Annotated in this window: 53 protein-coding genes (1 of these 53 running past the window's edge); 30 read left to right on the forward strand and 23 right to left on the reverse strand. The window is 32.5% G+C overall.

Going from position 1 to position 57671, the window contains the following annotated elements; all coding sequences use genetic code 11:
- Window positions 1–1033 precede the first annotated feature (1033 nt).
- A complete protein-coding gene (locus ACRBBL_RS09510; protein WP_431368806.1) occupies window positions 1034–1288 on the reverse strand; it encodes a hypothetical protein in 255 nt (84 codons plus the stop codon).
- A gap of 86 nt (window positions 1289–1374) precedes the next feature.
- Window positions 1375–3156, reverse strand: a complete 1782-nt coding sequence (locus tag ACRBBL_RS09515; RefSeq protein WP_431368807.1) for a helix-turn-helix domain-containing protein — start codon at window positions 3154–3156, stop codon at window positions 1375–1377.
- 292 nt (window positions 3157–3448) lie between these two features.
- Between ACRBBL_RS09515 and ACRBBL_RS09520 the strand changes: the two genes are divergently transcribed.
- The gene (locus ACRBBL_RS09520) at window positions 3449–3697 is read left to right on the forward strand and encodes a class I lanthipeptide (protein ID WP_431368808.1); all 249 of its coding nucleotides are present in this window, start codon (window positions 3449–3451) and stop codon (window positions 3695–3697) included.
- A gap of 94 nt (window positions 3698–3791) precedes the next feature.
- On the opposite strand, the gene ACRBBL_RS09525 is transcribed toward ACRBBL_RS09520, so the two are convergent.
- Window positions 3792–4061, reverse strand: coding sequence for a hypothetical protein (locus ACRBBL_RS09525; protein ID WP_431368809.1), 270 nt, complete (start codon window positions 4059–4061; stop codon window positions 3792–3794).
- Between the two features lie 105 nt (window positions 4062–4166).
- Window positions 4167–5783 carry a tetratricopeptide repeat protein gene (locus tag ACRBBL_RS09530; protein ID WP_431368810.1) on the reverse strand — a complete coding sequence of 539 codons (1617 nt, stop codon included), beginning with the start codon at window positions 5781–5783 and terminating at the stop codon, window positions 4167–4169.
- 364 nt (window positions 5784–6147) lie between these two features.
- Here ACRBBL_RS09530 and ACRBBL_RS09535 point away from each other — a divergent pair, with 364 nt between their 5' ends.
- Entirely contained in the window at window positions 6148–6399 is a 252-nt protein-coding gene (locus tag ACRBBL_RS09535; protein ID WP_431368811.1) for a hypothetical protein, read from the forward strand.
- A gap of 81 nt (window positions 6400–6480) precedes the next feature.
- Here ACRBBL_RS09535 and ACRBBL_RS09540 read toward each other — a convergent pair whose 3' ends face one another.
- From ACRBBL_RS09540 to ACRBBL_RS09555, 4 genes are all read right to left on the reverse strand, one after another.
- A complete protein-coding gene (locus ACRBBL_RS09540) occupies window positions 6481–6729 on the reverse strand; it encodes a hypothetical protein (protein ID WP_431368812.1) in 249 nt (82 codons plus the stop codon).
- Window positions 6730–6836: 107 nt separating this feature from the next.
- Complete coding sequence (locus ACRBBL_RS09545) at window positions 6837–8348, reverse strand: helix-turn-helix domain-containing protein (protein ID WP_431368813.1); 1512 nt, start codon at window positions 8346–8348, stop codon at window positions 6837–6839.
- 582 nt (window positions 8349–8930) lie between these two features.
- Window positions 8931–9167 (reverse strand): hypothetical protein, encoded by a 237-nt coding sequence (locus tag ACRBBL_RS09550; protein ID WP_431368814.1) that lies wholly within the window; start codon window positions 9165–9167, stop codon window positions 8931–8933.
- Between the two features lie 111 nt (window positions 9168–9278).
- Window positions 9279–11027 carry a helix-turn-helix domain-containing protein gene (locus ACRBBL_RS09555; protein WP_431368815.1) on the reverse strand — a complete coding sequence of 583 codons (1749 nt, stop codon included), beginning with the start codon at window positions 11025–11027 and terminating at the stop codon, window positions 9279–9281.
- Window positions 11028–11465: 438 nt separating this feature from the next.
- Here ACRBBL_RS09555 and ACRBBL_RS09560 point away from each other — a divergent pair, with 438 nt between their 5' ends.
- Window positions 11466–11993: an inorganic diphosphatase gene (locus tag ACRBBL_RS09560; protein WP_431368859.1), complete on the forward strand. Its 528-nt coding sequence runs from the start codon at window positions 11466–11468 to the stop codon at window positions 11991–11993.
- A gap of 118 nt (window positions 11994–12111) precedes the next feature.
- Window positions 12112–14457: a sodium-translocating pyrophosphatase gene (locus ACRBBL_RS09565; RefSeq protein WP_431368816.1), complete on the forward strand. Its 2346-nt coding sequence runs from the start codon at window positions 12112–12114 to the stop codon at window positions 14455–14457.
- Between the two features lie 169 nt (window positions 14458–14626).
- Here the strand turns inward: ACRBBL_RS09565 and ACRBBL_RS09570 are convergent, their stop codons facing one another.
- Both ACRBBL_RS09570 and ACRBBL_RS09575 read right to left on the reverse strand, forming a co-directional pair.
- The gene (locus tag ACRBBL_RS09570) at window positions 14627–15112 is read right to left on the reverse strand and encodes an SAM-dependent methyltransferase (protein WP_431368817.1); all 486 of its coding nucleotides are present in this window, start codon (window positions 15110–15112) and stop codon (window positions 14627–14629) included.
- Between the two features lie 12 nt (window positions 15113–15124).
- The gene (locus ACRBBL_RS09575; protein WP_431368818.1) at window positions 15125–17626 is read right to left on the reverse strand and encodes a hypothetical protein; all 2502 of its coding nucleotides are present in this window, start codon (window positions 17624–17626) and stop codon (window positions 15125–15127) included.
- Window positions 17627–17780: 154 nt separating this feature from the next.
- Between ACRBBL_RS09575 and ACRBBL_RS09580 the strand changes: the two genes are divergently transcribed.
- Entirely contained in the window at window positions 17781–18035 is a 255-nt protein-coding gene (locus ACRBBL_RS09580) for a hypothetical protein (protein ID WP_431368819.1), read from the forward strand.
- A gap of 267 nt (window positions 18036–18302) precedes the next feature.
- A complete protein-coding gene (locus ACRBBL_RS09585; protein ID WP_431368820.1) occupies window positions 18303–18542 on the forward strand; it encodes a hypothetical protein in 240 nt (79 codons plus the stop codon).
- 62 nt (window positions 18543–18604) lie between these two features.
- On the opposite strand, the gene ACRBBL_RS09590 is transcribed toward ACRBBL_RS09585, so the two are convergent.
- Complete coding sequence (locus tag ACRBBL_RS09590; protein ID WP_431368821.1) at window positions 18605–19219, reverse strand: deoxynucleoside kinase; 615 nt, start codon at window positions 19217–19219, stop codon at window positions 18605–18607.
- 80 nt (window positions 19220–19299) lie between these two features.
- The gene (locus tag ACRBBL_RS09595) at window positions 19300–20091 is read right to left on the reverse strand and encodes a hypothetical protein (protein WP_431368822.1); all 792 of its coding nucleotides are present in this window, start codon (window positions 20089–20091) and stop codon (window positions 19300–19302) included.
- 128 nt (window positions 20092–20219) lie between these two features.
- Between ACRBBL_RS09595 and ACRBBL_RS09600 the strand changes: the two genes are divergently transcribed.
- Together ACRBBL_RS09600 and ACRBBL_RS09605 are read left to right on the forward strand one after the other, a co-directional pair.
- A complete protein-coding gene (locus tag ACRBBL_RS09600; protein ID WP_431368823.1) occupies window positions 20220–20693 on the forward strand; it encodes a hypothetical protein in 474 nt (157 codons plus the stop codon).
- A gap of 456 nt (window positions 20694–21149) precedes the next feature.
- On the forward strand, window positions 21150–21695 hold the full coding sequence (locus ACRBBL_RS09605) for a hypothetical protein (RefSeq protein ID WP_431368824.1): 546 nt from the start codon (window positions 21150–21152) through the stop codon (window positions 21693–21695).
- Between the two features lie 142 nt (window positions 21696–21837).
- On the opposite strand, the gene ACRBBL_RS09610 is transcribed toward ACRBBL_RS09605, so the two are convergent.
- Together ACRBBL_RS09610 and ACRBBL_RS09615 are read right to left on the reverse strand one after the other, a co-directional pair.
- Window positions 21838–22521 carry a response regulator transcription factor gene (locus tag ACRBBL_RS09610; protein WP_431368825.1) on the reverse strand — a complete coding sequence of 228 codons (684 nt, stop codon included), beginning with the start codon at window positions 22519–22521 and terminating at the stop codon, window positions 21838–21840.
- Entirely contained in the window at window positions 22518–24002 is a 1485-nt protein-coding gene (locus tag ACRBBL_RS09615) for a sensor histidine kinase (RefSeq protein WP_431368826.1), read from the reverse strand. The genes ACRBBL_RS09610 and ACRBBL_RS09615 overlap by 4 nt, the downstream gene beginning before the upstream one ends.
- Before the next feature lie 142 nt (window positions 24003–24144).
- On the opposite strand from ACRBBL_RS09615, the gene ACRBBL_RS09620 reads away from it, so the two are divergent.
- From ACRBBL_RS09620 to ACRBBL_RS09655, 8 genes are all read left to right on the forward strand, one after another.
- Window positions 24145–24999, forward strand: coding sequence for a GLPGLI family protein (locus tag ACRBBL_RS09620; protein WP_431368827.1), 855 nt, complete (start codon window positions 24145–24147; stop codon window positions 24997–24999).
- A gap of 14 nt (window positions 25000–25013) precedes the next feature.
- Window positions 25014–26195 carry an aspartyl protease family protein gene (locus ACRBBL_RS09625; protein ID WP_431368828.1) on the forward strand — a complete coding sequence of 394 codons (1182 nt, stop codon included), beginning with the start codon at window positions 25014–25016 and terminating at the stop codon, window positions 26193–26195.
- A gap of 139 nt (window positions 26196–26334) precedes the next feature.
- On the forward strand, window positions 26335–27234 hold the full coding sequence (locus ACRBBL_RS09630) for a GLPGLI family protein (RefSeq protein WP_431368829.1): 900 nt from the start codon (window positions 26335–26337) through the stop codon (window positions 27232–27234).
- A gap of 40 nt (window positions 27235–27274) precedes the next feature.
- Complete coding sequence (locus ACRBBL_RS09635; RefSeq protein ID WP_431368830.1) at window positions 27275–29989, forward strand: carboxypeptidase regulatory-like domain-containing protein; 2715 nt, start codon at window positions 27275–27277, stop codon at window positions 29987–29989.
- Between the two features lie 524 nt (window positions 29990–30513).
- The gene (locus ACRBBL_RS09640; protein WP_431368831.1) at window positions 30514–31239 is read left to right on the forward strand and encodes a hypothetical protein; all 726 of its coding nucleotides are present in this window, start codon (window positions 30514–30516) and stop codon (window positions 31237–31239) included.
- 10 nt (window positions 31240–31249) lie between these two features.
- A complete protein-coding gene (locus tag ACRBBL_RS09645) occupies window positions 31250–31900 on the forward strand; it encodes a hypothetical protein (RefSeq protein ID WP_431368832.1) in 651 nt (216 codons plus the stop codon).
- Window positions 31876–32667: a sensor histidine kinase gene (locus tag ACRBBL_RS09650; RefSeq protein WP_431368833.1), complete on the forward strand. Its 792-nt coding sequence runs from the start codon at window positions 31876–31878 to the stop codon at window positions 32665–32667. The genes ACRBBL_RS09645 and ACRBBL_RS09650 overlap by 25 nt, the downstream gene beginning before the upstream one ends.
- Complete coding sequence (locus tag ACRBBL_RS09655; protein ID WP_431368834.1) at window positions 32660–33319, forward strand: response regulator transcription factor; 660 nt, start codon at window positions 32660–32662, stop codon at window positions 33317–33319. Before ACRBBL_RS09650 ends, ACRBBL_RS09655 begins: the two co-directional genes overlap by 8 nt.
- Before the next feature lie 21 nt (window positions 33320–33340).
- Here ACRBBL_RS09655 and ACRBBL_RS09660 read toward each other — a convergent pair whose 3' ends face one another.
- The 6 genes from ACRBBL_RS09660 to ACRBBL_RS09685 all read right to left on the reverse strand — a co-directional run bounded on the left by ACRBBL_RS09660 (window position 33341) and on the right by ACRBBL_RS09685 (window position 39185).
- Window positions 33341–33847 (reverse strand): hypothetical protein, encoded by a 507-nt coding sequence (locus ACRBBL_RS09660; RefSeq protein WP_431368835.1) that lies wholly within the window; start codon window positions 33845–33847, stop codon window positions 33341–33343.
- Window positions 33848–33859: 12 nt separating this feature from the next.
- A complete protein-coding gene (locus ACRBBL_RS09665) occupies window positions 33860–35161 on the reverse strand; it encodes a paraquat-inducible protein A (protein ID WP_431368836.1) in 1302 nt (433 codons plus the stop codon).
- Between the two features lie 10 nt (window positions 35162–35171).
- The gene (locus tag ACRBBL_RS09670; protein ID WP_431368837.1) at window positions 35172–35669 is read right to left on the reverse strand and encodes a hypothetical protein; all 498 of its coding nucleotides are present in this window, start codon (window positions 35667–35669) and stop codon (window positions 35172–35174) included.
- Window positions 35670–35823: 154 nt separating this feature from the next.
- Window positions 35824–36801, reverse strand: a complete 978-nt coding sequence (locus tag ACRBBL_RS09675) for a Gfo/Idh/MocA family protein (protein ID WP_431368838.1) — start codon at window positions 36799–36801, stop codon at window positions 35824–35826.
- Between the two features lie 90 nt (window positions 36802–36891).
- Window positions 36892–37416: a DinB family protein gene (locus tag ACRBBL_RS09680; protein ID WP_431368839.1), complete on the reverse strand. Its 525-nt coding sequence runs from the start codon at window positions 37414–37416 to the stop codon at window positions 36892–36894.
- Between the two features lie 20 nt (window positions 37417–37436).
- Window positions 37437–39185 (reverse strand): DUF4419 domain-containing protein, encoded by a 1749-nt coding sequence (locus ACRBBL_RS09685; protein ID WP_431368840.1) that lies wholly within the window; start codon window positions 39183–39185, stop codon window positions 37437–37439.
- 407 nt (window positions 39186–39592) lie between these two features.
- Here ACRBBL_RS09685 and ACRBBL_RS09690 point away from each other — a divergent pair, with 407 nt between their 5' ends.
- Window positions 39593–40006: a hypothetical protein gene (locus tag ACRBBL_RS09690; RefSeq protein ID WP_431368841.1), complete on the forward strand. Its 414-nt coding sequence runs from the start codon at window positions 39593–39595 to the stop codon at window positions 40004–40006.
- A gap of 92 nt (window positions 40007–40098) precedes the next feature.
- Here the strand turns inward: ACRBBL_RS09690 and ACRBBL_RS09695 are convergent, their stop codons facing one another.
- From ACRBBL_RS09695 to metK, 3 genes are all read right to left on the reverse strand, one after another.
- Window positions 40099–40416, reverse strand: coding sequence for a hypothetical protein (locus ACRBBL_RS09695; protein ID WP_431368842.1), 318 nt, complete (start codon window positions 40414–40416; stop codon window positions 40099–40101).
- 113 nt (window positions 40417–40529) lie between these two features.
- Complete coding sequence (locus tag ACRBBL_RS09700) at window positions 40530–41135, reverse strand: hypothetical protein (RefSeq protein ID WP_431368843.1); 606 nt, start codon at window positions 41133–41135, stop codon at window positions 40530–40532.
- A gap of 305 nt (window positions 41136–41440) precedes the next feature.
- Window positions 41441–42697 (reverse strand): methionine adenosyltransferase, encoded by a 1257-nt coding sequence (metK, locus tag ACRBBL_RS09705; protein WP_431368844.1) that lies wholly within the window; start codon window positions 42695–42697, stop codon window positions 41441–41443.
- A gap of 847 nt (window positions 42698–43544) precedes the next feature.
- Between metK and ACRBBL_RS09710 the strand changes: the two genes are divergently transcribed.
- The 13 genes from ACRBBL_RS09710 to ACRBBL_RS09770 form a co-directional block, all read left to right on the forward strand.
- On the forward strand, window positions 43545–44840 hold the full coding sequence (locus tag ACRBBL_RS09710) for an O-acetylhomoserine aminocarboxypropyltransferase/cysteine synthase family protein (protein ID WP_431368845.1): 1296 nt from the start codon (window positions 43545–43547) through the stop codon (window positions 44838–44840).
- A gap of 10 nt (window positions 44841–44850) precedes the next feature.
- Window positions 44851–45843 carry an alpha/beta fold hydrolase gene (locus ACRBBL_RS09715; protein ID WP_431368846.1) on the forward strand — a complete coding sequence of 331 codons (993 nt, stop codon included), beginning with the start codon at window positions 44851–44853 and terminating at the stop codon, window positions 45841–45843.
- A gap of 15 nt (window positions 45844–45858) precedes the next feature.
- Window positions 45859–48261 carry a bifunctional aspartate kinase/homoserine dehydrogenase I gene (thrA, locus tag ACRBBL_RS09720; protein ID WP_431368847.1) on the forward strand — a complete coding sequence of 801 codons (2403 nt, stop codon included), beginning with the start codon at window positions 45859–45861 and terminating at the stop codon, window positions 48259–48261.
- A gap of 170 nt (window positions 48262–48431) precedes the next feature.
- Entirely contained in the window at window positions 48432–49601 is a 1170-nt protein-coding gene (locus ACRBBL_RS09725) for an O-succinylhomoserine sulfhydrylase (protein WP_431368848.1), read from the forward strand.
- Window positions 49602–49734: 133 nt separating this feature from the next.
- Window positions 49735–49986, forward strand: a complete 252-nt coding sequence (locus ACRBBL_RS09730; RefSeq protein WP_431368849.1) for a DUF2061 domain-containing protein — start codon at window positions 49735–49737, stop codon at window positions 49984–49986.
- A gap of 1 nt (window position 49987) precedes the next feature.
- Entirely contained in the window at window positions 49988–50602 is a 615-nt protein-coding gene (locus ACRBBL_RS09735; RefSeq protein WP_431368850.1) for a phosphoadenosine phosphosulfate reductase family protein, read from the forward strand.
- 10 nt (window positions 50603–50612) lie between these two features.
- Complete coding sequence (gene cysD / locus ACRBBL_RS09740) at window positions 50613–51518, forward strand: sulfate adenylyltransferase subunit CysD (protein WP_431368851.1); 906 nt, start codon at window positions 50613–50615, stop codon at window positions 51516–51518.
- A 46-nt stretch (window positions 51519–51564) separates the two neighbouring features.
- Window positions 51565–52812 carry a sulfate adenylyltransferase subunit 1 gene (locus ACRBBL_RS09745; RefSeq protein ID WP_431368852.1) on the forward strand — a complete coding sequence of 416 codons (1248 nt, stop codon included), beginning with the start codon at window positions 51565–51567 and terminating at the stop codon, window positions 52810–52812.
- Window positions 52813–53021: 209 nt separating this feature from the next.
- Window positions 53022–55115 (forward strand): HEPN domain-containing protein, encoded by a 2094-nt coding sequence (locus ACRBBL_RS09750; RefSeq protein ID WP_431368853.1) that lies wholly within the window; start codon window positions 53022–53024, stop codon window positions 55113–55115.
- Window positions 55108–55884, forward strand: coding sequence for a uroporphyrinogen-III C-methyltransferase (cobA, locus tag ACRBBL_RS09755; protein WP_431368854.1), 777 nt, complete (start codon window positions 55108–55110; stop codon window positions 55882–55884). Before ACRBBL_RS09750 ends, cobA begins: the two co-directional genes overlap by 8 nt.
- A gap of 3 nt (window positions 55885–55887) precedes the next feature.
- Window positions 55888–56472 (forward strand): precorrin-2 dehydrogenase/sirohydrochlorin ferrochelatase family protein, encoded by a 585-nt coding sequence (locus ACRBBL_RS09760; RefSeq protein WP_431368855.1) that lies wholly within the window; start codon window positions 55888–55890, stop codon window positions 56470–56472.
- Window positions 56473–56542: 70 nt separating this feature from the next.
- Window positions 56543–57598 (forward strand): NAD(P)/FAD-dependent oxidoreductase, encoded by a 1056-nt coding sequence (locus tag ACRBBL_RS09765; protein ID WP_431368856.1) that lies wholly within the window; start codon window positions 56543–56545, stop codon window positions 57596–57598.
- 11 nt (window positions 57599–57609) lie between these two features.
- Window positions 57610–57671: the 5' end (the start) of a 2Fe-2S iron-sulfur cluster-binding protein gene (locus tag ACRBBL_RS09770; protein WP_431368857.1), read on the forward strand. Its footprint extends 259 nt past the window's final position; the window shows 62 of its 321 coding nt (coding positions 1–62); its start codon is at window positions 57610–57612; the stop codon falls past the right edge of the window.

Genomic DNA, 57671 nt, shown 5'->3' on the forward strand with positions numbered 1-57671 from the left:
TTTCTTTTATATCTGAAGAACGATATTTATAATACAAATCTTTTAAAGAATCATAAGACATATTCCTTAAAGAATCATTGGAACTCTGAGAAAATGAAATCGAAGAAATAAATAGAAAAAAGAGGGTGTGAAATATGCTTTTTACTTTCATATAAAAGAAAATGAATTATAGTATGCTATCGAATTTAACGATTAAATATAAATGATTCTAATCAAATAGTATAAAAAAATAAATATATCAGAAGGTTTTGTTTGTGAGGTTTTTAGAAAGCTTGTAGAACGATTTTTTGCAAACTATAATTATCGAATTGCGGTTTATTTCTCTTGTGTATACAATACATTCGCCCTAGTTTTACTTTGTATTTATAATTACAGACATACAAGTCGTTTGTTATAATTTGGGGGAATTAACTCGAACGACAAAAAAAGCGCATCGTATAATTGATGCGCTTTTGTAATGTTTTAAATTAAGGGGAATTTAATTATAGATCGGGAACAGTATCAGTACATAGATCAGTTAATGCTGGGGTTCTTAATGATGTTCCCCCTACTATTTTTGATATTAGAAGATTAGAAATAATGCTCTTTTTTAAATTTAGTTTCTTGTCTTTTTTCATCCTAATTTGAAATTAATTAATTATACTATGTTTTATCAAAAACTAAGCCAAAAAAAAGCGTATCAATTATACGATGCGCTTTTGTGCATATTATACATGGTCGAAGTTATTCTTTTTTACTTTTACCTTTTTGATATAACATGACGATAGAAAACCAGTTTTTTCTTTAAAAGCTTTTGTAAATGTTCCAGTAGATTTAAAGCTTAATTCGGTAACTATTTCTCTAATTGTATGACTCTAATACTTTATCTTCTTGCAACTGTTTCAGTGCATATTCAATTCGTAATGTATTAAATGAACTTTTGTTGACTCTCTTTATGAATTACTTTTTTGAAAGGGAACTTAAAAAACGAATAATAAAAAAAGCGCATAAAGAAATTTATGCGCTTTTGGATGTAATTAATAATCAAAACATTTTAGCAAGTTGCACGATTTCGAGTTTCTTGTCCTTCATCGCCACAAATATCACTTTCTGACCTTGTTTTAATAGTAGTAGGGCAATCACTCATAACATCAGTATTACAAACTTCTGAACCTGCACATTCACAGCTAGGTTCTTGTGGATCATTACCAGTTTGACAATGTGTGGTAACGCCTCCAAATAAAGAGTTCTGATTATTGATTCCTGCAATTTTAATTTTTCCTAATTTTAATTTTTTTTGTTTCTTCATGACAATATGTTTTAGAGGGTTCGAAAGTAGTTTAGTAATGTGTAAAAACAAAACAAGACACCCTTTAATTCGATAATTAAAGGCTCTTAAACGTCTTCTGAGCTATTGATTTTATTGATGTTTTTAATATAATAGGATGGATAGATACCCGTTTTGTTTTTAAAGGCTCTAGAGAACGAATCTGGTGATTTAAAACCTAGTTCAGACGCAATAGACTTGATGTCATAAGAACGAAAAAGCTTATCTTGTTTTAGTCTTTCCAGTGCATATGTAATACGCAAATTGGTAATATATTGAATGAATTTTTGCTGCTTTTCGGAATGAATCACCTTCGATAAATAGGCTTTATTTGTCTTTACTTTTTTTGCTACAAAAGCCAAATCACAATTGATGTCTAGAAACTGTTTCTTGTGTTCAAATTTGTCAAGTTCAATCACAATTTGTTGAACCTTTTCTTCATCGATCGTCAATGTAGATGTTGACTTCTTTTCCTTTGTAACATCAACTATTTGCTTTTTAGTGTCCAGCTCTTTTAAAAGAGAATTGAACTTCATTTGATTTTGTCGCTGTTTATTTTTGCTATATACTATAAATAGTAAGAAAAGAAAAATAAGTATCGCAATGATGATAAGTGCAAAAGTGTAATTCTCTTCTTTCTCTTCTTTTGCTGAAATTAATTTTCTTATTGTATCTTCTAATTGCTCTATATCATGATCTCGAATAGCACTTTTTACATTTTTACTAACATGCTCATTAATCTTATTGTTCTCTTGGTATAATCTCCAATATTTTAATGTGCTTTCTCCATCACCTTTTTTACTAAAGAGGTCTGTTAGAGTATAATATGTTCGATCTAAAAGTAAATAATTATCAACATTTTTTTGAGAGATAGAGTCAGTCTTCTTTAAAAAATCAATAGCTTTTTCTTCTTGATCTAAATTTTTATAACTGACTCCAATATAATAATAGATACTTGGAAGTAAATCTTTGTTTTCTTGTTTAATTGCTTTTTCTTCTGCAATACTTAATTCTGATATAGCCTTTTCATAATTTCCTTTCTCGTGATTTATAATTGCCTGTTCAGTTAAAAAAGAAACATATCCAGAATCATCATTAATACGTATAGATTCTTTTAAGCCAATATCATTATATATCTTGGCGGAGTCTAACAAGCTATTTTTCAAATCTTCTCTGCTTATGGCATATTTTACATATGTATCCGATAATGCCATCAGCGTATTTGAGTATGAATAAGTACTGAAGTTAGATATTCGTTCTTTTTCAGAAAATGATCTGTAATCGTTGTAATTTTTTAGTAGAATTTTTAAAGCAGCTTTTTGGTCACCTAAAATGTTTTCTATCAAAGCAATATTGTATGAAATCATATATGTCATACGAGGATCAGAATCCTTATAAAAATTGTATGCTATACTATATTTATCAAAAGCTTCTTCATATTTCCCATAATCATACAGAAACTTACCTTTTAAAAATATAGAGAAATATTCTAAGTTTTTATTTCTTAATTTATCAACGGCAATACTTTTAGCGATATCTATATATTCATGTGCTTTTTCATAATTACGATCTTTACTTTCTAGTACTGAAAATCGTTTGTAAGCTTCAAATAATTCTCTATCATCACCACTTTTTTTAGCATTATTAAAAAGCTTGTTAGCATATACTTTTGCTTTATTTCTATTCTTATAAAAAGAATTTTTGTAAAGTATATTTAATTCTTTATCGGAATATTTTGCCAGTGAATCACTTATAGGTTCTCGTTCTTGAGAAAATAAATTAAGCGTTGACGTATATATACAGAAAAGCAGTAATAGCTTTAAAAAAGTTGAGGGAGTTATAAAGCGCATAAAAATAAAATGTAAAGTATAAATATTGATGGTGAAATTAAACTCTTATATATTATTTGTAATAGGAAATAGTGTATTGTTACATCAATAATCATACAAATCTAATAAAATATAGACCAACTAAATTTTTGACGAGATTTTTTTATTTTTTTTTGAAAGACTTTATAATCATTGGAAATACCCATCAAATTGACAACCGATAATCGACGAATTATAGATTGCTTTTGTTGTGAGCGCTATATTTTACTGTTAGTTTTATTCTGTATTATTAACTTTTAAAACACATTACATTATGAAAAAAAAGAGTTTAACAAGTCTTTCACTTAACAAGAAATCGATCTCTAAATTAAACACTAATGAAAACATTGTAGGTGGTGCAAGAACGATTTCATGCGTTCCTTTAGGTATTTGTTGTCCAACACATGACGCAGCGTGTCCTACAACAGCACCAGGTTGCGGAGGAACAGGGAATGATACTGCCGATTGTGAAACCAACCAGCATGGTTGTACAGTTCCAACATACTCAGTGTTTCTTTGCTAAAATTTTAAAAAATAAGAGATACTAAATTTAAGTATAAAAAAAACCTACGTTAATTAATTAACGTAGGTTTTTCATTTCATGATGATATTATAAATTATTCGCTAACTGGGTCAATGCCACAGGTTATTACTGAGACAGTTTCTTGAGCACGTGTTTTTTGAGTGCCAGTTTGTGTTTGATTATGACAGCCACCAGCCTCATCTGTATTACAATTATTCACTGTAGGACACGTGTTGCAAGTTTGTTCTTCTGTATATGGAACTGTATCACTATTAGTTAATGAGCCTCCTTTTAATTTATAGAGGTTGTGGTTTATTTTTGCAATCTTAATTTTCTTTAGATCTAATTTTTGATGCTTTTTCATTACAATAAAATTTTAATGTTAGGGATGAAAAGTAATTCTTGAATCGCTTATCACAAAAAAATAGAATCGATAATTCGTTTATTATCGATTGTTTTGTGAAAGTTTTTAACTTTCTGATTTGTTTATATTCTTAACGTAAAACGAAGGGTAAATCCCCGTATTTTTTACAAAGGCTCTAGAGAAAGAATCAGAAGATTTAAACCCAGATTCTTTAGCTATAGATTTAATGTCGTAAGCTCTAAATATTTTATCTTCTTTTAGTCTCTTAAGCGCATAGTTAATTCGAAGCTTTCTTATATAATCAGTAAATTTTTGCTGCCTATGTACATAAATAATCTTTGATAAATAGCCTTTGTTAATTTTTGCTTTTTTGGCAACATAGGCTAAATCACAATTTTGATCTAAGAACAGTTTCTTTTCTTCAAACTTATCTAACTCTTTTAAAACTTGAGCTATTTTTTGATCATCAATAGGAAGGTTTGTCGGTTTTTTTTGCTTTGAAATTGCTTTTTTACTAGTATCTTCTAGTTCGAGCATTAATTTCTTAAAAGCTAATTTATTTTTCTTTTGTTGCTTTTTGTAAAATAGAAAAAAGACAAATAGTAAGGCTACTAAAATCCCTATAATAATAATTGCTTTTGTGTATTGTTTTTTTTGTTTTTTAGTAGTGTTTGTGAGCGCCTTTATTTCTGAATTTAAAGGAGCAATATGATATTTTTGATGAATGTCCTGTCGTACAGTCTCTGTAAGATGTTCATTGATACGAGCATTTTCAATATATAAGTTTTGATATTTCAATATATTGGTAGGATCTTTTCGCTCTTTGTAAATCTCAGCTAAAGTATAATAAACACCTTGTAGTGTAGGGTAATTAATGCTATTCTTTTTAGAAATAGAATCTGTTTTTTTTAAATACACAATAGTACTATCAATTTGATTCAATTCTTTGTAGCTAAGACCTTTATAATAATATGCAGATGTTAGCAGACTTGATTGATTTACTTTTTTGATTTGTTCTATAGATTCATTTAGTTTTTTTATAGATTTTTCAAACATTCCTTTTTCGTAACTAATAATAGCTTCACCATTTATAAAATAAATGTTTCCATATACATCATCCTCTTTTATTGTTTCCCTGAATCCTATGTCATTATATATGGAAGCGGAATCTAATAACATGTGTTTTTGTTCTAGAGTTTCTACTTTATTTGCTTTACGAACGTAAACGTTACTGAGTGTTATTAAAGTATTGGTGTAAAAAAATGAACCAAATTCTTTATTTCTAATTTCTCTAGAAACATTTTTTGAAGCATTATAATTCTGTAGTAAAATATCTAATGCTCCTTTTTGATCGCCTAACTCACTTTTGATTAATGCTATATTATGAGAGATACTATTGATCATTAATTTATGATCTATTTTTTTATAATATTCTAAGGCTTTAATATAGGTGTTGAAGGCATTGTCATAATTCCCATTATCATAATCTATAAAACCGTGACTAAAGAGGCTTTGCGCTTCTAAATTGTCATTAGGAATCGATTTTGCAAGTTGTGTAGCACTTTCAATATACGGTATTGCCTTGTCATAATTTCCAAGACTATTTTCAAACTTGGCTAATAGTATAGATGTTTCGGAAACATTGTAAGTATTGTTGGTAGTTTTTGCGTTTATAAGCATTTTATTTAAATAAACGCGTGAAGCAGATGTGTCTTTATACATGACCTCATAATATAGCGATCGTAGTTTTTTATGCGAGTAATCTGCTAAAGAGTCCTTTTCTTGAGAAAAGAGACTATAAGAAAATAAAAAAAATGCAAACAGTATATGTTTTATGAATTTAGGAGACATGTAAAAGGAATAATTTGCTAAAAGCAAGATACTATAAATTAAAGAATTTAGGCTGTAAAAGAAACTTTTTTAAGCATTTATAATGCTCTTAAAATTTAAAGTAAATCCCTAGTATTACTACATTATACAGAAAGAATTGCAATCGATTATTGTCCAATAGTAGATTGCTTTCGTTGCATAGACGATTTTTAGCACATAGTTTTGGTTCCAGAAATATTAATTAAAATCAAATATTATGAAGAAAAAATTAACAAATCTTTCGTTAAACAAAAAATCAGTATCAAACTTAAGTGGCGCACAAAACGTCTACGGCGGATCAAAACAATTGGAAACTATTTCTTGTGTTCCTTATGGTATTTGTTGCCCAACACATGACACAGATTGTCCAACAAACACTTGTGGAGGAACAGGAAATGTTTTAACGGCAGATTGTAACACAAACCAAGAAGGATGTACTATAATGACATATTCGCAAGTAATTTGCTAAAAGGCATTATAATTAGGTTTTAGGGTAATAAAAAAAGCCTGCATAGGGGATGCAGGCTTTAGATTTTGTTTTGTTAAAACATTAACCACCACAAGCATCAGACATAGCACAATCGTCACTTGGTAAATTGCAATCGTCAGTTATTGGAGCAGTGGCAATTGTGGTAACGCAAGGACATGATTCTATTACTGTTTCTTCTACACATAGAAATGTTTTTGGACATTGATTTTCAGTATTACAACCTACTGTAAGTCCTCCTTTGATGCTATACAAAGTATTCATGCTTGCGATTTTACTCTTGTTTAAATTTAATTTACGTTTTTTTTTCATTGCGATATAGTTTTAAAAAATTTAGAATATGAAAATACATGTTGTTGTATCTTTTACAAAGAAAATAGAGCTAGGATACGACAATTGTAGATTGTAAAAATAGCTTCTTAAGTATTGATTTTATTGATGTTTTTAATATAGTAGGATGGATAGATTCCTGTGTTTTTTACAAAAGCCCTTGAGAACATATCGGAAGACTTAAAACCCGATTCTTCAGCAATGGATTTGATATCATACGATCGAAATACAGCATCATCTTTTAATCGTTGAAGTGCATAGTCAATTCGTAAATTTCGGATATAATCAATAAACTTTAATTCCTTGTGTTCATGAATTATTTTTGATAAATAGGTTTTATTTGTTTTGGATTTTTTTGCCACAAAAGCTAAGTCACAATTTTTATTTCGGAACCATTCTTTTTCTTCAAACTTGTCCAAAGATTTTAATACTTGAACTACTTTTTCATCATCAATAGCTAGAACTTTAGAAGGTATTGAATCGACTTCTTTGTCTTTCTTATTAGCTTCTAACTGTTTTAGTAATTTATTAAAAGCTAGCTTGTTTTTTTGTCGTTGCCTCCAATAAAAAATATAAAATGCAACTAAAATTAATACCAATAATCCTATAATGGTGATAGACTTAGAATTTGACTTATTCAGGTTGTCTATTTTAATAGTAAGTCGATCTATGTCATATTTTTCATGAATATCTTTTCTTAACGTTTCACTAATTTGTTCATTAATGTGATCGTTTTCTATATAAAGATCTTGATATTTTGAAACATTTTCAAAATCCTTTCTGTCTTTATAAATTTCTATTAAAGAGTAATAAGCACCTTGTAACATGCTATAGTTAGCACTATTTTTTGTAGCAATGGAATCTGCTTTTTTAAAATATTTTATGGCGTCATCAAATAGATTTAGTTTTTTATAACTACGACCTTTGTAATAATAAATAGCGGTCAAAGTACTAGATTCTTTATAGTTATTTATTTTTGAAAGGGCTTTATCCAATAGTTGAAGTGCTTTATTATAATTGCCTAGTTCTTCCTGAATAATTCCTGCGCTAGAGATAAACTTAAACTCATAAACTATATTTTTATCAGCTAGTGCATCTTTAAGTCCAAGTGTATTATATAAATCTGCGAGATGTAATAAGGAATCTTTTTTCTTAGAATTTTTAATAGCATTCTTTGTATATGAAGAGCTGAGCCCTAATAAAACTGATTTCCTGTAGTTTTTAGAAAAGCGAGTTTTACGAGTATCTTCATGGGTGTTTTCATAATCATAAAAACACTTTAAAAATAACTCAACCGCAGTTTCATGATCACCGAGAATATTCTTGATGAGCGCAATGTTCAAAGAAATTGAATTCATTACGTATGGATTCTTTCCTTTTTTATAAAAATCATAAATTGAAGTGTAGCATTCAAAAGCTTTTTTATTTCGTCCCAAATAGAAAAGAATATTACCTTTTTTGAAACTTGAGTTTTTTTCAGAAACAATATATTTAGGATTTGTTTTAGCTAAGAAAATAGCTCTGTCTACAAGTTCAAGTGCTTTTTCAGTATTCCCTAATTGAATTTCGAGAATTGACAACTTATTGTAAGTGCTTATCATTCCTAATGTATCATTTTTAGTATTAGAAATAGATAAAAGTTTATTGCCATAAATTCTAGCTAGCTTATCATCTTTATGTAGATTAGTCTTGAATTTTAAGCTGAGTTCTTTAAAAGAATACTGATCCAACGAATCTTTCGTTGATTCTTGAGATAACACTTTCGAAGAAAACATAAATACACACAACAAAAGAAGCTGGAATAAAAATTTAGGGGGGAAAGTAAAGCGCATGAAATTTGAATATAAAATAAATATTGATAGTGAAATAAAACGATTACAAATTATTTGTGGTAGAAAGTAGTGTAATGTTACACCGAATAATAATACAAATCTAATAAATATTAACCAACTAGGCTTTCTTGAAGTTTTTTTGGATATACTTCTGTATCTAGATGAAATAGAGGAAAGTCAATAATTTATAAACTTTCTAGAATAGATTTATATAGTTGAATGACAAGATTTTTTGTCAATGATAAATAATGAAAAGATGATAAGAAGGAGAAGAATAACTAGAAATAAAAAGATAGACGTAGCACAAACACAACAAAGATGTTGTGCTACATCTATTAAAATGATTGTTAATTATATAGAACCATTTCCTCTTGTAGTTGCTGTGGGAAGTGTTGTCGTATCTTGTGCTGGACAAGTCTTCTCATCGCCTGTTGTTACAATACAATCAGTTCTGGGATCAGTTTCTACAGATACACAAGTGTTGTTAGGATCATAAGTGTCATCTCCGACACCTCCTTTTATAATGTGTAAATGATTCATAGTAGCAATGTTTACTTTTTTCAATGACAATTTTCTTTGTTTTTTCATACGAATACGAATTAATGAGTTTTTTAAGTTAAGTACCTAAAATAATTACAAAGAGACCTTGTAACCAAAGTAAATAAGTCGTTTTTTTAAAATATAGACAGGCTTTTTTAGTTAGCTATCTTGCAGTTTGTCAAGGTTTTTAATGTAAAAAGAAGGGTAAATTCCAGATCGTTTCTTAAAAGCTTTTGAAAATGATTCCGCAGTATTAAACCCTACTTCTTGGGCAATAGATTTAATATCAAAGGAACGAAACATAGCATCATTCTTTAATTGTTGCAATGCGTATTCAATACGTAAATCTGTAATATATTGAACAAACTTTTTCTTTTTATGTTTTTGTAGTACTATTGAAAAATAAGTGCTATTAGTATTTACTTTTTTAGCGACATAATTAAGGGTGCATTTATTACTAAGGAATTGCTCTTTTTCTTCAAATTTTTTCAAACGATTTAAAATTTCAATAACTTTTTCATCAGTAATTTTTGGCTGCTTTTTTGTGACTTCTTTTGAATTTTCTTTCTGTTGCTGCTCTAAAGTGTTTATTTGAATGAGTAATTTATCAAATCGTTTTTTGTATTGATATTGTCTTTTTGTGTAAAAGAATACAAAGATCAATAATACGCATAAAAGTGACCAAGCAATATATTTTACGTAAACATATTTAGTACCTATACTGTTAGATTCCTCTTCTAGTTTTTTAATTTTCTTTTCAAGGGAAGGAATATCGTATTTTTCGTAAAGTGTTTTAGTTGTTTCATCTTTAAGCAAATCATTTTGTTGATCTTTTTTCCAAAAAAGCTTAAAGTGTTTTATAGCGTTAACTTTATCTCCAACTTGTTCGTACGATTCGCCCAATAAAAATAAAATTTCTTGTAAAAGCGGGAAATCTATTTTTTGAGTTTTAGAGGCTTTTAATGCTTTCTCTAAATGTAAAACGGCTTCATTGTATTGCTGTAAACTATAGTGCGATTTTCCTTGAAACAAATGAATTACAGGAAGTTTTATAAATAATTTACGCTGAATACTTTGTTGTTCTGCATCTTTTAAAACCTCCAAAGAACGATCAAATTGATTCAGTTCATAATAATTAATTCCTTTACTCGTCAACAATATAATATAGGCTTCACGATCATCATATTGAATCGTTTTATCAATACTTTCATCAATATAAACCATAGAAGAATCTATAAATGTTCTTTTACGTATCGGTTTATTTTGATTTTTAATGGCAAGCTTACTGTAAGCACTTGCCAACAATAAGTAACTATTCATAATATTTGAATAATCAGTAGTTTCTCCTTTTGATTGAAAAAAACGCAGGTTTTTTTTAGAAATCTCTATGGCATTTCTTATGTCACCAGCCTGATTTTTTATGAGCGCAATATTATGGGCAACCATGTGAAACTTCGTCTGATCAGGATCGTCTTTGATAAGGTCACATACTTTTAAATAATAATCAACGGCCTTATCATACACTCCAAAATCTGCATAAATTTTACCATTTAAGTAAAAGTTTTTTATAATATAAGTGCTGTCATTTGCTTCTTGACTGTGTTTAAGCGCTTTTTCTATAAATTCCAATGCGACATCTTTTTTTCCTAATGATGTAGAAATTCTAGCATTATAGTGCTCTGCTTGATGAATTTGAGATAAATTATTATTTTCTTCTGCCAATTCAAGCATTGCATGTGCATAGGTTTGAGTAATGACTAAATCTTTATACTCGTAATTATAAAACTGTTCCTTTAACTCTTTAAAGGACTTATTTTTTAAAGAATCAGGAACTTGAGAAGTATTTTCTTGCGCCAACAGACAAAATCCTGTCAGTAAGAAAACGACTAGCCAGTACATTTTCATCATGGGGGAAATCAACATAGTTTTTTAAGTTCTATAAATATTGAAAAGAAATCGAAAAGAAATCACATAGACTTTTTAGTATAGAATAAATCGTAAACGAATTTTTAATTCAAACATTTTTATACTAAAATAAAAAAAAGGTGCGCATTCCTCCGTGAAAATTGGCGAATAGTTTAAAAAAAGAATAAAATTTAAGTTGAAAAAAGAAAAATAAAGCAAGTAATCTCTTTATTTTTCAATCTAATAAAAAATCTTTGATACTTATTTGTATTCGAATAGTCACTGAAATTAAAACAATACAAATAAACTGCTTAGAAAATGAAGTTTTATTACACAAAAATGATAAAAATCTAATGAAATATTAAAGCTCCTTCATTGGTCAGTCAAAGTGTTTTACGTAAATTTGCACCCGATTTTAGAAAAACGAGTAAGAAAGAAGATATGACAGCTAAAGAGAAAATAACTTTTGACGCACTGATAGAAATTCCAAAAGGGAGTAGAAATAAATATGAATATGACTTTGATTTAAAGAAGATTAGATTTGATAGAATGCTATTTTCTTCTATGATGTATCCTGGAGATTATGGTTTTATTCCTGAAACCTTAGCCTTAGATGGAGACCCGCTAGATGTATTGGTTTTAGGTACCGAACCTACTTTTCCAATGTGTGTAATGGAAGTAAAACCTATTGGAGTTTTCCACATGGCAGACGAAAAAGGTCCAGATGAAAAAATAGTATGTGTTCCAGTAAGTGATCCAATTTGGAATAGCTATAATGACATTGAAGACTTAAATCCACACAGAATCAAAGAAATTACACACTTTTTCCAAGTATATAAAGATTTAGAAAAAAAGAAAGTCGATGTTGGTGGTTGGGGAAATGCTGAAGAAGCTTATGAAATTGTTGATAAATGCATTGAACGATACGAAAAAAGTGAGCACAAAGCAAACGGCAACTTTACGATATAAAAGAAAATAGTATATCATAAAACTTAAAAAAAACCTTCGAAAGCGATTTAGAAGGTTTTTTTTTATGCTTGATTTTGTTACATTTACGCCGCTAAATAACAAATCAAACCAAACAAATATGGAATCAATGATGATTTACATGCCTATAGCAGCAGCAATACTAGGCTTAATCTATATGCTTATCAAAAGATCTTGGGTAATGAAACAAGATGCCGGAGACGGAAAAATGAAAGAAATATCAGATCATATATATGAAGGCGCGTTGGCGTTCTTAAATGCAGAGTATCGCTTACTAACAATTTTTGTAATTGTAGTAGCTATTGCCCTCGCTGGTGTATCTTTTATTGTGCCAACTACACACTGGTCAATTGCGATTGCATTTATTTTCGGAGCTATCTTTTCTGCATATGCAGGAAACGTGGGAATGAAAATCGCAACCAAAACAAATGTGCGTACAACACAAGCGGCACGTACAAGCTTACCAAATGCATTAAAAGTATCTTTTGGTGGTGGAACTGTAATGGGACTAGGAGTTGCCGGATTAGCAGTATTAGGATTAACATTATTCTTTATTGTATTCTTTAATATGTTCATGGGCGGTGAATGGATCGCTGGAGAATTTGGTGGTGTAGCAAAAACGCCAAGTGAACTAATGACGATTGTATTAGAAACACTGGCAGGATTCTCTTTAGGAGCGGAATCAATTGCATTATTTGCACGTGTTGGTGGAGGAATCTACACAAAAGCAGCAGATGTTGGAGCCGATTTAGTTGGTAAAGTAGAAGCAGGAATTCCAGAAGATGATCCACGTAACCCAGCAACAATTGCGGATAACGTAGGAGATAATGTTGGTGATGTTGCAGGAATGGGAGCCGATTTATTTGGTTCGTATGTAGCAACTGTATTAGCTGCAATGGTATTAGGAAACTATATCATTCAAGATATGGGAGGAGATATTACTTCAGCAGGTTTTGGAGGAATTGGACCAGTTTTATTACCAATGGCAATTGCTGGAGCAGGAATTATCATTTCTGTAATCGGAACCATGTTGGTGAAAATAAAAAGTAATGAAGCTAAAGAAAAGCAAGTAATGGGTGCATTAAACGTTGGAAACTGGGTTTCTATTGCGTTGGTAGCAGCAGCTTGTTTCGGATTAATTACATATATGTTGCCAGAAGAAATTTCAATGAAATTCTTTGGAGAAAATTTAGATTCAGCAGGAAATGCAGTGTCACAAAAAATCGCATCAATTCGTGTATTTTATGCTACGTTGGTAGGATTATTTGTTGGAGGAGTTATTTCATCAATCACAGAATATTATACAGGGTTGGGTAAAAAACCAATCTTAGAAATTGTACAAAAATCAAGTACAGGAGCAGGAACAAACATTATTGCTGGTTTAGCAACAGGAATGATTTCTACATTTCCATCAGTAATCTTATTTGCAGGTGCAATATGGTCATCATATGCATTGGCAGGATTCTACGGAGTTGCATTAGCAGCTTCTGCAATGATGGCAACTACTGCAATGCAGTTAGCTATTGACGCTTTCGGACCTATTGCAGATAACGCAGGAGGAATTGCTGAGATGAGCGAACAAGATCCAATCGTAAGAGAACGTACTGATATCTTAGATTCAGTAGGAAATACAACAGCAGCAACAGGAAAAGGATTTGCTATTGCTTCTGCAGCATTAACATCGTTAGCTTTATTTGCTGCGTATGTAACATTTACAGAAATTGATGGAATTAATATTTTCAAAGCACCAGTATTAGCCATGTTATTTATTGGAGGAATGGTGCCAGTAGTATTCTCTGCTTTAGCAATGAATGCAGTAGGAAAAGCAGCAATGGAAATGGTATACGAAGTACGTCGTCAGTTCAAAGAAATTCCAGGAATTATGGAAGGTACAGGGAAACCAGAATACGACAAATGTGTGGCAATTTCTACCAAAGCATCTTTAAAAGAAATGATGTTACCAGGGTTGTTAACAATCGGATTTCCATTGGTAATTGCTTTTGTACCATTAGCATTTGGAATGGAAAACAAAGCGATCGCAGAAATGTTAGGTGGATATATGGCAGGAGTTACCGTAAGTGGTGTACTTTGGGCAATCTTCCAAAACAATGCTGGTGGAGCTTGGGATAACGCTAAAAAATCTTTTGAAGCTGGAGTTGAAATCAACGGTGAAATGACATACAAAGGTTCTGATGCTCACAAAGCAGCTGTAACTGGTGATACTGTTGGAGATCCATTTAAAGATACTTCTGGACCATCAATGAACATCTTAATTAAATTGACATGTTTAATTGGATTGGTAATTGCACCAATTTTAGGAGGACACGGAGAGGAAACAGCAACTGCCGAAGAAGTAAACAAAAATGTAATTCAAGTAAATGCACAAGAAGCTACTAAAGCAAATGTTGCATTGAATGTAATTACAATGAAAGAAGAAAATTTATAAAAACCGACTTTTTATATTTTTTAAGAGCCGTAATCGAAAGATTGCGGCTTTTTTAGTGAAACTCATTCTTGAGAAGTTCAAAGGACGCACACAATAGTGTAAGTTGAACGAATCCCACTGTAGAGCGGATCTTGTCCTTTGATTATAGTGATAGTTTCATAACTAAAAACTAATTTTTTCGATATAGATATAAAGTAAACGGAATTGCTTTTGTTGATTTGAAATGAATCACTTTTTCTGCTTCCCAACTTGGAATATCAAAATCGTGCGTAACAATTCTTGCACCAACAGGAAGTTCGTTTTCTAATTTTAAAGAAAGTTGACCTAAAGAAAAACGTGTCAAATACAAAATCAATGCATCTACCTCAGAAACATCTGCATTTAAGAAACTCTCTTCTTTGATTTCAATACAATCAATTAATCCAGAAGTTTCAATATTTTTTTTAGAGGCTTCTAAAGCCTTAGGTAAAATTTCGTAACCAATACATCGAATATCAGCAAGTTTTGTAGCAGCAATTAAATTGCGTGCATCGCCACAGCCTAAATCTATAAGTGTTTCGCCATCTTGTAAGTCTAAAAGGGTTAGTTTTTCATGAACTACTTCGTCAATAGTAAGTTCGTAGGGTTCGTCTAATCGTGTTGGGAAAGTTTTCAAATAGTACAGTTTTTAAGGGGAATGTATTTGTTGTTTTAAAGTTTCAAAGGTATCTGATAAGTAAAATGTACACATACTTTTCAAACGTATAATTAATTCTTGGTGTATAAATTCATTTTGGGTATTTGTTTGTGCTAAGAAAGCCTGTAAGCCACGTTCGGTAATATATGAATGATATTCTTCATAAAACGTTGTACCAACCAATAAACCTTTTGCAGCAGCTTTTAAATCATCGCAAAACAGCAATGCAACTTTGTCTGCAACAATTTCCATCAAACGAGAAGTAATCAAGAGATTCTGAGAACTATCTGCAATTACGGTTTTTTTACCAAACGGATTCAAATTAAATTTTTCGCTTACTTCTTTAATCTCTTTTCCTTTTTCAGCGACATTTGCTACTTGCTCTACGCGTTTAAGAATATTTACATATTTTTCTACATTGGCAACATTTCCAAAAATGGTTCCAATATTTCCAGCAAAAGGCAACACAGTCAGTAGCATATTTACCAAATTAAAACCTTTGTCTGCGGCGCCACGCCAAACATCAGTTGAGGTAATTTTTGAGTGTTTAAAATAAATATGAGACAATTCAATTGTAATCAAAAATAGCAATGCGTTTGTTTCCAAATACCGAATGCTTTCTCTATTTAAAAAATCAACTCCAATAATTACAAAAGAGGGTTTTCCTTCTACGCCAATTACAGCATTTGCATACTTTCCACGACCAATATAGCATTTGGGAATGTCCATTTGTAATGCAGTGCATATTGCTGTAATGCGCGCTGAAATTTCAGGATAATTGGCTGTGTTTAATTGATCTGAAAATGAAATTACTGCTTCGTGATCTGGCGGATTTATTGCAGCAATAAAATTATTTAACGAGTCAAAAAAACCTGTGGCTTCTTTAAAACAACTCGGAATTACATTTTCTAAAACAACTGTTTTTTCAATAGGCTTATATACACTTGTGTGAACTAAATCATCAACTTTCAATACGTTTGAATGTATTATTTCTTTAATGATTTCCGCTTTCCGCTGATAGTTTTTATGTGTTGTTAATACTTCAATTCGTGTTTGTACTAAGGGTTGCAATTTGGCTAGTTGATGAACGGTCTCAGAAACATCTTCTTGCAATTTTTGTTGAATTTGAAGAATGGCTTCTAAAATTTTAACCTTCAATTGTCGTCCACCTTCACCTTTTAAAATATTGGTGGTTTTTGCGGGTAGCAAATCTGTAATACTATCATCAGGAAGCGATTTATAAATCATTCTGTACACAGAAATGGCATCTAAAAATCGTTCGGCACTATTCAAATGCATTGCATAATTCAAGCTAAACTCAAACACAATTTCAGCATTCTTTTCTACTTCAATAAATGATTTGTAAACTGCATCATGAAAAGCTATTGTGTGTTGTGCAATTTCCTTTTTTTGGAACACTTGCAAAATAGTTAATAATTGCTGTTGTTCTGTAAATGGAAGTTGCCAATCATTTACAATAGAAGTCAAGTTCGTGCCAAAAATTTCATGAGTTGGTATGTGTTTTGCGAAAATTTCTAGCAATATTTTTTCCTTTTCAGGAATGATTTTGAGTCGTTTTAATTGTGGAATTAAATCTGCTTTCAATTCATTCAATAACAAATCTACAGTAGTGCTTTGCAAATAAAAAAGACGAGAAGCCAAATTTATATGTTCAGTTTTCTTATTGTATTTTTTCGCAAGAAGATCGCCAAAAAGACTGAGACGATTTCCTTTTGTTGTAATTACGGGGAGGATTTCTACATATAAAGAATCGTTCATGAATTCGGTATAAAACGATAGACTATCAGTCGTAACCAAATCTTTGCCTGTTTTTTCTTGAATTGATAAAGTTTCTGCAGAAATTGGAACTAACAAGACATTACTTTCTGTGTCTTTTCCAATCAAAAAAACACGATCTGACGTCAGTACAAAATACCAAACAGCATTTTTAGGATAACTTTCTGCAGTTTTAAAAATGACTTCACTCACTCCCAAAACACTCAAGATATATTCTTTTTCTTGAAGTTGATGAAAGATAAAATTCTGTGTTTCCAAATCTGCGGAAGTGATAAAAGGCAACTGTTCCGTATTTTTTAGCGCATACAAATCATCGTTTTGTAATGTCAATAAATGTTCTTGTAAGTGTTTAAAAAAAGCTTGTTTCTTCACCGAAAAATTGACTTCTTTTTTAGTTTCTTGATAGGAAGAAAGATCAATTTCTATAAATTCCGCTAGTACATAAACGATGGTTTGGTTTTGTATAAATTGTAAGCGAGTAGCAGTTATGTTCTCACTTTTGGCGGTATGTTCAATATTGACATCGACAGTAAAACCATTGGTAATTTTCTTAAAAGTCAACTCGTTTTGTGACACTTTTTTATAAAAAGTACGAAGCTCTACTTGCAATTTATAGATTGAAAAACTTGGAGTTACATACAGTTTGGCAATCGCTTTCTTGTTTGTGTTTTTAGAATCTTTAAAAAAGTTGAGCATATATAGAAAATGACTTTTAAGAATAGAAAATTAAGCAATTTTGAGCAGAACTAATACTTTTTAATGGATACACGTATAAATGGTATGGTAGAATGTTAACTGTCAACGGTATAAGGTTGTAAATTGAAGTATTGTTAACCACAAAATAGATATCATGAAAAAAAAGAAGTTAAGTACAAAGTTATCATTAGGAAAAACAAATGTTTCCAATTTAGAAAATATTAATGGAGGAAAAATGCCTCCGTATGAATGTACACTAGATTATTCTGGTTGTAATGAAGGCGGCGGAAGCGGAAGCGGCGGAACGCACACTAATAACTGTAGCGGACAAACCTGCGGAAATTGTATCACTGATGCACATCCACTTTCTGATCCTTTACATTGTAGAACATGTAATACAGGATGTTAAACGATAAAAAAACATGTACAAAAAAGCCATTCAGTAAAGTGAATGGCTTTTAAATTTTATACAAGAATTAGTAATTATAAATGTATACCATGAAAAAAACAGCATGATACCATCTTTTACGAATTATTTTTTTTGTTCGCATATTTTGTTGACAAGAAGTATGTTGTATAAATGTTTGTATCTCCATTTATAAATCGGCACTACTACTTATTGTGTATAGAAACTCAATCGTATACATTTATTCCTTAATCATTAAAATTTTATATTATGAAAAAAAAGAAATTAAGTACAAAGTTATCGTTAGGGAAAAATCGAGTTTCTAACTTAGAAGCTATTAGTGGAGGTTATGTAACGGCTCCTGTTTTATGTGGAACAGGGAATTGCGGAACGAATAACTGCGGAACAGGAAATTGTGGAACTAACAATTGTGTTACTGATGGTTGCCATACAAACGATCATCCTGCGAGTGGTCCATTGCACTGTCGTACTTGTAACGATTGGTGCTAGTAAGTACTAAAAAAAGCCATTCTTTTCAGAATGGCTTTTGTGTTTTATGATAAAGATTGTTTCTAAAACAATCCGTGAATTTCTGCGTCAATTCTATTGATAACACTTCCTAAATCTTCAGGATTATCTACAAAATCTAAATTATCAACGTCTATAATTAATAACTTTCCTTTAGTATATTTTGAAATCCAAGCTTCGTAACGTTCGTTCAATCTGCTTAAATAATCAATACTGATCGAATTTTCATAATCGCGTCCACGTTTGTGAATTTGTGCTACAAGTGTAGAAATATCTGCGCGCAAATAAATTAATAAATCGGGCGCATCTACCAACTTTTGCATCAATTCAAATAACGATTGATAATTTTCATAATCGCGATTCGTCATCAATCCCATTGCATGAAGGTTGGGTGCAAAAATATGCGCATCTTCATAAATGGTACGATCTTGAATGATCTTTTTTCCGCTTTCACGAATTTGTAAAACCTGTCTAAAACGGCTGTTTAAAAAATAAATTTGAAGATTAAAACTCCAACGTTCCATTTGCGTGTAAAAATCATCCAAATATGGATTGTCGACGACATCTTCAAAATGTGCTTCCCAATTGTAATGTTTTGCCAATAATTTTGTTAGCGTTGTCTTTCCTGCGCCAATGTTTCCTGCAATTGCAACATGCATGTGATTCTGTGATTAGGTGTTTGCTTTACAATCAGATTATTGGATTTTATAACCGATTCTAAAAAAAATATTCGTTCTATTTATTCTTTTGGTGGTTTTTTGAGTTGAAATTGATACAAAACAATTCCGTCGTAAATATACAAGATATCATCGTGAAGCGAAAACTGTTTAATAGCAATTCTGTCAGATGGCAAATTTATAAGGTAAAATTCGTCATTTGTACTATAATATAAATGTTTATCCTTTAAAAAGATAATTTCTTCATTCGTCATGTCAAAATCTGTTACGCCAGCCAATGGTTTTTGCGATAATAAACTTCCGTAAATGTTATACAAATACATGGTCGTTTCAGTCAGTACGCGACAAAAATTATAATTACTTTTTAGTGTGATGAATTTTTCTGGAATTGGTAAATTTTGAATTGGAGTCTTTTCTTGAACATAATTAAACACTTCCAATTGCTGTGTGTTGGTATCAAAAACCCACAAGTTTCGATCGTTTGCGGTGGTGGCAGCAGCTAAATTTTTAAACTCAGCACTTACATTGAAATCAATACGTCTTATTTCATTTAGCGTATTATCTAACACAATTACGGTATTAAAATCTTCGTAAAACAATGTGATTTTTAACGGATTCAGAATATCTACAGAAGTAATTTTTCCTAATTGCAGATTGTTGTATTGCCATTCTTTTTTGTCCTTCTTTTTGATTAAAATATTATTCTGGATCACATACGAAGCACCAAAATTATCCATTGCTACAAAACGATCAACAGTCAAACTATCTTGTTGTTGCAAAGTTGCTGTAATCGTTTTTTGCCCGAAAGAAAACATAGAGCAACACAAAAATATAAAAAGGATCAAACGCTTCATGACTGGCAAATTACAAAAAATGCGCCAAAGAAGATTTGAAGTCTAGATATGATTTTGTTTTTAGGTAGGATTCCTCTAGTTTTAAGCATCTAAAGAATAAAAAACTAAGAGCAACTAAGGAATAAAATATGAAAAGAATCATCATTATATGTATAGTAAGTTTGTTTACCTTTTCATGTGAAGAAGCCAAAAAGAAAACCAGTGAAGATTGCATTAAAGAGATTGTGAGCGCATTACAAGTTAAATTTGAAAAAGGAAATCGCGAGTATCCTGATGTATACAAACCTTTGGAAAAAGATTTGAAAGATTTTGTAAAAAGTATAAAACCAGACGCAATTATAAGTTCGGCAGATAAAACCTTTTCAAAAAAATATTTTCTACATAAAAACTGGGATTTAGAAACAATAGAAAAAGATAAATGTGAAGATGAGATTTCTATTGTTTTTGATATCGAAAACAAATCATTCCAGATACAAGTAAATAGCTGTTCAATCTTTGAAGAAGATGGAGATACACATATTGCTGAAGGATCATTAATGTTTGAATATATTTTTGATACAAATTGTTCTTATAGATTTTACGGAATTATTGCTGCTGGATAAATTCTATTGAGAATAGTCTTGAAAATTTACTTTGTCATTCATACGCAGACAGGAATCTATTCCTATAATTTACAAATTGAATGATTGAAAACTACTCTTATGTGAAGCTGAATCAGTAGATGGTTTCGAATTACAGATTTTTAGTAAAAGAGTAGATTTCGATACAAAATTCTTTCAGAATTTCACTCAATCAGACGTTTTGTGTTTTAAATTACTAAGCGTCAGATCGAGTGGGAAATGTGAATACATTTTTTGTGTCGAGATCTACTATAAAAAGTCTTTGCGAGAGTTTTTAAAAAAAACTTGTGGCAATCTGTTTCTTTAAACCACCACTTTAAGCCCAGTCGAAATAGATAGAAAATTGTATAGAGAAGTACTTTGGAAAAATATCTTTGTTTTCCAATGAGATTGTCATAGCTTTAAGCAAAATAATCGCTATAAAAATTATAAGATATTATGAAAAAAATCATATTACTTTTATGTATTGTGCTTTTAGGAATCGCATGCGAATCTGAACCGTATAGTGTTGAATCAGAATTATATACTTGTTTGATGAATTCTTTATCTCAAGAAGAAAAAGAAAAAATAGCTGCGATTATGACTGAATATGAACAGTATTTGATAGATGAGGGTACCTTAGCTTCATCAAGTGCTGAGAGCTATTGGAATGTTTACAAAGCGTTTGCAAAAAATCCAGTGCTTGGCTCTCAGAATAATTTCAATTTAGAAAAAAAGATCAGCTTTTTAAATGATAAAAACCCTGAGGAATTACAGGGTTTAATGGATTGTCATTATAAAATTTTTGAAACAGAGGAATATAAGCAATCAAGAACTTATCAAGTAAAGAAAGCGATGGAAAGCTTGGAAATTAAGGATAGAATAAATCCTAAAATGATTGCGAATAAGGTAATAGAACACATGACTCCAAAAGATTTTGAAGTAGCTTATAACAGATTCAATACCTTGCTATTTATTGCACGATACACGATCACAATAAAGTAGCTAACAAATAGGAGGCAGCTTATTTTATCATACTTTCTCACAATAATGTTTCAACACATCTAAAAATCCAAAAGGCAAAGCCGCGACTAACAGTGAAGCGAATCTAACAGATTTCCGCCTATGCGGGAACGAGTCTAAAAATTTAGCAAATCAACTTATACCCAAAACCGCGCACATTTACAATCTGAATTTCTGGATCTTTTTTTAGTTTCTTGCGAAGTTTGGTGATGAAAACATCCATGCTTCTAGCATTGAAAAAATCGTCGTCACCCCAAAGTTTATTCAGAATAAAAGTTCTGTCTAAAACCGCATTTCTTTTTTCGGATAAATGAAACAATAACGCAGATTCTCTATGTGTCAATTGAACAGAGGTTTCTTCCCAAATTAACTGTTGTTGTGTATGATTGAACATGTAGTTTCCAATCGGAATTTGTGTATGATCTTGTTTGATGTGAATTCGATTTAGCAATGCATGAATACGCACAATCAATTCTTCCATGCTAAACGGTTTCTTCAAATAATCGTTTCCGCCATGTTGAAAACCTTCAACCACATCTTTTACTTGCGATTTAGCCGTTAAAAAAATAATAGGGATTGATGCATTTTCTTGACGAATTTCCTGTGCCAAGGTAAAACCATCTTTCTTTGGCATCATCACATCCAAGACCAAAATTTCTGGTTGTACTTCTTGATACACCTTATACGCTTCCTCGCCATTTTCGCATAAAAAGACTTCAAAATCGCGCGATTCTAAACTTTCTTTTACAATCTGACCTAAAGCTGGTTCGTCTTCTGCTAGCAATAACTTTATTTGATTTTTGTTCATGAAAGCAATGTGATTTTAAAAATTGTATGATTGGCATTTGGAACTACTTGAATGGTTCCGTTGTGTTTTTCGATGATCTTTTTTGTGTAATATAGCCCAATTCCGAAACCTTTTACATCATGTGTATTTCCTTTTGGGATTCGATAAAATTGGTCAAAAATCTTTTCTCGTTGCGATTTATCAATTGTATTACCATTGTCCGATACCGTAATTTCGACCGTTTCCATCACTTTGGCCACATTTACTTCAATCGTATCTCCTCCATATTTTAGTGCATTGTCAATCAAATTTGTAATGGCATTTTCAAAATGAAAAGGATCAATCTCTACAGGTAAACTTTCAACATTACTTCTAAACGAAAGTGTTTTTTCGGCTGAAAATGTACGTTGTTTATTGGTAATCTTTTCAGCAAAATCAACGATGTCTAAAGTTTCTTTCTTTAGCAACAATTTTTCACTATCGAGCGTGGCAGTTTCTAATAACTTTTCTACCATTAAATGTAGCTTTTTCAGTTGCTTGTCGGAAATTGATAAATATTTTTGTGTCTTTTCAGGATCTTTAATCGCACCAAAATGTTGAATAGCTTCCAAAGCTGTAGAAATCGTGGTGATTGGTGTTTTAAACTCGTGTGTAATATTGCTAATCAAATCGTTTTTAATCTCTGCCAATTGTTTCTGTCTGCGAATGACACGCAACAAATACAACAAAGAACTAATAATTGCTAGCGAAAGTAATGTGGATAGTAAAATACCAAACATGCTTTTTTTCAAGATTGCTGACGTACCATTAGCATAGTGTAAAGCTAACTTTTCGCCAGGCTTTTGATACGCAGATTTTGAGTAAGTTTTTAATGCTGTTGAAGAAAGTGTTTTGTCGCCAATTTCATTAATAACATTATCATTAACTGATAATTGCAAACGATATGGAATTGCAATTTGCTTTCGGTCCAATTCAGTATCTAAAAATGTTTTTAACTTACCAAAGTTGAGTGAATCTTCCGAAATTGAAATATATAAGGAAGAAATTTGATCGATAAAAATACTGTCTCTATTTTTTAACAAGTTAGGAACAGGAAACCTTTTAGTACGTTCAATAAAAGAGGAACATGTGTCAGCACAAAATGTATGATCTGCGTGAACGTGTCTAGAATCAAAGATAATAGTATCCGATTGTATCTTAAGTTTTGATTCAATAGAAGTAATAATAGAATCAAAATCAACATTTCTCAATCTTTCAAACGCTTTGGGATCATCAGCAGAACCTCTAGCTTCCATACTAATAAACATCATCTTTTCTTTCTTGGCAAAATCTGCATAATATGCTTCTACTGCATTATCCAAACTTATTTGTACTTGATTGACAAACTGTTGCTTATTGGTCTGATAGTTTTTATAATTCCAATAGATTTGTACAGCAATCGTAATCGCAATTGTTGCAATGATTCCATATAAAATCCAAGAAGTGGAGCGTTGTTGCTTCATTTTGATTTGTTTACAGTCCAAAAGTAAGAAGTTATTTGACATAATACAGCATCGCTTAACACTCGTTAACGTTCATTAACCAAAATCAAAAAGAAAGAAACTCATATTTGTACCATCAAAAAACTAAAAACACAAAATAATTATGAAAACGTATACAAAATCAATCATTGCATTTGTCTTTATGCTAATTAATGCCATGTTGTACGCACAAGACTTTCAAGGAGTTGCTACATACAAAACAAGTATGAAAATGGACTTTAAAATGGATAGCGTAGGACACAGTCAAGGTATTGACAAAGAAATGCAAGAAAAACTAAATGCAATGTTGCAAAAGCAGTTTCAAAAAGAATACACGCTTACATTTACGCCGTATGAATCTGTATATAAACAAGAAGAAAAGTTAGAAGCACCAACACCACAAAGTGGAGGAATGACTGTTATGGTTATGGGTGGTAGTCAATCAGCAACCTTATACAAAAACAGTAAAGAAAAACGCTTTGCTCACGAACAAGAGATTATGGGTAAAAAGTTTTTGGTAAAAGATGAATTAGAAAATAAAGAATGGAAACTTGAAAACGAAACAAAGTTCATTGGGCAATATACATGCTACAAAGCAACACGTACTATTGAAGTGGAAAAAATGTCGTCAATATCTTTGAATTCTGACGAAAGTAAAGAACCAGAAGCAACCAAAGAAGAAGTAACTGTAACGGCTTGGTATACGCCAGAAGTTCCTGTAAATGCCGGTCCAGGAATGTATTGGGGATTACCAGGGTTAATACTAGAAGTAAATGATGGATCACAAACTATTGTATGTAGTAAAATTGTTTTAAATCCTAAAAACAAAGTGAAAATCAAAGAACCAACAAAAGGAAAGAAAGTAACTTCAGCAAAGTTTCAAGAAATCATGAAAAAGAAATCAAAAGAAATGATGGAGCGCTACCGCGGAAATGGAAGAGATGATGGTGATGGAATTAGAATAGAAATAGGCGGATAATAAAAATTTTAAGAATGAAAATTTACAGACACTATTTTATAATATGTGTGTTGTGTATGGTAGGTTTCATATCAACAATACAAGCACAAGTAGCAACAATTCCTTTTGTTCAGGATGGATTGATGTATATCAAAGTCAAAATGAACGATCATGATGAACCGTTAAATTTTGTTTTTGACACAGGAGCTTCTACAGTTGTTTTGGATGAAAATGTAGCTAAGAAAATTGGCGTAAAAGCTGACTATCAACAACCAGCTGAAGGTGCAGCAGGAACAGAAATGTATAATATAGCACTATCGCAGCAATTTCAAATAGGAGATGTATTCTTGCGAGACGCGCATACTGTTTTGGTCGATTTAAAACGTTTATCTAAAAAAGGAAATCATCAAATTGATGGAATTATAGGATATAATATTATGAAGCAATATGTAACGCAAATTGATTACGATCAAAATGTTATAAAGCTATATAAAAGTATAAACGATATTCAACAAAAAGATGAATACAAGACTGTTGATGCTACATTTGATTACAGTCAAATTCCACAAGTGAATCTTGAATTTACACTAGATAATAAACAAAAGTTTAAAGGGAATTTTCTATTTGATTCTGGTGCGAATATGACATTTTTACTCAATACGCCTTTTGTAAAAGAAAAAAATATAGAAAGCTTACTTGAGAAAACAATTGAAAATAAAGCAGAAAGTTTAACGACTTCTTCAAATTTTAAAATTGGGAAAGTAGCGAGTTTACAATGGGGCGATTTTACTTTTGGAGAAATGCCTATAGATTTGTCGAATAGTAAAGCTGGCGTGATGGCTTCTAAAGAGTACACCGGGATTTTGGGAATAAAAATTATCAAGCGATTCAATAGTATTCTTGATTATAAGAATAGAAAAATATACCTAAAACCAAACAATGCTTTTCAAGATACATTTGAGTTTCCACGTAGCGGAATTTCCTTAACGAAAGAAGAAAATATAATTAAAATTTCGAATGTAGTTACAGCAGCAGAAGCATACGAAAAAGGAATTCGAGAAGGAGATCAATTGCTTGAAATTAACGATATCGCGGCTGATGATGTTGGTGAGTGTAGAAAAATATTGAAGCAAAAAGATGAAACTGTGAAGCTGAAGTTGAAAAATGAAAAAGGGGAAATAAAAACAGTCACAATTTTATTGAAACGCCTGATTTAGTTCCTTTTTATGAAAATTTTAACAAAAGTAGATTAAACTCATTCCAAAAATAATGGTCTTAATGAAGTTAAAAGTGTAACTTTTAACGTTTTTAGATACTAACGTATCAATAACATTGAAAAACATAAAGACCTAACAAATGAAACGACTATTACTTTGGAGCTTAGTTTTATGCACAACTGGCGTATTTGCTCAAAATTTTCAAGGAAAAGCCTACTATCAATCTAAAACAACAGTGGATATGGATAGCTGGGGCAGAGGCGGAAGAGAGCTATCAGCTGAGCAAAAAAAACGTATTCAAAATATGATGAAAAGCTATTTAGAAAAAGTATACGTTTTAAATTTTTCTCAAACAGCTTCAACTTATAAAGAAGAAGAAAAAATTGAAGCACCAGGACAAGGTGGAAGAGGCGGATTTGGTCGTATGATGATGGGAAGTTTTACGCCAGGACCACAATACAAAGACTTGAGAAACCAATTATTGTTAGAATCGAAAGAGTTTTTTGGAAAAAAATTCCTTATCAAAGACAGCTTGCAAAAGCTAGAATGGCAAATGGAAGGCGAAACCAAGCAAATTGGAAAATATCTTTGTTTCAAAGCAACGGCATTAAAAAAAGTTGACGAACTTGATTTTAATTCTATGCGTCCAAAAAAGCAAAAAAAGGATGAAGATAAAACACCAGAAGAACGAAAAAAAGATTCTATAAAAGCTGAAAATGATCCATTTAGTCAAGTAGATATTCCAAAAGAGATTCTAGTAACGGCTTGGTATACACTTGATATTCCAATTAATCAAGGACCAGGAGAATTTTGGGGATTGCCAGGATTAATTTTAGAAGTAAGCGCGTATAAAACTACGATTCTATGTTCTAAAATTGTGATGAATCCAGGTGAAAAAGAAGCCATAGAGGAACCAACAAAAGGAAAAGTGGTGACTCGTAAAGAATACAACGAAATTGTAAAAACTAAAATGCAAGAAATGCGCGATATGTATCGCGGTCGCGGTCGCGGGGGAAGAGGAGGTAGAGGAAGAGGATAAAACTCGCTCAACCGACTACTAATCAGAAGAAAAAAAACCAATGAAAAATATACTATTCATTCTGCTATGTTTCATAGCACAGACAACTATTGCCCAAATTAAATTTGAAGGTGTCGTAAAAGATAGCTTAGGAAAGCCTTTAGAGCTTGCCAATGTTATTGCACTTAACAAGGCTACAAATAGCTTAGAATCATACGGAATTACTAATAATGAAGGTCGCTTTAGACTCGCGTTAAAGAAGAATACAACCTATGCTATTAAGGTTAGTTTTATTGGATTGGCTACAATTAACGATTCAATAACTACAAAAGAAGCAGATTTCAAAAAGGACTTTGTAATGAAACCTGACAATGAATTAAAAGCTGTTGAACTTACCTACGAAATGCCCGTAACAATTAAAGGAGATACAATTGTATATAATGCAGATTCCTTTAAAAATGGTTCGGAAAAGAAACTCGGCGATGTATTGAAAAAACTGCCCGGCGTTGAGGTCACAGATGAAGGTGAAATTGAAGTAGAAGGAAAAGCTGTAACGAAAGTGATGGTAGAAGGAAAAGAGTTTTTTGATGGCGATAGTAAATTGGCAACTAAAAATATTCCTGCAGATGCTGTAGATAAGGTAGAAGTGCTAAAAAATAGTAATGAAGTGTCACAGTTAAAAGGACTCGGAAACGATCAAGATAATGTGATGATTAACATTAAACTGAAGGAGGGAAAGAAAAACTTCTGGTTTGGAGAAGTTACGGGTGGACTTGGTCCAGATGAACGCTATATTGCCAATCCGCGATTGTTTTATTACAGTCCAAAATACAGTGTCAATATAATTACAGATTTTAATAATATTGGTTCAATTCCGTTTACACGACGTGATTATTTTAATTTTTCGGGTGGATTTAGAAATGCAGCCAGAAATACAGGAACAAACTTTAATGTAGCTTCAAGTGATATTGGTTTTTTAACCTTACGAAACAACCGCGCAAAAGCAATTGATTCAAAATTTGGTGCAGCAAACTTTAGTTATTCGCCAAAGAAAACATGGGATATTACCGGATTTGCAATCTATTCAGGTTCACGAACTGAATTAGAAGAAAACAGTGTGAACGATTATATTGACGAAACTACACCAGATGAAATTACTGCTACAACAACACGTCAAAAAAGTGATTTAGGATTGTTCAAGTTGAGTTCAAGTTACAAGCCAAATAAAAATAATCAGATGGATTATGATTTCTTTGGAAAAGTATCACAACAAACGGAAACACAAGATTTCTATTCATCTTTATTAGGAGATATTGATGAGCGTCAGGCGCAGAATCCGTATAGCTTCAATCAAAATTTTAACTATTATTATACATTAAGTGACAATCATATTTTTGCTTTAGAAGCACAGCATTTATTGCAAGATGAAGATCCGTTTTACAACGCACGATTGGCACAAAGTGAACAATTTCGTTTCACAGATTTATTAGGACTAAACACTTCGCAAACGTTTTTAGACATTGCACAAGATAAACGTGTAAAAACAAATAAATTCGATGCACGATTGGACTATTGGTATGTGTTGAATCAAAAAAGTAATATCAACCTTACGGCAGGAACAACCTTAAGTTCACAGCAGTTTGATTCAGAAATTTTTCAATTGTTAGATAGCGGAAGTAAATTGTCATTGTTTAGTGCGCAACAGAATGTAGAAAACAATATAAAGTATAATTTTTCAGATACATACTTAGGGATGCATTACAAGATAAAATCTGGAAAATTCACTTTTACACCAGGAATTACTGCGCATACATACAGTGTAAAGAACACACAATTCGGTTCGGAACTTAAAGATACATTTACACGTTTCTTGCCAGATGCTAATATTCGTGTGCAGTTTAAAGATTCAGAAAATTTGAATTTAGCATATCAAATGCAAACAGATTTTACGGATGTAAATAACTTGGCAGAAGGATTAGTATTTAACAATTACAATTCCATCTTTAGAGGAAATAGAACACTAGAAAATGCTTTATCTCATAATTTAAATTTGAGTTACTTTAGTTTCAATCTATTTAATTATACAAACATATTTGCCTTTTTAAACTACAACAAACGTGTTGATCCAATTCGAAATCGTTCGCAATTCTTAAGCATTCCAGGTAGTGGAGGCAATCCAGATGCTTTGAGTACCAATAGTGTTTCTACACCATTCAATTCAAACTTTGCAGATGAAACTTTTACTGCAAACGGACGATTTGAACGTACATTTGGAAAAATAAAAGCATCTGTAGGCGGAACAGTATCACTCTCAAAAATTAATCAAGAAATTAATGGAAACCGAACTGTAAATGAATCGTTTACACAAGCATATAGAACAAAAGTAAGCACAAACTTTAGAAACGCTCCAAATATTGAAGTTGGTTACAATTTATCAATCAATAAGTACGATCAAGGCACTAACTCTAATCGTTTCATAACTAAGAGTCCGTATGTAAATGTAGATGCTTATTTCTTAAAAAGCTTCATTTTTACAGCAGATTATTCGTATTTCAATTACAGTAGTGAAGAACGTACCATTAACAATTACAGTTTCCTAAAAGCAGAACTTTCGTATCAAAAGAAAGACAGTCAATGGGAATATTCGGTAAAAGGTACCAACTTGTTAAATACAAAATCATTGAATCAAGACAATTCAAATAGTTTCTTAACAAGTACGAGTGAATATTTTATTCAGCCACGTTATTTAATTTTTGGTGTGAAGTATAATTTATAAATCAATATCATACTATACAAGTACCGAAAGCCTTTCTGCAACCGCTGCAGGAAGGCTTTCTCTTTCTAAAAAGGAAATAATTAAAAAAATAGCAATATCGTATAGTCACTCAAAACACTTTTGATGTGATATTATGTTATTTTTTATAAAGTAATAAAGTATTGGTATGAAGCGTAATTAGAGCTCCCGAATTCTTTTTGCAAGAAAATAAATTGTAAAGTTAATGTCTTTCATATTGGTCGGTTTATATACTAGATAGCAAAACTTCCAAAAGGTTGCGTCATGAAGTTAAAAAATTTGAAAATAGTATTGGATGTAATGGTTTTTTGACTCAAAATCGATACTAAAGCCTGTAAAACAATAGATCGAAAATACAGAAAATACGACTCCGTATATTCACGTGGTTTTACATGGTTTCTACGTGTTTATCTTCCTTTAGCTAATAACCGAGCTGTTTTTTAGCTAGTTTTATAACATACTTAAAGAAAACCAGTATTAATCAATCCTTAAAACTTAGTGTAATTATGACAAACTCAACTACAGATTCACAAACAACAAATTATAAAGAGCAAATAGACAGATGGGCACATGAAGAAACGTTGCAATTGGCACATCACTTTCATCGATTGCACGAAGGTGAATTTCATCGAACTACCGAATTTATTATGAATAAAGATGGTGATGTTGAGAGATTTGAAACTATTAAGAAAACGATAAAAGAACTTCGAATTCACTTAGCTTTAGATGCTAGAAATAAAGAAAAGTTTACGTTTTTTCCAGTGTTAGAAGCAATGACAATGCCAGGAGAATATCATTATTTTAAGTTGCACGCGGCACACGCAAGACAGTTAAGAGAAAAATCGGCAATAGTACCGCACCTATTTAAAGAAATGATTGGTAATAATTGGGATACTGTCGATTTGAATTTGATAGATGATTTATTTGTGGCCAGTAAAAAAGACGCCAACGGATTTGATAAAGTAGTTCGTGTAAAATATTTTGAGATTAGTAAAGATATCATAGAAAAAGTCATTCAAAACCTGTCAGAAATCAAAGGAATAACCTTATATTCTGGAATTGATATGAATAAGTTTGGAGATAAAAGCAAAATTTCTTTTACACCTGTTTTAGGGTTTCAATACGAAAAGGAAAAAGATGATATTGCTGGGTTTGGACTCAAAAGTATTATTGAATTTTCAAAAGAAGAAATACTAATAGAATATACAAGTCCGTGTCCACCAACTTGTTAATAAGATAATAATGAGTGAAGAATCCTTTGGGAATTTACGATTAATATCGTCTCTTACGATTATACTTCCATTGCTACTCGCAATATGGAAGTATGGTTGTTTAAGACAAATGCAACGGAAATTATTTTATTTAATCATCCTATTTTCTATTACAGAGCTTATAACGAATATTTGTTGGTACCAGAAAATCAATAACTTGCCTGTATATCATTTTTATGCTATTATTGAATGTCTCTGTATTTTAAGTATTTATCAAGATGTATTGCATAAGATATATCCAAAATATCTGTTACCAGTATTGGCGGTATTATTTACGCTATTTTGTATTGTTAACATGCTTTTCTTTCAAGACTTATTGACATTCAATTCAAACGCAACCACTACTTTAGGTTTTTTAGTCATCTTCTTATCGCTGAGTTATTTTTATGCACTATTGAAAGAAGTTAAATACACATTGTTGGAACGAAATCCTATGTTTTGGCTTAATGCGGGATTTTTAATTTATTTTTCGAGTAACTTATTGCTGTTTTTTATCAATAATAGCATGTTCACAAAACGTGATGAGGTTAGTCATCTAGTTTGGGGATTGCATGCTATTGTGAACATTATATTAGTCATTTTCTTTACAATTGCTATATGGATCACTCCGAATCAAAAATAACATTGCAAATTATCATCATAGGAATGGTTGTACTTTTTGTACTGTCATTGGCTGTTATTTTATTCTTTATTATATATCAAAAACGCTTATTTGCACAGCAACAAAAACACCAAAAAGTTGAATCCGATTACCAAAAAGAATTATTGCGTATTGCCATACAAAGTGAAGAAAGAGAACGCGCAAGAATTGGAAGAGAATTGCATGACGATGTTGGTGCTTTGCTCACAGCAACAAAATTATATTTGAGTCAAATTTCTCCAGAAGTTTCACCCGAAAAACTCACGACTACGGTTGATAAAATGTATTCTTTGTTTGATACAATGATTCAAGGTGTACGGAATATTTCACAAGATTTACGTCCTGTTATTTTAGAAAAACTAGGATTGATGGAAGCCGTTAAAAGCTTAGTAAACACCGTAAATGATTTGAATGTAGTGGAAGTAGAATTTATCGATCACACTAGAAATGCGATCGTAAAGGCGGATGAATTAAATATATATCGAGTCATTCAAGAATTACTAAACAATACACTCAAGCACGCAAATGCTACCGAAATTTCTATCGTTTTTAGAAATGAACTTTCAGATTTGATCATTATATATAAAGACAATGGAGTAGGAATTAAACAAGATCAATTACAACACAAAAAGGGAATCGGATTAAAAAATATAGAAAGTAGATTGTCTGTAATTTCAGGAACTTTCAAATTTGAAGATACTCAAAAAGGCATAGAACTAACCATAAAAATACCATACAACCATGAATAACAAAACAATCAAAGTTGGCATTACAGATGACCATGCATTATTCCGCGAAGGCGTAAAACTTATTATAGATAATTTTGAAGGTATAGAAGTAATTCTAGAAGCTGAGAATGGACGTGAATTGCTTACGAAATTAAAAAACGAGGTGCCAGATGTCATTCTTTTAGATTTAGAAATGCCAGAAATGGACGGAATAGAAACTACGCAAAAACTACGTGAATACTACCCTGATATAAAGGTTTTAATTTTGAGCATGCACAAAGAAGAGCGTATGATTACGTATTTGATGGAAATTGGCGCTAACGGTTACATCCTAAAAGATGCGGCTCCAGGAGAATTTGAAGAAGCAATTAGATCTGTATATGAAAAAGGTTTTTATTTTAATGAATCTGTATCTTTTGCCATGTTAAATGGTTTGAAAGACAAAACAAAAAAACCTCCAAAAATTGGAAAAGACTATCATTTAACTTCTCGTGAAATGGAAGTTTTAGCATTGATTGCACAAGGGCTTACTACTGCAGAAATGGGCGAAAAATTATTTTTAAGTTCTCGTACAATAGAAGGGCATCGAAATAACTTACTTAGTAAACTAGACGCGAAAAATACAGCAGCGTTAATCATTAAAGCGATTCAAGAAAAATTGATTACGGTTTAATTTTAGTTACTTAGTCGTTTCCTAACAAGGCGACCAATATTCAAGTCGAGTCAATTTTCCATTTGTAATATAAATTCGCAATCCGTCTTCATAACCTGTACTAAAAACAATGAATGCGCCATCTAATTTTTTTCCAAAACCTTCTTTTATTTGATCACCAAATATGTCAATGAGTTCTGAAAAATCAGTTTTGTAAGATAAATTTCGATCGCCATATTTTACAATGATTGAATGGTCTTTTTCGAAATCAACTTGCTCCAAAACATAGTTTTCTTTTTCATTGCCTGTGAATTTGATAGTTCCGTAATCGAGCGTTAAAAATATACCGTCTTGTGTATCTGTTGATAAAAAACCGCATTCATACTTTGGGTCATATACTTTTTGAGGTTTCCCAAGTTTTTTGATAATCTCTGATTTGGTGGAATAAAAATCGAATCCTTTATAGTGTATCAAATCAAAATCTACAGTCTGAGCAAAACTCAACTTTGCTAATAAAGTAAATGTGATGATTAAAAGTAGATTCTTCATTTTCGGACTAATTTATGACGTAGCTTCAGCTTCAAGACCTTTTACCGTTGGTGTATCAATCATTTTCTGAATGCGTGTAGAAATAAAGATACTCATAATTACAAATCCCATAAAGAAAAAGAAACCGTATTGTAATTCAGATTTATTCGTAGATAAAATATCAAGGCTTTCAATATTATTCTCAAGCTGTCCTAGTTGACTTGAAATGATTCCTGTAAAGCCAATATATGACATGAAAATGGCAACTACCATCACATCAGCCATGGACCATTTTCCACTTTTAAACACTAAAAATCGAACGATTTTATTCCGCTTTAGTGAACGTTTAAAGACTAATAAAAGACTCGAAATCAATTTTGATACAGGGAAAATTACACTAAAAAGCAACACTAAAACCCCAACCAACATCACTTTGGTTTTTCCTTGAGAAAGCATAACGCTCGACACTTCCATGATACTTTTACTCTTATAATACAACACTTGATCTTTAAACGAAATTGCTTCGCCCATTAATTGTAATTCCATTGAAGCAATACGTGCGTCAATATCAATCATTGGTAGAAAAACACCTAACGCCAATAAGTGAACTGCTGCCAAAACGTATATAGTAATTGTGAGATTGGAAGTTTCTTTAAACACAAACAATAGCAAAAGCAAGCTTAAAAAAGCAGCTAATAATACACTGTTTGAAACATTTTGTTCGTTAGTTATACCTTCCAACTTTTTTGAAATGACTGCAATACAAGCTTCTCCAGTTTCTGTATTGTATTTGGAAAGAATGTTGTTGTATTTGGTGTAATCTATTTTTTGAAAAGTCCCTTCTGTATACGAATTAATTTGTGCTAAAATATATTCTTTGATGCTATCTCTATTTTCTTGGCTTTCTAAAAAATTGAGAATATCTTCTGTAATTGTAGGCACTTGATTTTTTAATTCACTAAAAATTTCAAAAAAATCAGCACCAATATTCTTCAAAGAAAGCCCTAAAAAGTCTTTGTTTTTCTCGTTTTTAGCTTTGTAAGCACGTTCAAATTTATCGATAGATTCATTCAAAAAACTTTCAACTTTTGCACGTGTTTCATCTCGTTGTCCGCCAGTAAGTTCAAGCGATTGTAATTTTTTTGTGATGATAATTGCAAACTGTTTTTCCCAAGCATCTACATTAAACATTCCGTATCTAATATCCGAAAGTTCAATGACATCGGTTTTAAGAACGCGTTTTTTGGTTTCTAGTGTATACGTTGTATACGAAGCAACACTTATCGCGATAAGCAATAAAAATAAGATACTATTTAAGATGAGTTTTTTACGCACGTTTTAGGTATTAGTTTGTAATTTCTTCATATACTTTCCCTGTAAAATCATTATGTAGATACTTTTTAAAGGCATTCAATACATTTTCGTATTCGTCTCGTTTAAATACGAGTGTATTTCCTGGAAACCAATCTACGATAGTTCCAATAGGTTCAGGAGTGTCTTCAAAATCACTTACATCTAAACCAAATTTATTCCAATATACATAATGATCGTCAGTTTCTATTTCGGCAACAATCACGGTACACCAAAGATCAATATCTTCACTACACATTAAAACAGGTAGATTCACTTTCGAATATGTTTCTGGTAAAGCGCGTTCCCATACAATTTCTCGTTCCAAAGGATCATCTAGCCAATTTAAAAAAGTAGATGCTAAGCCAGGTGTAATATCTGTTGTGCTATTTTTTAAAGCACATTCTTCCAAGGAAATTCCATCAATTAAAATTCCGTAATAGTTCTCTCCAGAAAACTCGTTTAGATATGTTTTTATAGAAATTGTATTCAAATCAAGAATCGGTTTGATGGTGTTTTATGAATGTAAGACGAGTAACTATCAAATTTGTTTCAAAAAGATACAATTTATAGCTTTTTAAGATACTAATTTAAAATTTTTATAGAAACGGTTTATGTATATGATTTATAGTATTAAAGTTTATTTATTAGAAATCATACTTTAATCCAATTTTCGCTTTCACCTGATCGATAATTGTCATTAATTGTTCACTAAATGCTAATGGTAATTTTGAATTTTCTGTTTCGCCATTGCGAATAGAGCTATTCACATCTTCAATTTCATGAATATACCCAATTCCTGCATGTGGAAGTTCAAAAACGGTTTCTTTATCGTCTGTATACAAGGTAATTGTATTAGCATGATGAAAACGACGATGTAATTTTATCGTACCTTCAGTACCGTAAATGTAGGCTTCTGTTGGTGTATCGACTTCGAAAGTAGATTCTAAAACTGCTTTTGCTCCGTTTTCATAATTAAATAACATTGCGCAAAAACTATCTACTTCTGTAGCAGTTATACGTGCCATTGCATTAATGTCGGTTGGCATTCCTAACACTAATAAGCTTAAAAAAATAGGATAAATACCAATATCGAGCAAAGAGCCGCCACCCAATTTTTTATTGTACAAACGGTTTTCTGTATTTAGTTCTCCCAAAAAACCAAAATCTGCACGAATACTTATAATATCTCCGATGGCTTTTTCGTCTAAAAGTTCCAATACTTTTTGATATGAAGGCATAAAACGTGTCCAAATTGCCTCCATTAAAAACACCTTTCGAGACCTTGCTTCTTCAATCATGATTTGCACTTGCGTGGAATTGATTCCTAGTGGCTTTTCACACAAAACAGCTTTGTTGTGTTGTAAACAAAGCATTGTGTTTTCAAAATGAAACACATGTGGTGTGGCAATATAAATAACATCAATCTCAGGGTCGTTGACAAGTGCTTCGTAGGAGTCGTATGCTTTTTTAGCATTGTGTTTTTCTGCAAAAGTGATTGCTTTATCCATACTTCGTGAAGCAACTCCGTGAAGAATAGCCGTGTCAGAAAGTTGTAAATCGGAAGCAAATTTGCTTGCTATATTTCCCAATCCGATAATTCCCCAATTGATTTTTTTATGCATGAAAGAGTTAATTAGTACGTGTTAAATTAAACACTAATGTTACTAAAAAGATAGTTAATAGTTCTTGATGTTTTGCCTCAGAAACTTGATCTATTTCTTCAAAATTCCCAAATACGCATTCCAAGGACCAACTTCAGTAGCATACTGTTTTGACATGACTCTTGCTATTTGCGCAATATGACCTAAATCATGCACAGTCCAAGTTGCTAAAAGTTGTTGTAAGTTTACTTCGCCCAATTTGGGATGCATTCCTTTTTTTGTAAAATCACTTTCGGAGATCTGAAGCATTTTTAATTCTTGCAAATTTTGTGATCTGAGTTTTGAAAATTCTTCTAACAATTCATGAATGCTCTTTCCTTTGCTATCATTCTCTTGTGCAAACCGATCAAAAGGTTCAAATGTTTTATTCCTTTCAGAAGACAAGATAATTTTGGCTCTTACAATCCAATCTGTTTTCTCTCCATGAACCAAATGTCCAATAATATCATACGGACTCCAAGTGTTTTTACCTTCATTATTGTATAGCCATTCATCAGACAAACCATTTAATAAAGAGTTCAGTGTCTCAGGAGTTTTACTTAATATTTCTATGGATTTTGAGAGGTTGAATGTCATTTGTTTGGTAGTTTTGATGTTTACAAACACAACTTTGGGTCTTTTTCAAGTTTTGTTGCACCATAATGCAAATGCCACTCTACAATGCGTTCTTTGATATAATTATATTCGTATGCAAGACTGTAACCATGATCCTGAATTTCTTCAAGCGATCTATCTTTCTTTTTAAATGTTTCTAAGGTGAAATAAGTGTCATTAATGAGCATTTCAATATAAACATCTTCGTCGTATAAATGTTTTTCTAAAAAAGTAATAAATCGTTTGTGACATCTTTTGGTAAAGTTTTTATTTTTATGTTGAATAGCTTCTTCTTCAAGCTTCTCAACAGCGCGCATCATTTCACCTTGCACATACGTCGATCGTCCAGTTGTTGGAATATATTTTTCCTTGATTTGTTTGATATATTCTTGATATTCTTCTGATGTAAATCGGTTTGAACCTAATCTTTCGTCATTAATACGAATAAACTTTTTTGTCCAGTCGAAGTACGATTCTAGTCTTCTGATGGTTTCCTTGTCAATTTCTCCACTAATGCTTAAATGTTCAAATTTTAGTTCTTTTACACGTTCTGAAATGACAACTTTATGTGTGAAACCTAAATGTAAAAGTTCCCATTCATCAACTTCAAAAACTTCTTCGGGAACCGTTTTTATATTGTGAAATGCTTTTGAAGGTAGCCAATTTTCAGCTGTTTCTTTTTTATCATCAGTAGTTTCTTTAGTTTGATAACCAATAAGCCAATTAATTTCAGGTTTTAAAAACTGTGTGTCATGATCTTGAGAAATTCCGACAAAACCGCCCAAATATTCCATGTGTGTTTCTTCTAGTAAAACGCCTTGTAAATCATATAATAAATGTCTAAAATCTACATTTACAATTTGTTTCGGGAGTTGTTCAAAAAGGTGATCAATCCCGTATCCTTTTATTTTACTCAAATCAATTCGATAACCAGCATGATTATAAGGAAAGAACTTAGTAATCCAGCCATCAATGTATTCTGGGTTTCCATATTCTTCTATGGTATGTACTTTAAAAATGTGCATCCAAAAATCATTGTCAATGTCTTCTTTGGCAGTATTTTTAATTTTTGTGATGATGGGTTTTAAATCATTATACCACCATTCCATTTCATACTTTTTCAAGATTTCCAACTTCTCTAACATGCGATTCCAATCGGTCACAGTTCCTTCCAATTTCAGTTCAGGAATTCCGCAGATACAAACGGCAACGTCGTAATCAAAATATGCTTTAAAAGCATCCATAATTGTAATTTCGCTAACTACTTTGCTGGCAAGTGTGGTCGTGCTAAAATCGGCGCGTAAATCGGCAACTACAGCTGAACCTACAATTTTTTCAATCTCATTACTGAATTCTTCTGTAGTTTCATGCCACGGACTTTCTGGATCACCAAGAATGATTTTATCATTTCTAATAGTAATTGTTTTCTTTTCGGTTAACTGTGGAAAAAGATTTTCTTTCGCTTGATACGAAAAGTTCACATGATTGGAAATTCCTTGCAAAACCAGCAACCAAATCATATCTGGCGAAAGCGTAAATGGCCTGTGTTCCGAATATGCTAAATACAATCCGTATAAAAATGAATGATATCCACCAGAAATAAGTTTTTCATCCGGATTTGGTAAGTATTCTATTTTACTGGAGAAGGTTTGCGCAATTTCACTAAACAACTTTTCTTCAACTAAATTTTCTGGTCGTTCAAGTGTTTCGATATGAAAAGTAATCGAATTTTCGGTTTTTGTTTTAATCATAAATGAAGTTTGCTTGGAATGACTTCGAAAATACAATTTTTAATATAAAAGTACTCAATACGTTCGTGCACAAAAAATACGTATTTCTTGTTCCAATAAAATTAAATCTATTACCTAAAAACGTTCACTTTATTCCATTTTTTCAATTTCAAATCGAGTTATTCCTCACTTTTGAATTGTTATTAAAAAATAAAATATCAGTTTATCAGGTTATTTTAACGATGCAAAACCGCTTTATGTATTTTACATGAGCGGTTTCTTATAAGTTTTATCTGAAAAAACAGCAAATTTGTTCCGTGAATATACGTTTTTCATGCGTGTAAATACCTGTAATTCAGTAGAATGTTGGTTTTTGTGTATAAGGTCATTTACTTTAGAGCTCATTATAAACCATAAAAAAAATAATTATGAGTAATTCTAAAAATGAAAACTTAGATAGTGAAATGAAAGCAAGCGGATTTACGCTAGAATCTGAATTAAATTTTCCACAAGAAGACGCTTTAACTGATCAATACTGCTATTTTTATCACAAAGGTTTGTATCATGCAAATTGGCAACATTTGCATACAGACGGCCGTTGGTGGGGGAAATCTGAATTTGGACCAGGTTGGTACGAAAAAGTAAAATGGCATCCGAACCTTAGATTTCGTGCAAGTATTAATCGACTGGTTAGATGGGATAAAATTTGCAATGTAGCTATGAAACCTGGGCAAGTATTGACAATTTGGGGAACTGTTTTTGAAACTGCTTGGAATATTACATCAAAAGAAGCATTTATGAAACAAATAGAAAATGCAGAAATCTTAGAAGTTGTAGGGTAGAAGATGCTAATTGAAAATAAGATTTAAAAACCTGCTTTTATAAATTGGAAGCGGGTTTTAATTTTAGAAGATTCTAAACTAGAAAATGATCTTCAATCTTCTCTTTCTAAAAGATATCGCTTCAATCGTAAGTCACGAATCTTTTTTTCGGATCGATTTTTTTGATCGATATATCCTCCAATAATTATTGCGAAGAACCCTCCAATAGAAATGAGCACTGCGGAGTGATACTCCATTATTTCAGATAAACTTTCGTCACCTATTACAAATGGAATAAATGGAAAAACAAATCCCATCGCAATTCCACCTAAAATGCGTAATGGTATCCACTTTTTATAACGTTTAAAATGATCTTGAACATCTAAAATGTCATTCGTAACGTGTTGTATTCGTTGTTTTTTAGTATTCATTTAGTTGATGCTAATACTATTGTTTGTAATGCTTAATGTGTGAATGTTACAAACAAAAAGTCGCTTCTATCACAAAACGACTTTTTTAAAATCAGTAACTAATAAATAATGGATCATTTCGGTCGTTTGCGCAACAATCCAATCATATGCTCAATACCAATACCAACATAGGTTCGTCCTTTATTGATTTGTACCATTGGAGAAAGTGTTAAACCGTAATGTCTCGCGAATGGAAATTCAATTTTTGGACTAATGATAAAGCTTAAAGTTTTATAATCATAAGTGTCCCAAGTATAATTGTCTCCAAAAAGTCCACCATTAATCATTTGCCAGTTTTCTGGTTCACTGATACGCGTGTAACCAATACCTATAGACATATTTAATCGAATAGTCCCTTTGGGATTCAATTTATAAATTTTCCCTGCCATGATTTGATAATTCTCTATTCGATCATAAGGATTTGCTAGTCCGAAAGAAAAGGCTCTAAACAATCCAACTCGAAAATCTTCTGGTTCTGATGCTGAACTTCTGGCACGTACAGTGTGTTCTAATCGAAAAGAATACTTTTCTTGATACACATAATTAAGTCCAAAGCTAGCGCCAAAATAATTACCAGCATCTATTCCTAAAGTAGCATAAATAGCATGATTTTCTCCAAACTGCGCATGTGTTGTATGAATACTTATTATAAGTAAAAGCGTTGATAATAAACGTTTCATAATGTAAATAATAGATTTTTAGGTTGTATTTCAGAACGAAATCAACCGTAATTAAAGGTTTAAATTATTTGATAATTTAATGAATGTAGCTATCGTAAAAGTTAGTGTATTTTTTGCATATTATAAAATTTTGTTACAGAAACCACTATGATTTCTTTCCATAACTATAACTTTTGGAAAATGAAAACGTGACATTTTTTTGAATTTTGTTTAGAAAAGGTAGTTTGGGCTAAAAAAGTAAAATAAAAAAGCCGCTTCCATAGCAATAGAAGCGACTTTTTGAATATATAACTAAGCTTAGAATCTTACAATCCGAAAGCTGTTTTTACTTTATCTACGAAATCTAATTTTTCCCAAGTAAATAACTCAACATCCATTGTTTTCGATTCTCCATAAGGAGTTGTGAATGTTTTAGAAACGATTTCATTTTTACGTCCCATGTGTCCGTAAGCAGCAGTTTCGCTGTACATTGGTGTACGTAACTTTAAACGACTTTCAATCGCTGCAGGACGCATATCAAATACTTCTTTTACTTTCTCAGCAATTTCTCCATCAGTCAAATCAACTTTTGCAGTTCCATAAGTATCAACAAAAATTCCCATTGGTTCAACAACTCCAATTGCATACGAAACTTGTACTAAAATCTCATCAGCAACTCCAGCAGCTACTAAGTTTTTAGCAACGTGACGTGTTGCATACGCAGCACTTCTATCTACTTTACTTGGATCTTTTCCTGAAAATGCTCCACCACCGTGAGCACCTTTTCCACCGTATGTATCAACAATAATTTTTCTTCCTGTCAATCCAGTATCTCCGTGAGGTCCACCAATAACAAACTTTCCAGTTGGGTTAATGTGATACTTAATATCATCACCAAATAAAGCTTGAATTGCAGGATCTAATTTTGCTACTACACGTGGAATTAAAATCTCAACGATATCCTTACGGATTTTCGCTAACATTACTTCATCACTTTCATCAAAATCATCATGCTGTGTAGAAATTACAATTGCTTCTACTCTTGAAGGTACATTGTCATCATTATATTCAATCGTAACCTGACTTTTTGCATCTGGACGTAAATATGTAATATCTTGGTTTTCTCTACGTAAAGCAGCCAATTCAATCAACATTAAATGTGATAAATCTAAAGCTAAAGGCATCAAGTTTTTAGTCTCTTTCGTTGCATATCCAAACATCATCCCTTGGTCACCAGCACCTTGCTCTTCTTTCGTAGCTCTGTCAACACCTCTATTAATATCATCAGATTGCTCATGAATAGCTGATAAAACTCCACAAGAATTCCCATCAAACATATATTCACTCTTCGTGTATCCGATCTTGTTAACTACTTCTCTAGCAATCTTTTGAACGTCTAAATATGTGTTCGATTTTACTTCTCCAGCTAAGATAACTTGACCTGTAGTAACTAAGGTTTCACAAGCTACTTTCGATTCAGGATCGAATGCTAAAAAATTATCAATTAAAGCATCAGAAATTTGATCTGCTACCTTGTCTGGATGTCCTTCTGAAACCGATTCAGAGGTAAAAAAATATGACATAATAAATCTTCTTTTAAAAATTATATTAGATGGAAAACTAAAAAGTGATTGCTCTGTCGGCTAAAGAAGTAGAAAATTACTGCTTTAGCATTTTTTAATTTCTTGACTGTATCAAGAATTGAGGTTGCAATCAGTTCAAATTTTTCCTCAAAATCAGGTGCAAATGTATGAAAAACTACTTACATATAAACAACAAAAAAAATTAAATTAACATTTAGTTAGAAAACTGTTAAAAATGACTTTTTTTTAAAAAAACATTTGGATATTAAATAATTATGACTTTACCTTTGTACCAAACAAAGACGAAAAATGTTTAATAAAGTTTCAAATATGATGTGTTGTATGATGTGCTGCAGAAATGCCGCAGAGGACACTATTGTATTACGCTAACTTTAAAAAGCATCTCACAATAATTTAAGCCTCTGCAATTGCAGAGGCTTTTTTCATGATTATATTTTAAGTTAATTTTTTTTTTTCAAACCGATGAGTCAAATTTTTCAAATAGCAAGTATCAAAACTACAATGACAATGTGTTGTTGTATGATGGCTATGTACATGATGTGCTGTAGCCAAGTTTGCTATTATCGAAAAGTTCCAGATAAATACTAACCCATTTATCACTTATTTAAAAAGGTCCTTTTGGTAATACAATTCCAAAAGGACCTTTTTTCATTGGTAAAAGATTCTTATGAAAGTCAGCGTCAAATAACAAAAAATAATAGTTAAATCACGTTTAAAAAACATTTTGTGAAATAGTAAATGAAACAGTAGATAATCAAAAATAAGACAAACCAAAAATCTATTTTAGATCCCAAAATTGAATATTAAAAAGTAAAAAAAAGAAAACATGAGTACACAAAAATTCGCAACAAAAGCATTACATTCAGGACATGACACAACGCAAAACGGAGGAACAAGAGCTGTCCCAATTTATCAATCGACAGCATATGTGTTCAATAATTCGGATCATGCGTCAAATTTATTTTCCTTAGCAGAACCAGGAAATATCTATACCAGAATCAACAATCCAACAAATGACGTTTTAGAACAACGATTAGCAGCTTTAGAAGGCGGAATTGCAGCAGTAGTTACAGCTTCAGGAACAGCAGCCATCGCAACAACATTGCTAACGTTACTAAGGGCAGGCGATCACGTAGTAGCTTCCAATAGTTTGTACGGCGGAACCTATAATTTGCTAAACGTAACGTTACCAAGACTCGGAATTACAACAACATTCGTTGATCCAGAAGAAGCAAATAGTTTCAATGATGCCGTACAAGAAAACACAAGAGCGGTTTTTATTGAGTCACTAGGAAATCCAAAATTAGATGTATTAGACATCGAAGCTATTTCAGCGCAAGCAAAAGCAAACAAACTTCCACTTATTGTCGACAATACAATTGCCACACCTTACTTATTGAATCCTATCAATCACGGCGCAAATATTGTCATTCACTCACTTACAAAATACATCAACGGAAATGGAACTGCCTTAGGAGGCGCAATCATTGATGCAGGAACATTCGATTGGACAAACGGAAAGTTTCCAGAATTTACAGAACCATCTGCAGGATATCACGGATTAGTCTATAGCGAAGCCTTAAAAGAAGCCGCATTTATTGCAAAAGTTCGTATTGAAGGACTGCGCGATTTTGGTTCAGCATTAAGTCCATTCAACGCATTTCAAATCATTCAAGGATTAGAAACATTGCCAATCCGTATCAAACAACACAGTGAAAATGCACTAGAATTGGCAACATGGTTGCAAACACAAGAAGCTGTTGCTTGGGTAAATTATCCAGGATTAGAAACAAGCAATTACAAAACATTAGCAGAAAAATACTTGCCAAAAGGACAAAGCGGAATTGTAACTTTTGGAATTAAAGCAGGATTCGAAGCCGCAAAACGCATCGCAGACGAAACAAAAGTATTCTCATTATTAGCAAATATCGGCGATACAAAATCACTCATCATTCACCCAGCAAGCACAACACACCAACAATTAACGGCAGAACAACAAGCATCAACAGGTGTAACACAAGATTTAATTCGCTTATCTGTTGGTTTGGAAAATGTAGAAGATTTAAAAACAGACTTACAAACTGTATTTGACAAAATAACAGCGGGAATTCCAGCATCATAAAACAGATATTTTGAGACAGAAAATAGCACATATAACCATTTCAGATTTCTTTACCGAAACTGGCGCGTATTATCCAAACCTAAAGTTGAGTTATCAGCTTACAGGTTCGGATAACGCAGATGCGCCAATCGTTTTAGTGAATCATGCATTGACAGGAAACTCGGAAGTTACGGGTGAAAACGGTTGGTGGAATAAATTGATCGGTGATGGGAAATGTATTGATACGAATGAGTTTAAAATTTTAAGTTTTGATATTCCTGGCAATGGTTTTTCAGACGAAACAGAATTGATTAAAATCTATAAAGATTTTGTTGCGAGAGATATCGCTAAGATCTTTATCAGAGGATTGGAAAACTTAAAAATCGATACGCTTTTTGCCGCTATTGGCGGATCGTTAGGAGGAGGAATTGCATGGGAAATGGCAGTTTTAGAACCAAATTTAATTCAAAACTTAATTCCGATTGCTTCCGATTGGAAATCGACCGATTGGCTCATTGGGAATTGCTTTTTGCAAGAACGCATCCTTGAAAACTCAAACAATCCAATTGAAGATGCACGTATTCATGCAATGTTGTGCTATCGTACGCCTTTTTCTTTCAAAGTAAAATTTCAGCGAACGCAAGACAAAGAAACAGCGCTATTCAATACAGAAAAATGGTTAGCGCATCATGGAAAAAAATTGCAAGAACGCTATCAATTAGCAGCATACAAACTGATGAATCAACTCTTAAAAACAATTGATGTCACCAGAGGTAGAGCATCGCTTGAAAAAGTAGCTTCAAAAATTAAAGGAAACATTCATATTATCAGTATTAACAGTGACATATTTTTTTCACCAGATGAAGACATTGAAACATACAGAAGATTAAAACGTGTCAAAGAAAATGTATATCACGACGAAATTCAATCTATTCACGGACACGACGCATTTTTAATAGAATACGGTCAACTAAGTCTGTTGCTCAGAAACATATTTCAAGTTCAAAAATCATCCATCAAATAGTATAATAAAAAAGTTATGAAAATATTAAAATTTGGCGGAAAATCACTCGCTAACGGAAAAGGAATCAAAAACACGATTCAAATCATAAAAGAAAAAGCAACACAGCAAGAACATATTGCAGTCGTATTGTCTGCACGTGGAAATGCTACGGATGAATTGTTGGAAATGTTGGAGAAAGCAACACGCAAAGAATCGTATCACGAACAATTGACCGCGTTTAAAGCATATCAAAGTCAAATAGACAGATCGATAGATTTTTCGGAAGAATTTATCACATTAGAAAACTTATTTCAAGGAGTTTCTTTGTTAGGCGATTATAGTGAAAAAATAAAAGATCAAGTCGTGTCACAAGGTGAAATTATTTCGGCGAAATTAGTAACGAATTTGCTTAAAAAAGAAGGTGTCAATGCACATTTTACAGACACTAGAAACTTGATTAAAACAGATGATGCGTTCGGAAATGCACGTCCGCTAGATGTAATTTCTAGAAGAAACGTTATCAATCATTTTAAATCGCATAACGGAACTACGGTAAATATTGTGACAGGTTTTATTGGTTCTAATCAAAACAATGAAACTACGACCTTAGGCAGAAACGGAAGCAATTATACAGCAGCTTTATTGGCTAACTTTTTAGATGCAGAAGAATTGCAAAACTACACACATGTAGATGGAATTTTTACTGCGAATCCTGATTTGGTCGCTGACGCGCGAAAAATCTCAGAGTTATCATTCAACGAAGCAAACGAATTGGCAAACTTTGGCGCAAACATATTACATGCAAAAACCATCGTTCCATTGATTGAAAAAAACATTCCGTTGCGAATTTTAAACACATTCAACAGTTCGGATAATGGAACGATCATCAAGCAAAAAACAACCAAAAAAGGAATCAAATCAATTTCTGTATTAGATAATGTAGCGTTGGTAAATTTGGAAGGTAGAGGTTTGTTAGGAAGAGTTGGTGTAGATGCGCGAATTTTTAAAACTTTGGGTGATAATGATATCAATGTAAGCATCATTTCACAAGGTTCATCCGAACGTGGTATTGGTTTGGTCATTGATGCAGACAAAGCTTTGGATGCGATTGTTGCTTTAGAAAGAGAGTTTGAAAATGACTTTTATACGAAAGACGTCAACAAAATTTCTATCATAGATGATGTTGCGGTAATTTCGATTGTGGGACAAGATTTAAGCGAATTTCACAAACCATACAATGCATTAATTAAAAATCAAATAGTTCCAATTCTGTTTAACAATACGGTTTCAGGTAAAAATGTGAGTTTGGTGGTAAAAGAATCAGAATTGCACAAAGCGATCAATGTAATTCACGGACAAATCTTCGGAATTTCTAAAAAAATAAACATTGCAGTCTTCGGAAAAGGATTGGTTGGTGGCACATTGCTCGATCAAATTATACAAAGTAAAAAAGGCATATTAGACAAAAATAATATCAAGTTAAATGTATTTGCTGTGGCAGATTCACAACATGTATATTTAGACAAAAACGGAATTGCTGACGACTGGGAAAAAACATTTCCAAAAGAAAAAGTTGCCTATACGGTACAACAAATTATAGATTACGCTAAAAACAATCATCTAGAAAATTTAATTGCGGTTGATACGACTGCAAGCAAAGAATTCATACATAATTATATAAGTTTAGTTAATAATGGCTTCGATTTGGTTTCGGCAAATAAGATTGCGAATACAGTTGAGTACTCATTTTATGATACGTTGCGAAAAGAACTGAAAAAGCATCAAAAAAATTATTTGTACGAAACCAATGTTGGAGCAGGGTTACCATTAATTGATACAATAAAATTATTGCATAAATCGGGAGAAAAAATCGAAAAAATCCGTGGTGTATTTTCAGGATCATTAAGTTATTTATTCAATACGTTTTCTGTGGAAGATGTTGAATTTAGTGAGGTTTTAAAGCAAGCCTCAGCAAAAGGATTTACTGAACCTGATGCGCGTGAAGATTTATCAGGGAATGATGTCGCAAGAAAACTATTAATCTTGGCTAGAGAACTCGATTTAAAGCACGAATTATCAGACATCACAATTCAAAACTTATTGCCAGCGCATTTGCAAGCAATCGGTTTACAAGAATTCAAACAGAAAATCACAGACTTAAATAAAACCTACAAACTCATCAAAGCAAATCAGCAAGAAAATCATGTATTGCGTTATGTTGGTGATTTGTCAACGGAAACAGGAATCTTAGAAGTCAAATTAATCTCTGTACCAAGCAACAGTGCACTGGGACAAATAAAAGGATCAGATTCTATTTTCGAAATATACACAGAAGCATACAAAGAACAACCATTAGTAATTCAAGGCGCAGGAGCAGGCGCGGCAGTTACGGCAAGAGGTGTTTTTGGAGATATTTTACGATTAACTGAAAAATTGTAGACTTCGGCTCCGCTCAGTCTACATTTTAAATGTAAAATGTGTCACATCGAGCGCAGTCGAGATGCTAAATGTTGAATTAAAAATGTTTGAAACTTTATGTATTCAAATTAGCGAATCAACAGAAAAACAAACAACAAATTAACAAAAAACAAACAAGCAACAACAAAAAAATGAATTCACAACATATAGAAACACAGGCGATCCGAACACAAATTGAACGCTCTGAATTCTTAGAACATTCCAGTCCGTTATATCTTACTTCAAGTTTCGTATTTGAAGATGCGGAAGATATGCGTGCTTCCTTTGCGGAAGAAAAACAACGTAACATTTACAGTCGATTCACCAATCCGAATACGTCTGAATTTGTATCAAAAATCTGCAAGCTAGAAGGTGCAGAAGACGGACATGCGTTTGCAACAGGAATGTCTGCGGTATTTTCCACATTTGCAGCATTGCTTGATAGCGGCGATCATATTGTATCATCTCGATCAATCTTTGGATCAACCAATAGTCTATTTACAAAGTTTTTACCCAAATGGAATATTGAAACAAGTTATTTCAAAGTAAACGAAATAGACAAAATTGAATCATTAATTCAGCCAAATACAAAAGTATTATATGCAGAATCGCCAACGAATCCTGCAGTTGATATCATAGATTTAGAAATATTAGGAAAAATTGCCAAAAAGCACAATCTCATCTTAATCATAGACAATTGTTTTGCAACGCCATATTTGCAACAACCTATAAAATTTGGAGCCGATTTAGTCATTCATTCAGCTACAAAACTTATTGACGGACAAGGTCGCGTATTAGGAGGTGTTACCGTTGGTCGTGCCGATTTAATTCGTGAAATATATTTATTCTCACGAAATACAGGTCCTGCATTATCACCATTTAATGCCTGGGTTTTATCTAAAAGTTTAGAAACTTTAGTTGTACGTGTAGATCGTCATTGTGAGAATGCATTAAAGGTGGCTGAGTTTTTAGAAAAACATCCAAAAGTAAATACAGTAAAATATCCTTTTCTAAAATCACATCCACAATATGAAATTGCTAAAAAGCAGATGAAACTAGGAGGGAACATAGTTGCGTTTGAAGTAAAAGGTGGCGTTGATGCTGGAAGAACATTTTTAAACAGTATTAAAATGTGCTCGTTATCAGCAAATTTAGGTGACACAAGAAGCATTGTTACGCATCCAGCGTCTACAACGCATAGCAAACTATCTGTAGAAGATCGTTTGGAAACAGGTATTACTGATGGACTCATTCGTGTGTCTGTTGGACTCGAAAATGTGAATGATATTATTGAAGATTTAGAGCAAGCGTTAACTAATTAACATTTTAGGTCTGAAACTTTAATAATCTAACACTATTTAACTAAAAACAATGTATGACTTTTTAAAAAAAAGAAATACATTTGCCAAATAACCTAGTAAGTCTATAGGTTAATAGTATTTTAATTAAAGTAGAATGATTTTAAATCAAATAGTTAGAAATAAAAGCAATTACAAAACAGATGTAAATTCTGAAAAGCCGCTGCGAAGTTTAGTGAAATCAATCAGTTGGAGGCTCATAGGAACGTTAGATACGATTCTAATTTCTTGGTTGGTTACGGGAACATTAAGTCTGGCTTTTGCAATAGGATCAATAGAAATGTTGACAAAAATGGTGTTATACTTTTTTCATGAAAGGTTATGGAACACTATAAAATGGGGAAAATAAAATGGAAATAGATATTCAAAAAATAAACAACACATTGCGTGAAAAAACGCCAGCCGAAATCATATCATGGGCTTTGGCGCAAAGTGAAAAAGCGGTTGTGACAACAAATTTTAGACCGTATGAAGGTGCAATTTTACATGCGTGTACACAAGTCAAATCAGACATTGATGTGATTTGGTGCGACACAGGATACAATACACCAAACACCTATAAGCATGCAGAAACTTTAATAGCACAATTGTCTTTAAACATAGATTTATATGTGCCAAAACAAACTTCTGCTCATAGAGATATTGTATTAGGAATTCCTGGTGTAAACGATGAAAATCATCAACTATTTACAGAGCAAGTAAAGTTAGAACCTTTCAAGCGTGCAATGGAGTTTCATAAGCCTACAATTTGGTTTACGAACCTACGAAAAGGACAAACCGCATTTAGAGATTCTATCGATATTATCTCACAAGGAAAAGACGGAGTTTTAAAAGTGAGCCCTTTCTATCATTGGTCAGATGAAAAATTAGATAGCTATTTGGAAGCACATCAAATACCGAATGAATTCAACTATTTCGATCCAACAAAAGTATTAGAAAACAGAGAATGCGGATTGCATTCATAAGAGAAAAGACATGAGTACAAAAGTGTTACAAACAAACATATTAGAAAGCGAAGCAATACATATTTTCAGAGAAGTAGTAGCGCAATTTGAAAAGCCAGTACTACTATTTTCTGGAGGAAAGGATTCCATTACGCTCGTAAGATTGGCGCAAAAAGCATTCTTCCCAGCAAAGATTCCATTTCCATTAATGCATATTGATACAGGTCATAACTTTCCTGAAACTATTGAGTTTCGTGATAGACTCGTAGAAAAATTAGGCTTAAAACTCATTGTGCGAAATGTGCAAGACAATATAGATGCCGGAAAAGTACAAGAAGAAACAGGGAAATATGCAAGCCGAAATATATTGCAAACCGAAACCTTATTAGATGCTATAGAAGAATTTGGTTTTGACGCGTGTATTGGTGGCGCAAGAAGAGATGAAGAAAAGGCAAGAGCCAAGGAACGTATCTTTTCTGTAAGAGATGATTTTGGACAATGGGACGAAAAAAATCAGCGACCAGAAGTATTTGATATGCTCAATGGGAAAATCAACTTAGGACAAAATGTACGTGTGTTTCCAATATCAAACTGGACAGAACTTGATGTATGGAGTTATATCGAAAAAGAACAAATAGAAATTCCATCGATCTATTTTGCACATACCAGAGCAACATTTCTAAGAGACGGATTAATATGGTCTGCAAATGATGAGGTCGTATACAGAGAAGAAGACGAAGAAACGGAAGAACGCGTGATTCGATTCAGAACTGTTGGAGACATGAGTTGTACAGCAGCAGTATTATCAAACGCGTATGACATTGCTTCGGTAGTGCAGGAAATACGACAATCGACCATATCAGAACGCGGCGCACGAATAGATGACAAACGCTCGGAAGCAGCGATGGAAAAAAGAAAACAACAAGGATACTTTTAAGCCAAGATCCAACACCAAAGACCCAATACCCAAAAGCTAGAAAAAAATGGAAGTACTAAAAATAGCAACAGCAGGAAGTGTAGACGATGGAAAAAGTACCTTAATTGGTAGAATACTATATGACACACAATCATTAACAGATGATAAGCTTGAAGCCATAGAGAAAAAGAGCAGACAAAGAGGATTTGATTACCTAGATTTTTCTTTGGCGACTGACGGATTGGTTGCAGAACGCGAACAAGGAATCACAATTGATGTTGCACACATATATTTTTCAACACAAAATAGAAGTTACATCATTGCAGATACACCAGGACATGTAGAATACACAAGAAACATGGTAACTGGAGCGTCAACATCGCAAGTAGCAATTATTTTAATTGATGCTAGAAAAGGTGTAATAGAACAAACTTCGCGTCATTTTTACATCAACAATTTACTACGTGTAAAAGACATTGTAATTGCAGTAAATAAAATGGATTTAGTCGATTTCTCTGAAGAAAGATACAATGAAGTACTAGAAGAAGTTCAAGCACTAATCTCAAAAACGACCTACAAAGGACAAAACATTACTACGATTCCTGTAAGCGCGTTACAAGGTGATAATGTGGTAGATAAATCTCAAAAAATGTCATGGTATTCTGGGAAAACATTGATAGAGCACTTAGAGCAAATTCAACCGCAAGATGTATATGAAGAAGCGCAAACTCGTTTTCCTGTGCAAACAGTCATCAGACCAAAAACGGAAGATTATCATGACTTTAGAGGATACGCAGGTAAACTATATGGAGGTGAAATTTCGGTAGGTGATGAAGTAACTGTTTTACCATCTGGGACGCAATCAAAAGTAAAAGGAATCTATTTCTACAATGAACAATTTGAAAAAGCAGGAATAGGAAGTTCTATTACACTAACACTAGAAGACGATGTAAATGTAAGTAGAGGTGATATGATTGTAAAAGTTTCTGAAAAACCAACTGTAGAAAAAGAACTAGAAGCTACGATTTGTTGGATGGACAAAAAACCATTAAAGGCAGCAACGAAATATAGCTTGCAACATGGAGTACACAATGTATTAGCAAAAGTAGTAGATGTAACTACCATTGAAGAAACAAATTTTTCAGGAGAAAAGACAGCAGCATCTCAGTTACAGCTCAATGAAATAGGAAACATTCAGCTCAAGTTAAACAAGCCGTTATTCTTTGATAGTTACCAAAAAAACAAACACAACGGAGGATTTATCCTAATCGATTTACAAACAAACACAACCGCTGGAGTTGGCTTTATAAACTAATATAAAATAGCATGATAAATCATACATCAAAAAATACAATTCAGCACATGATGATGTGTTGCAAAAGCATCTTTCTAAAAACAAAAGGAATATGACGTGAAAACGTATCTATATAGTTAGTAAAAAGTCCTTTTGAAACATATCTCATAAGGACTTTTTTAATTCTGAACTTATTTAAACGAAAATGAGTTCACTTGAAAATCAAACAAATGCAAAGCTTTAGAACAGAAATAGAAAACCCGATTGTCGAAAAAGACATCATCGAATTAGAACAAAAAATTCGCCAATTCAAAGAAGGAAAGGTAGATGAAGAAAAATTTAGAAGTCTTCGTTTGGCCAGAGGTGTCTATGGACAGCGACAACATGGAGTGCAAATGATTCGCATCAAACTACCGTATGGAAAAGTGTCAAGCGCGCAATTGCACAGAATTGCAGATGTAGCTGACGAATATTCAACTGGAAGACTGCACATTACGACACGACAAGACATTCAAATTCATCATGTAAGCTTAGACCGAACACCAGAACTTTGGGCGCAACTTGAAAAAGATGATATCACCTTACGTGAAGCTTGTGGAAATACAGTGCGTAATATCACAGCAAGTGAAACTGCAGGAATAGATGTCGATGAACCTTTTGATGTGTCTCCGTATGCGGATGCGATGTTCAAATTCTTCTTGCGAAATCCAATCTCTCAAGAAATGGGAAGAAAATTTAAAATCTCTTTCTCTGCAACGGATGCAGATACGGCATTGGCGTACATTCACGATTTAGGATTTATTGCTAAAATTGAAAATGGAATTCGTGGTTTTAAAGTGTTATTAGGTGGCGGATTAGGTTCGCAACCAAGACATGCAGATGTATTATATGATTTTTTAGCTACGGATGGAATCATTCCGTTAACGGAAAGTGTATTGCGAATATTTGATCGTCATGGAGAACGTGCTAAAAGAGGAAAAGCACGAATGAAATTTCTAATCAAAGATTTAGGGCTAGAAGCATTTGTAAACTTGATTGATGCAGAACGAAAAGCATTGTCTCAAAGTAAAGTTGTGATTGAAACGGAAGCATTTGAAACTGCTCCAGAATTTAAAAGTGATGGAATTGAATTTGTACAAATAGAAGATCCACTTGCGTATGAAGCTTGGAAAACGACAAATGTCATCCCGCAAAAACAAGAAGGTTTATTCGCGATTGGAATTCGAGTTCCTTTAGGAGATTTCTATACGGACAAAGCACGATTATTAGCAGATTTAATTGATAAATATGCTGCGGACGAACTGCGATTTACATTACGTCAAAACATTCTCATTCGTCATGTTCGAGAAGCATTTATTCCATTCTTTTATCAAGAACTGAAAAAGCTAGGATTTACACAATTCGGGTACAACAAACTGGTAGACATTACAGCTTGTCCAGGAACAGATACATGTAACCTAGGAATTGCCAGCAGTACAGGAATTGCAACAGAATTAGAAAAAGTAATTGCTGCAGAATATCAAGAATTCATTACCACAAAAGACATCACCATAAAAATAAGTGGTTGTATGAATGCGTGTGGACAACACAATATGGCAGAAATAGGCTTTCAGGGAATGACCATAAAATCAGGAAAACTGGTTGCGCCAGCATTACAAATACTATTAGGCGGCGGTATTTTGGGAGACGGAAAAGGTCGTTTTGCAGACAAAGTTTTAAAAATACCGAGTAAGCGTGGACCAATAGCATTACGTCAAATTTTGGATGATTTTAAAGTGAACGCTTTGGCGGAAGAATCTTTCTTAGACTATTATGAACGAAAAGAAAAATCGTATTTCTATACCCTATTAAAGCCACTATCTGATAGTACAGCACTTCAAGAAGAAGACTTTATTGATTGGGGAAATGAAAAACCATACATAAAAGCTGTTGGTATTGGTGAATGTGCTGGTGTCGTTATTGATCTTATAGAAACATTACTACTAGAAAGTGAAGAAAAAATAGAAAATGCTTCCGCTGCATTGCGCAGTGAATTATATAGTGATAGTATCTACCATAGCTATGCTGCCATTGTAAATTCAGCGAAAGCGCTATTACTTTCAGCACAACAAAAAACAAATTCGCATGCAACAATCATCAATCAATTTGATGCCGTATTTGTGGAAACTAAAAAAATAGAGTTGCCCGATACTTTTGCTGCATTCATATATCAAATTAAACAAAATGAACCTACTGAAGCATTCGCGAAAAGTTATTTAAAAGATGCGATTTGGTTTCAACAACAACTAAAAACTTACAGAAAGGAGGAGTTAGCACATGCATAAACCAAAACTAACAGTATTAGGAGCTGGACCAGGAGATCCAGAACTCATCACGCTAAAAGGAGTTAGAGCATTGCAAGAAGCAAATGTAGTATTGTACGATGCTTTGGTAAACAGAGAACTACTAGAATATGCTTCAAATGCGGAACATATATTTGTTGGAAAACGAAAAGGGTTTCACAAATACAGTCAAGATGAAATCAACGAATTGATCGTAAAAAACGCGTATGAATCTGGACATGTAGTTCGCTTAAAAGGTGGCGATCCATTCATTTTTGGTCGTGGAGCAGAAGAAATCGAATATGCAAAACAATACGGATTAGAAACAGCTGTCGTATCTGGAATCACCTCTGCAATTGCGGTTCCTGCACATTTAGGTGTTCCACTAACAAAACGTGGTATTTCTGAAAGTTTTTGGGTAATTACGGGAACAACTTCTGCACGAAAACTATCATTGGATGTTGCTTTAGCAGCGAAATCTTCGGCAACTGTAGTCATTCTCATGGGAATGAGCAAGCTTCTAGAAATAGTCGAATTCTTCAAAGAAGAAGGAAAACACAAAACGCCTGTAGGAATCATTCAAAACGGAACTACAAGCAATGAAAAATCAGTTTTCGGAACGGTAGATTCTATCGCAAAAAAAGTAAAAGATAAAAACATTGCAGCGCCTGCAATCATTGTTATTGGAGAAGTTGTAAATGAAGCAAGTGAACAAATAGAAACGTATAAATCAATTAATAAAAATTCTTTTCCGTTGCGAAAAGTTATCTAAACTATGGAAAAGAATGAATTATATCCAATCTTCCTAAAAGCGCACGAACTCAATATTTTAATTGTTGGCGGCGGCAATGTAGGATTAGAAAAATTAAGCTTTTTACTAAAGTCAAGTCCAAATGCAAAAGTGTCGTTGGTGGCGCCTTATATAAAGGAAGAAGTCAAAACATTAGCGGAAGCACATCCAACAGTAACACTTATAAAAGACGAATATGCGAAAGAATATTTAGATGAAAAACATATTGTAATTGCGGCAACGGATAACCAAATGGTAAACCTAAATATATTCTTGGAAGCCAAACAACGTAATCTATTAGTAAACTTGGCCGATCAGCCGCAATATTGTGATTTCTACTTAGGTGGAATTGTAACAAAGGGAAATGTGAAAATTGCAATTTCCACCAATGGAAAATCACCAACGACGGCAAAACGTTTGCGTCAATTCTTTGAACAAATCATTCCAGAAAGTATCAATGAATTGGTGCAAAACTTACATTCATATCGTAAAAGACTCAAAAATGATTTTGAATACAAAGTAGATACGCTCAACGAACTTACAGAAACATTGTTAAAAGATAAATCATAACAAAATGTCACATCGAGCGCAGTCGAGATGCAATCAAAAAATAAACTAAATACTCAATACTAAAATCAAAATGATACAAACAGATATACTCATAATCGGAGCAGGACCAACAGGTCTTTTCACAGTCTTTGAAGCAGGATTACTAAAATTAAAAACGCATCTTATTGACGCATTGCCACAACCAGGCGGACAATGTTCTGAAATATATCCTAAAAAACCAATCTATGACATTCCTGGTTTTCCAGAAATTTTAGCAGGCGATTTGGTGAAAAACTTACTAAAACAAATAGAATCCTTTGAACCAGGATTTACCTTAGGAGAACGTGCAGAAACGTTGGAGCGTTTAGAAGATGATACGTTTGTGGTAACTACAAATAAAGGGACAAAACATCATGCGCCAGTAGTTGTTATTGCTGGTGGATTGGGTTCTTTTGAGCCAAGAAAACCACCAATTGCAGGAATTGAAAAATACGAAGACAAAGGCATTGCATACATCATTCGTGATCCGGAAGTATATCGTGATAAAAAAGTGGTAATTGCTGGTGGAGGTGATTCTGCGTTAGACTGGTCTATCTTCTTAGCAAATGTAGCTTCAGAAGTAACGCTTGTACACCGAAGAAATGAATTTCGTGGCGCATTGGATTCTGTAGAAAAAGTACAAGAACTCAAAAATCTTGGAAAAATCAACCTCATTACGCCTGCGGAAATAACAAGTCTTCATGGAGAAGATGAGCTTGCTGCGGTAACAGTAACGAAAAAAGGAGAAGAGCCAGAACTTTTAGAAGTAGATCACTTCATTCCATTATTTGGACTCTCTCCAAAATTAGGCCCATTAGGAAATTGGGGATTAGACATTGAAAAAAATGCCATCAAAGTAGATAACTCGTATGATTATCAAACCAATCTTCCAGGCGTATATGCTATTGGAGATGTAAACACCTATAAAGGAAAACTGAAACTAATTCTTTCTGGTTTTCATGAAGCAGCAATCATGTGTCAAAGTGCATATCAGCGTATCAATCCAGGGAAAAAATATGTAATGAAATACACAACAGTTTCTGGAGTAGAAGGTTTTGATGGTTCTAAAAAAGAAGCCAAAAAAGAAATCGTTCAAACGATATATTAAACTTAAATATAATGTCAGACATTACAATACATATCAAAGATAGAGAAGGGACTAAACATACATTGCAAGCTCC

This window comes from Kordia sp. (assembly GCF_050633145.1).
Taxonomy (GTDB): domain Bacteria; phylum Bacteroidota; class Bacteroidia; order Flavobacteriales; family Flavobacteriaceae; genus Kordia.

Excerpts from the sequence above, each read along its gene's own strand:
- ACRBBL_RS09510 (WP_431368806.1), bottom strand. The coding sequence starts at position 1,288 with ATGAAGAAACAAAAAAAATTAAAATTAGGAAAAATTAAAATTGCAGGA.
- ACRBBL_RS09515 (WP_431368807.1), bottom strand. The coding sequence starts at position 3,156 with ATGCGCTTTATAACTCCCTCAACTTTTTTAAAGCTATTACTGCTTTTC.
- ACRBBL_RS09520 (WP_431368808.1), top strand. The coding sequence starts at position 3,449 with ATGAAAAAAAAGAGTTTAACAAGTCTTTCACTTAACAAGAAATCGATC.
- ACRBBL_RS09525 (WP_431368809.1), bottom strand. The coding sequence starts at position 4,061 with ATGAAAAAGCATCAAAAATTAGATCTAAAGAAAATTAAGATTGCAAAA.
- ACRBBL_RS09530 (WP_431368810.1), bottom strand. The coding sequence starts at position 5,783 with ATGTATAAAGACACATCTGCTTCACGCGTTTATTTAAATAAAATGCTT.
- ACRBBL_RS09535 (WP_431368811.1), top strand. The coding sequence starts at position 6,148 with ATGAAGAAAAAATTAACAAATCTTTCGTTAAACAAAAAATCAGTATCA.
- ACRBBL_RS09540 (WP_431368812.1), bottom strand. The coding sequence starts at position 6,729 with ATGAAAAAAAAACGTAAATTAAATTTAAACAAGAGTAAAATCGCAAGC.
- ACRBBL_RS09545 (WP_431368813.1), bottom strand. The coding sequence starts at position 8,348 with ATGATAAGCACTTACAATAAGTTGTCAATTCTCGAAATTCAATTAGGG.
- ACRBBL_RS09550 (WP_431368814.1), bottom strand. The coding sequence starts at position 9,167 with ATGAAAAAACAAAGAAAATTGTCATTGAAAAAAGTAAACATTGCTACT.
- ACRBBL_RS09555 (WP_431368815.1), bottom strand. The coding sequence starts at position 11,027 with ATGATGAAAATGTACTGGCTAGTCGTTTTCTTACTGACAGGATTTTGT.
- ACRBBL_RS09560 (WP_431368859.1), top strand. The coding sequence starts at position 11,466 with ATGACAGCTAAAGAGAAAATAACTTTTGACGCACTGATAGAAATTCCA.
- ACRBBL_RS09565 (WP_431368816.1), top strand. The coding sequence starts at position 12,112 with ATGGAATCAATGATGATTTACATGCCTATAGCAGCAGCAATACTAGGC.
- ACRBBL_RS09575 (WP_431368818.1), bottom strand. The coding sequence starts at position 17,626 with ATGCTCAACTTTTTTAAAGATTCTAAAAACACAAACAAGAAAGCGATT.
- ACRBBL_RS09580 (WP_431368819.1), top strand. The coding sequence starts at position 17,781 with ATGAAAAAAAAGAAGTTAAGTACAAAGTTATCATTAGGAAAAACAAAT.
- ACRBBL_RS09585 (WP_431368820.1), top strand. The coding sequence starts at position 18,303 with ATGAAAAAAAAGAAATTAAGTACAAAGTTATCGTTAGGGAAAAATCGA.
- ACRBBL_RS09590 (WP_431368821.1), bottom strand. The coding sequence starts at position 19,219 with ATGCATGTTGCAATTGCAGGAAACATTGGCGCAGGAAAGACAACGCTA.
- ACRBBL_RS09595 (WP_431368822.1), bottom strand. The coding sequence starts at position 20,091 with ATGAAGCGTTTGATCCTTTTTATATTTTTGTGTTGCTCTATGTTTTCT.
- ACRBBL_RS09600 (WP_431368823.1), top strand. The coding sequence starts at position 20,220 with ATGAAAAGAATCATCATTATATGTATAGTAAGTTTGTTTACCTTTTCA.
- ACRBBL_RS09605 (WP_431368824.1), top strand. The coding sequence starts at position 21,150 with ATGAAAAAAATCATATTACTTTTATGTATTGTGCTTTTAGGAATCGCA.
- ACRBBL_RS09610 (WP_431368825.1), bottom strand. The coding sequence starts at position 22,521 with ATGAACAAAAATCAAATAAAGTTATTGCTAGCAGAAGACGAACCAGCT.
- ACRBBL_RS09615 (WP_431368826.1), bottom strand. The coding sequence starts at position 24,002 with ATGAAGCAACAACGCTCCACTTCTTGGATTTTATATGGAATCATTGCA.
- ACRBBL_RS09620 (WP_431368827.1), top strand. The coding sequence starts at position 24,145 with ATGAAAACGTATACAAAATCAATCATTGCATTTGTCTTTATGCTAATT.
- ACRBBL_RS09625 (WP_431368828.1), top strand. The coding sequence starts at position 25,014 with ATGAAAATTTACAGACACTATTTTATAATATGTGTGTTGTGTATGGTA.
- ACRBBL_RS09630 (WP_431368829.1), top strand. The coding sequence starts at position 26,335 with ATGAAACGACTATTACTTTGGAGCTTAGTTTTATGCACAACTGGCGTA.
- ACRBBL_RS09635 (WP_431368830.1), top strand. The coding sequence starts at position 27,275 with ATGAAAAATATACTATTCATTCTGCTATGTTTCATAGCACAGACAACT.
- ACRBBL_RS09640 (WP_431368831.1), top strand. The coding sequence starts at position 30,514 with ATGACAAACTCAACTACAGATTCACAAACAACAAATTATAAAGAGCAA.
- ACRBBL_RS09645 (WP_431368832.1), top strand. The coding sequence starts at position 31,250 with ATGAGTGAAGAATCCTTTGGGAATTTACGATTAATATCGTCTCTTACG.
- ACRBBL_RS09650 (WP_431368833.1), top strand. The coding sequence starts at position 31,876 with ATGGATCACTCCGAATCAAAAATAACATTGCAAATTATCATCATAGGA.
- ACRBBL_RS09655 (WP_431368834.1), top strand. The coding sequence starts at position 32,660 with ATGAATAACAAAACAATCAAAGTTGGCATTACAGATGACCATGCATTA.
- ACRBBL_RS09660 (WP_431368835.1), bottom strand. The coding sequence starts at position 33,847 with ATGAAGAATCTACTTTTAATCATCACATTTACTTTATTAGCAAAGTTG.
- ACRBBL_RS09675 (WP_431368838.1), bottom strand. The coding sequence starts at position 36,801 with ATGCATAAAAAAATCAATTGGGGAATTATCGGATTGGGAAATATAGCA.
- ACRBBL_RS09680 (WP_431368839.1), bottom strand. The coding sequence starts at position 37,416 with ATGACATTCAACCTCTCAAAATCCATAGAAATATTAAGTAAAACTCCT.
- ACRBBL_RS09685 (WP_431368840.1), bottom strand. The coding sequence starts at position 39,185 with ATGATTAAAACAAAAACCGAAAATTCGATTACTTTTCATATCGAAACA.
- ACRBBL_RS09690 (WP_431368841.1), top strand. The coding sequence starts at position 39,593 with ATGAGTAATTCTAAAAATGAAAACTTAGATAGTGAAATGAAAGCAAGC.
- ACRBBL_RS09695 (WP_431368842.1), bottom strand. The coding sequence starts at position 40,416 with ATGAATACTAAAAAACAACGAATACAACACGTTACGAATGACATTTTA.
- ACRBBL_RS09700 (WP_431368843.1), bottom strand. The coding sequence starts at position 41,135 with ATGAAACGTTTATTATCAACGCTTTTACTTATAATAAGTATTCATACA.
- metK (WP_431368844.1), bottom strand. The coding sequence starts at position 42,697 with ATGTCATATTTTTTTACCTCTGAATCGGTTTCAGAAGGACATCCAGAC.
- ACRBBL_RS09710 (WP_431368845.1), top strand. The coding sequence starts at position 43,545 with ATGAGTACACAAAAATTCGCAACAAAAGCATTACATTCAGGACATGAC.
- thrA (WP_431368847.1), top strand. The coding sequence starts at position 45,859 with ATGAAAATATTAAAATTTGGCGGAAAATCACTCGCTAACGGAAAAGGA.
- ACRBBL_RS09725 (WP_431368848.1), top strand. The coding sequence starts at position 48,432 with ATGAATTCACAACATATAGAAACACAGGCGATCCGAACACAAATTGAA.
- ACRBBL_RS09730 (WP_431368849.1), top strand. The coding sequence starts at position 49,735 with ATGATTTTAAATCAAATAGTTAGAAATAAAAGCAATTACAAAACAGAT.
- ACRBBL_RS09735 (WP_431368850.1), top strand. The coding sequence starts at position 49,988 with ATGGAAATAGATATTCAAAAAATAAACAACACATTGCGTGAAAAAACG.
- cysD (WP_431368851.1), top strand. The coding sequence starts at position 50,613 with ATGAGTACAAAAGTGTTACAAACAAACATATTAGAAAGCGAAGCAATA.
- ACRBBL_RS09745 (WP_431368852.1), top strand. The coding sequence starts at position 51,565 with ATGGAAGTACTAAAAATAGCAACAGCAGGAAGTGTAGACGATGGAAAA.
- ACRBBL_RS09750 (WP_431368853.1), top strand. The coding sequence starts at position 53,022 with ATGCAAAGCTTTAGAACAGAAATAGAAAACCCGATTGTCGAAAAAGAC.
- cobA (WP_431368854.1), top strand. The coding sequence starts at position 55,108 with ATGCATAAACCAAAACTAACAGTATTAGGAGCTGGACCAGGAGATCCA.
- ACRBBL_RS09760 (WP_431368855.1), top strand. The coding sequence starts at position 55,888 with ATGGAAAAGAATGAATTATATCCAATCTTCCTAAAAGCGCACGAACTC.
- ACRBBL_RS09765 (WP_431368856.1), top strand. The coding sequence starts at position 56,543 with ATGATACAAACAGATATACTCATAATCGGAGCAGGACCAACAGGTCTT.